This is a genomic window from Caballeronia sp. dw_276 (assembly GCF_018449635.1).
In the GTDB taxonomy this organism is placed as follows: Bacteria; Pseudomonadota; Gammaproteobacteria; order Burkholderiales; family Burkholderiaceae; genus Caballeronia.
In genome coordinates this window covers 285,671-342,445 of record NZ_JAAVUV010000007.1, presented here as the reverse complement: position 1 = coordinate 342,445, position 56,775 = coordinate 285,671, and the positions used below count along the sequence as shown (strand labels likewise).

Annotated in this window: 54 protein-coding genes (2 of these 54 only partly in view); 31 read left to right on the top strand and 23 right to left on the bottom strand. The window is 59.8% G+C overall.

Annotation, left to right across the window (positions count from 1 at the left end):
• Together HB633_RS17580 and HB633_RS17575 are read left to right on the top strand one after the other, a co-directional pair.
• On the top strand, positions 1–976 hold the 3' portion of the coding sequence (locus tag HB633_RS17580) for a sugar ABC transporter ATP-binding protein (protein ID WP_213779444.1). It extends 533 nt beyond the left edge of the window; the window shows 976 of its 1,509 coding nt (coding positions 534–1,509); the start codon falls outside the window, past its left edge; the stop codon is at positions 974–976.
• A 27-nt stretch (positions 977–1,003) separates the two neighbouring features.
• On the top strand, positions 1,004–1,660 hold the full coding sequence (locus HB633_RS17575; protein WP_213779443.1) for an aspartate/glutamate racemase family protein: 657 nt from the start codon (positions 1,004–1,006) through the stop codon (positions 1,658–1,660).
• Here the strand turns inward: HB633_RS17575 and HB633_RS17570 are convergent.
• Both HB633_RS17570 and HB633_RS17565 read right to left on the bottom strand, forming a co-directional pair.
• Positions 1,635–2,420, bottom strand: coding sequence for a Crp/Fnr family transcriptional regulator (locus HB633_RS17570; RefSeq protein WP_213779442.1), 786 nt, complete (start codon positions 2,418–2,420; stop codon positions 1,635–1,637). The genes HB633_RS17575 and HB633_RS17570 overlap by 26 nt on opposite strands.
• Before the next feature lie 93 nt (positions 2,421–2,513).
• Positions 2,514–3,605, bottom strand: a complete 1,092-nt coding sequence (locus HB633_RS17565) for a tartrate dehydrogenase (protein WP_213779441.1) — start codon at positions 3,603–3,605, stop codon at positions 2,514–2,516.
• Between the two features lie 134 nt (positions 3,606–3,739).
• Here HB633_RS17565 and HB633_RS17560 point away from each other — a divergent pair, with 134 nt between their 5' ends.
• Complete coding sequence (locus HB633_RS17560; protein WP_213779440.1) at positions 3,740–4,654, top strand: LysR family transcriptional regulator; 915 nt, start codon at positions 3,740–3,742, stop codon at positions 4,652–4,654.
• On the opposite strand, the gene HB633_RS17555 is transcribed toward HB633_RS17560, so the two are convergent.
• A complete protein-coding gene (locus HB633_RS17555) occupies positions 4,651–5,505 on the bottom strand; it encodes an AraC family transcriptional regulator (RefSeq protein ID WP_213779439.1) in 855 nt (284 codons plus the stop codon). The genes HB633_RS17560 and HB633_RS17555 overlap by 4 nt on opposite strands.
• A 126-nt stretch (positions 5,506–5,631) precedes the next feature.
• Positions 5,632–5,916, bottom strand: a complete 285-nt coding sequence (locus HB633_RS17550) for a hypothetical protein (RefSeq protein WP_213779438.1) — start codon at positions 5,914–5,916, stop codon at positions 5,632–5,634.
• Positions 5,917–6,178: 262 nt separating this feature from the next.
• Here HB633_RS17550 and kynB point away from each other — a divergent pair, with 262 nt between their 5' ends.
• Both kynB and HB633_RS17540 read left to right on the top strand, forming a co-directional pair.
• Entirely contained in the window at positions 6,179–6,820 is a 642-nt protein-coding gene (gene kynB, locus HB633_RS17545; protein WP_213779437.1) for an arylformamidase, read from the top strand.
• Between the two features lie 72 nt (positions 6,821–6,892).
• A complete protein-coding gene (locus tag HB633_RS17540; protein ID WP_213779436.1) occupies positions 6,893–7,201 on the top strand; it encodes a putative quinol monooxygenase in 309 nt (102 codons plus the stop codon).
• 67 nt (positions 7,202–7,268) lie between these two features.
• Here the strand turns inward: HB633_RS17540 and HB633_RS17535 are convergent, their stop codons facing one another.
• Positions 7,269–7,922 (bottom strand): glutathione S-transferase family protein, encoded by a 654-nt coding sequence (locus HB633_RS17535; protein ID WP_213779519.1) that lies wholly within the window; start codon positions 7,920–7,922, stop codon positions 7,269–7,271.
• 158 nt (positions 7,923–8,080) lie between these two features.
• Between HB633_RS17535 and HB633_RS17530 the strand changes: the two genes are divergently transcribed.
• Entirely contained in the window at positions 8,081–8,647 is a 567-nt protein-coding gene (locus HB633_RS17530) for a TetR/AcrR family transcriptional regulator (RefSeq protein WP_213779435.1), read from the top strand.
• Between the two features lie 64 nt (positions 8,648–8,711).
• On the opposite strand, the gene HB633_RS17525 is transcribed toward HB633_RS17530, so the two are convergent.
• The 7 genes from HB633_RS17525 to HB633_RS17495 all read right to left on the bottom strand — a co-directional run bounded on the left by HB633_RS17525 (position 8,712) and on the right by HB633_RS17495 (position 18,073).
• Positions 8,712–10,700: a gamma-glutamyltransferase family protein gene (locus HB633_RS17525; RefSeq protein WP_213779434.1), complete on the bottom strand. Its 1,989-nt coding sequence runs from the start codon at positions 10,698–10,700 to the stop codon at positions 8,712–8,714.
• A 278-nt stretch (positions 10,701–10,978) separates the two neighbouring features.
• Entirely contained in the window at positions 10,979–12,601 is a 1,623-nt protein-coding gene (locus HB633_RS17520) for an ATP-binding protein (RefSeq protein WP_213779433.1), read from the bottom strand.
• A 30-nt stretch (positions 12,602–12,631) separates the two neighbouring features.
• The gene (locus tag HB633_RS17515) at positions 12,632–13,309 is read right to left on the bottom strand and encodes an esterase (RefSeq protein ID WP_213779432.1); all 678 of its coding nucleotides are present in this window, start codon (positions 13,307–13,309) and stop codon (positions 12,632–12,634) included.
• Positions 13,310–13,415: 106 nt separating this feature from the next.
• Positions 13,416–14,144: a DeoR/GlpR family DNA-binding transcription regulator gene (locus tag HB633_RS17510; RefSeq protein ID WP_213779431.1), complete on the bottom strand. Its 729-nt coding sequence runs from the start codon at positions 14,142–14,144 to the stop codon at positions 13,416–13,418.
• Between the two features lie 115 nt (positions 14,145–14,259).
• Positions 14,260–15,396, bottom strand: coding sequence for a substrate-binding domain-containing protein (locus tag HB633_RS17505; protein ID WP_213779430.1), 1,137 nt, complete (start codon positions 15,394–15,396; stop codon positions 14,260–14,262).
• Positions 15,397–15,500: 104 nt separating this feature from the next.
• Positions 15,501–16,499 (bottom strand): ABC transporter permease, encoded by a 999-nt coding sequence (locus HB633_RS17500; RefSeq protein WP_213779429.1) that lies wholly within the window; start codon positions 16,497–16,499, stop codon positions 15,501–15,503.
• Complete coding sequence (locus tag HB633_RS17495; protein ID WP_213779428.1) at positions 16,496–18,073, bottom strand: sugar ABC transporter ATP-binding protein; 1,578 nt, start codon at positions 18,071–18,073, stop codon at positions 16,496–16,498. Before HB633_RS17495 ends, HB633_RS17500 begins: the two co-directional genes overlap by 4 nt.
• Before the next feature lie 317 nt (positions 18,074–18,390).
• Here HB633_RS17495 and HB633_RS17490 point away from each other — a divergent pair, with 317 nt between their 5' ends.
• The gene (locus tag HB633_RS17490) at positions 18,391–18,936 is read left to right on the top strand and encodes a YMGG-like glycine zipper-containing protein (protein ID WP_213779427.1); all 546 of its coding nucleotides are present in this window, start codon (positions 18,391–18,393) and stop codon (positions 18,934–18,936) included.
• 71 nt (positions 18,937–19,007) lie between these two features.
• On the opposite strand, the gene HB633_RS17485 is transcribed toward HB633_RS17490, so the two are convergent.
• From HB633_RS17485 to HB633_RS17475, 3 genes are all read right to left on the bottom strand, one after another.
• Positions 19,008–20,330, bottom strand: coding sequence for an SUMF1/EgtB/PvdO family nonheme iron enzyme (locus HB633_RS17485; protein ID WP_213779426.1), 1,323 nt, complete (start codon positions 20,328–20,330; stop codon positions 19,008–19,010).
• Between the two features lie 100 nt (positions 20,331–20,430).
• Positions 20,431–21,165 (bottom strand): helix-turn-helix domain-containing protein, encoded by a 735-nt coding sequence (locus HB633_RS17480; protein WP_213779425.1) that lies wholly within the window; start codon positions 21,163–21,165, stop codon positions 20,431–20,433.
• 152 nt (positions 21,166–21,317) lie between these two features.
• On the bottom strand, positions 21,318–21,797 hold the full coding sequence (locus HB633_RS17475; protein WP_213779424.1) for a universal stress protein: 480 nt from the start codon (positions 21,795–21,797) through the stop codon (positions 21,318–21,320).
• A 238-nt stretch (positions 21,798–22,035) separates the two neighbouring features.
• On the opposite strand from HB633_RS17475, the gene HB633_RS17470 reads away from it, so the two are divergent.
• Complete coding sequence (locus tag HB633_RS17470; protein WP_213779423.1) at positions 22,036–23,541, top strand: MFS transporter; 1,506 nt, start codon at positions 22,036–22,038, stop codon at positions 23,539–23,541.
• A gap of 38 nt (positions 23,542–23,579) precedes the next feature.
• Here the strand turns inward: HB633_RS17470 and HB633_RS17465 are convergent, their stop codons facing one another.
• The 3 genes from HB633_RS17465 to HB633_RS17455 all read right to left on the bottom strand — a co-directional run bounded on the left by HB633_RS17465 (position 23,580) and on the right by HB633_RS17455 (position 27,299).
• On the bottom strand, positions 23,580–25,151 hold the full coding sequence (locus HB633_RS17465; protein ID WP_213779422.1) for a DHA2 family efflux MFS transporter permease subunit: 1,572 nt from the start codon (positions 25,149–25,151) through the stop codon (positions 23,580–23,582).
• Positions 25,152–25,315: 164 nt separating this feature from the next.
• On the bottom strand, positions 25,316–26,113 hold the full coding sequence (locus HB633_RS17460; protein ID WP_213779421.1) for an ABC transporter substrate-binding protein: 798 nt from the start codon (positions 26,111–26,113) through the stop codon (positions 25,316–25,318).
• 31 nt (positions 26,114–26,144) lie between these two features.
• A complete protein-coding gene (locus HB633_RS17455; RefSeq protein WP_213779420.1) occupies positions 26,145–27,299 on the bottom strand; it encodes a methionine aminotransferase in 1,155 nt (384 codons plus the stop codon).
• Positions 27,300–27,421: 122 nt separating this feature from the next.
• On the opposite strand from HB633_RS17455, the gene HB633_RS17450 reads away from it, so the two are divergent.
• From HB633_RS17450 to HB633_RS17440, 3 genes are read left to right on the top strand one after another with little or no spacing between them, the layout of a single operon-like run.
• Entirely contained in the window at positions 27,422–28,333 is a 912-nt protein-coding gene (locus HB633_RS17450; RefSeq protein ID WP_213779419.1) for a LysR substrate-binding domain-containing protein, read from the top strand.
• 6 nt (positions 28,334–28,339) lie between these two features.
• The gene (locus HB633_RS17445) at positions 28,340–28,663 is read left to right on the top strand and encodes an HNH endonuclease (protein ID WP_213779418.1); all 324 of its coding nucleotides are present in this window, start codon (positions 28,340–28,342) and stop codon (positions 28,661–28,663) included.
• 45 nt (positions 28,664–28,708) lie between these two features.
• Positions 28,709–29,173, top strand: a complete 465-nt coding sequence (locus HB633_RS17440; RefSeq protein ID WP_213779417.1) for an LEA type 2 family protein — start codon at positions 28,709–28,711, stop codon at positions 29,171–29,173.
• Between the two features lie 45 nt (positions 29,174–29,218).
• Here the strand turns inward: HB633_RS17440 and HB633_RS17435 are convergent, their stop codons facing one another.
• Positions 29,219–30,376 carry a branched-chain amino acid ABC transporter substrate-binding protein gene (locus HB633_RS17435; RefSeq protein WP_213779416.1) on the bottom strand — a complete coding sequence of 386 codons (1,158 nt, stop codon included), beginning with the start codon at positions 30,374–30,376 and terminating at the stop codon, positions 29,219–29,221.
• Between the two features lie 599 nt (positions 30,377–30,975).
• Between HB633_RS17435 and HB633_RS17430 the strand changes: the two genes are divergently transcribed.
• From HB633_RS17430 to HB633_RS17390, 9 genes are all read left to right on the top strand, one after another.
• Positions 30,976–32,454, top strand: a complete 1,479-nt coding sequence (locus HB633_RS17430) for a carbohydrate porin (RefSeq protein WP_213779415.1) — start codon at positions 30,976–30,978, stop codon at positions 32,452–32,454.
• 51 nt (positions 32,455–32,505) lie between these two features.
• Positions 32,506–33,618, top strand: coding sequence for a hypothetical protein (locus HB633_RS17425; RefSeq protein ID WP_255580969.1), 1,113 nt, complete (start codon positions 32,506–32,508; stop codon positions 33,616–33,618).
• Positions 33,619–33,649: 31 nt separating this feature from the next.
• Positions 33,650–34,921: an iron uptake transporter deferrochelatase/peroxidase subunit gene (gene efeB / locus HB633_RS17420; RefSeq protein ID WP_213779413.1), complete on the top strand. Its 1,272-nt coding sequence runs from the start codon at positions 33,650–33,652 to the stop codon at positions 34,919–34,921.
• Positions 34,922–34,969: 48 nt separating this feature from the next.
• Positions 34,970–35,995: an iron ABC transporter substrate-binding protein gene (locus HB633_RS17415; protein ID WP_213779412.1), complete on the top strand. Its 1,026-nt coding sequence runs from the start codon at positions 34,970–34,972 to the stop codon at positions 35,993–35,995.
• 4 nt (positions 35,996–35,999) lie between these two features.
• A complete protein-coding gene (locus HB633_RS17410; RefSeq protein ID WP_213779411.1) occupies positions 36,000–37,655 on the top strand; it encodes an iron ABC transporter permease in 1,656 nt (551 codons plus the stop codon).
• 6 nt (positions 37,656–37,661) lie between these two features.
• A complete protein-coding gene (locus HB633_RS17405; protein WP_213779410.1) occupies positions 37,662–38,702 on the top strand; it encodes an ABC transporter ATP-binding protein in 1,041 nt (346 codons plus the stop codon).
• Between the two features lie 68 nt (positions 38,703–38,770).
• Positions 38,771–39,202, top strand: a complete 432-nt coding sequence (locus HB633_RS17400; protein WP_213779409.1) for a MarR family winged helix-turn-helix transcriptional regulator — start codon at positions 38,771–38,773, stop codon at positions 39,200–39,202.
• Positions 39,203–39,273: 71 nt separating this feature from the next.
• Positions 39,274–39,978 (top strand): SDR family oxidoreductase, encoded by a 705-nt coding sequence (locus HB633_RS17395; RefSeq protein ID WP_213779408.1) that lies wholly within the window; start codon positions 39,274–39,276, stop codon positions 39,976–39,978.
• Positions 39,979–39,992: 14 nt separating this feature from the next.
• Positions 39,993–41,189, top strand: coding sequence for a thiolase family protein (locus HB633_RS17390; RefSeq protein ID WP_213779407.1), 1,197 nt, complete (start codon positions 39,993–39,995; stop codon positions 41,187–41,189).
• 1 nt (position 41,190) lies between these two features.
• Here the strand turns inward: HB633_RS17390 and HB633_RS17385 are convergent, their stop codons facing one another.
• Entirely contained in the window at positions 41,191–42,105 is a 915-nt protein-coding gene (locus HB633_RS17385) for a LysR family transcriptional regulator (protein WP_213779518.1), read from the bottom strand.
• A 127-nt stretch (positions 42,106–42,232) separates the two neighbouring features.
• Here HB633_RS17385 and HB633_RS17380 point away from each other — a divergent pair, with 127 nt between their 5' ends.
• The 4 genes from HB633_RS17380 (at position 42,233) to HB633_RS17365 (ending at position 46,481) form a co-directional block, all read left to right on the top strand.
• A complete protein-coding gene (locus tag HB633_RS17380) occupies positions 42,233–43,054 on the top strand; it encodes an SDR family oxidoreductase (RefSeq protein WP_213779406.1) in 822 nt (273 codons plus the stop codon).
• Between the two features lie 224 nt (positions 43,055–43,278).
• Complete coding sequence (locus tag HB633_RS17375; RefSeq protein ID WP_213779405.1) at positions 43,279–43,806, top strand: hypothetical protein; 528 nt, start codon at positions 43,279–43,281, stop codon at positions 43,804–43,806.
• A 344-nt stretch (positions 43,807–44,150) separates the two neighbouring features.
• Positions 44,151–44,666: a peptide-methionine (R)-S-oxide reductase MsrB gene (gene msrB, locus HB633_RS17370; protein WP_213779404.1), complete on the top strand. Its 516-nt coding sequence runs from the start codon at positions 44,151–44,153 to the stop codon at positions 44,664–44,666.
• A gap of 36 nt (positions 44,667–44,702) precedes the next feature.
• Positions 44,703–46,481: a cytochrome c biogenesis protein DipZ gene (locus tag HB633_RS17365; RefSeq protein ID WP_213779403.1), complete on the top strand. Its 1,779-nt coding sequence runs from the start codon at positions 44,703–44,705 to the stop codon at positions 46,479–46,481.
• Here HB633_RS17365 and HB633_RS17360 read toward each other — a convergent pair.
• The 3 genes from HB633_RS17360 to HB633_RS17350 form a co-directional block, all read right to left on the bottom strand.
• Positions 46,478–47,182 (bottom strand): SAM-dependent methyltransferase, encoded by a 705-nt coding sequence (locus HB633_RS17360; RefSeq protein ID WP_213779402.1) that lies wholly within the window; start codon positions 47,180–47,182, stop codon positions 46,478–46,480. The two genes, HB633_RS17365 and HB633_RS17360, sit on opposite strands and share 4 nt — an antisense overlap.
• Positions 47,183–47,251: 69 nt before the next feature.
• A complete protein-coding gene (locus HB633_RS17355) occupies positions 47,252–47,950 on the bottom strand; it encodes a FadR/GntR family transcriptional regulator (protein ID WP_213779401.1) in 699 nt (232 codons plus the stop codon).
• Between the two features lie 25 nt (positions 47,951–47,975).
• Positions 47,976–49,304: an MFS transporter gene (locus tag HB633_RS17350; protein ID WP_213779400.1), complete on the bottom strand. Its 1,329-nt coding sequence runs from the start codon at positions 49,302–49,304 to the stop codon at positions 47,976–47,978.
• A gap of 256 nt (positions 49,305–49,560) precedes the next feature.
• Between HB633_RS17350 and HB633_RS17345 the strand changes: the two genes are divergently transcribed.
• The 7 genes from HB633_RS17345 to HB633_RS17315 form a co-directional block, all read left to right on the top strand.
• Positions 49,561–50,898 carry an MFS transporter gene (locus HB633_RS17345; protein ID WP_213779399.1) on the top strand — a complete coding sequence of 446 codons (1,338 nt, stop codon included), beginning with the start codon at positions 49,561–49,563 and terminating at the stop codon, positions 50,896–50,898.
• 27 nt (positions 50,899–50,925) lie between these two features.
• Positions 50,926–52,275, top strand: coding sequence for a glucarate dehydratase (gene gudD / locus HB633_RS17340; RefSeq protein WP_213779398.1), 1,350 nt, complete (start codon positions 50,926–50,928; stop codon positions 52,273–52,275).
• Positions 52,276–52,715: 440 nt separating this feature from the next.
• Positions 52,716–53,594 carry a hypothetical protein gene (locus tag HB633_RS17335; RefSeq protein WP_213779397.1) on the top strand — a complete coding sequence of 293 codons (879 nt, stop codon included), beginning with the start codon at positions 52,716–52,718 and terminating at the stop codon, positions 53,592–53,594.
• A gap of 11 nt (positions 53,595–53,605) precedes the next feature.
• A complete protein-coding gene (locus HB633_RS17330; RefSeq protein WP_213779396.1) occupies positions 53,606–53,980 on the top strand; it encodes a hypothetical protein in 375 nt (124 codons plus the stop codon).
• 280 nt (positions 53,981–54,260) lie between these two features.
• On the top strand, positions 54,261–55,280 hold the full coding sequence (locus HB633_RS17325) for a LacI family DNA-binding transcriptional regulator (RefSeq protein WP_213779395.1): 1,020 nt from the start codon (positions 54,261–54,263) through the stop codon (positions 55,278–55,280).
• Position 55,281: 1 nt separating this feature from the next.
• Complete coding sequence (locus HB633_RS17320; protein WP_213779394.1) at positions 55,282–56,769, top strand: sugar ABC transporter ATP-binding protein; 1,488 nt, start codon at positions 55,282–55,284, stop codon at positions 56,767–56,769.
• Positions 56,750–56,775 carry the start of an ABC transporter permease gene (locus tag HB633_RS17315; protein WP_213779393.1) on the top strand. Its footprint extends 997 nt past the window's final position, so the window shows 26 of its 1,023 coding nt (coding positions 1–26); it begins with the start codon at positions 56,750–56,752; its stop codon lies off the right edge, out of view. Before HB633_RS17320 ends, HB633_RS17315 begins: the two co-directional genes overlap by 20 nt.

Genomic DNA, 56,775 nt, shown 5'->3' with positions numbered 1-56,775 from the left:
GACGCGTACCTTGCTGCAATTGATCAAGCGGCTGCGCGAGCGGAACATTGCGGTGGTCTACATCTCGCACAGGCTCGAAGAGATTTTCGAACTGGCCGATCACGTGACGGTTCTACGCGATGGCCGTACCGTCGATACATCGCCTATTGCCGATGTCACGCGTGATTCTCTGGTTCGCATGATGGTCGATCGTGAATTGAGCGACCTGTATCCCGGTGCGGCCAGTTCTCATGCGAGTGACGTTCCCGTGCTCGAAGTTCGCGATCTGTCGTTGCGCGCCGCCAAGGGCGGCGACGCGCGCATCAAAGATATCAACTTCACGCTGCATAGAGGGGAAATTCTCGGCGTTGCGGGATTGGTCGGATCGGGGCGCACGGAGATCATGGAGATGATTTTCGGCATTCGTCCCTGCACGGGAACCATCGCGGTCGACGGGAAGAACGTGACCATCCGCAATCCGCACGATGCGATCGAACATGGCATCGGCTTTGTGACAGAGGACCGCAAAGCGCAAGGACTCGTGCTTGGAATGAGCGTGCGCGAAAACTTCAGCCTCACGCATCTGAAACGCTATTCACCCTTTCAGTTTTTGCAGCGCGCGAAGGAAGAGGAGAGCTGCAAGCAATTCGTGCGAAGTCTGGGGATCAAGACACCAGGCACGGAGCAAAAGGTGGTCAATTTGAGCGGCGGCAATCAACAGAAGATTGTTATCGCCAAATGGGTGGCGCGAAATCCAAAGGTACTGATTGTCGATGAACCCACCCGCGGTATCGATATAGGCGCAAAAGCCGAGGTGCATGCGCTCCTCGCGCAGCTTGCTTCGCAAGGTATCGGGATCATTGTGATCTCGTCGGATCTGCTCGAAGTGCTTGCCGTCAGCGACAGGATCTTGATCGTGCGTGAAGGACGATTGAATGGCGAAATGACGCGCGCCGAAGCGACACAAGAACGCGTGATGGCGGCAGCCACCGCATGATTTTTTTAACGAACCCAACCAAAAGCCATGACAACGATAGCTGTGATTCACACCGGACCCGTGACCGTTTTGCCGATCAAGGAACAGCTCAATGAACTGATTGCCGACGCGCGCGTGATCAACATCATGGATGACAGCTTGCTCAACGACGTCCGCGCGGCCGGACATCTGACGCCAGAAGTCGCGAGCCGCATTTACAGCTATATGTCGAATGCGCAGGCGATGGGCGCTGACATCATCCTCAACGCCTGTTCATCGGTCGGCGAGGCATCGGATTCGCTTAAAGGTTTTATCCGGACGCCAATCGTCAAGATCGATGAATCGATGGCCGAAGAAGCAAGCGCGATTGGCCGGCGCATTGGCGTGGTGGCAACAGTATCGACAACCCTTGACCCTACCGTTCGCCTGATCCGGCGCAAGGCCGTGGAACTGGGCAGAAGCGTTGACGTGACCGAGCGGATCGCGGAAGGCGCGTTCGAGGCCTTGCTGGCAGGAGATGGCGCGCGCCACGACGAGATCCTCAAGCAGGCGATCGTCTCGCTCGCCGATGAAGTCGACGTCGTGGTCCTCGCGCAAGTATCCATGGCGCGTCTCGTGCCATCGCTTGGAGCGTTGCGCGTACCGGTTCTGTCCAGTCCGCGCAGCGGTGTTGAAGCGGTTAAACGCGCGCTAGCGGCGCTTTGACGTATTGCGCGCTGAATGGGGACGGCGGCGTTGCGAACGTCGCCGGCATGACCCGCGGCGCGGCTGTTGCCTTGTGCGGCAAATAACGCTCTACAAAAACTGGTGTCAGCACGATCTTGCGTTCATGCATGGCGGTCAACCCTTCGGCTTTGAGATCGTTGAAATGTCGGTTGACCGACTCGCGCGACGTGCCAATGAACTCAGCGAGCTTGTCCTGCGGAATCGACAAGTCGATGAGCACCGAGTCGCCCGTATCCGCATAGTCGAACTCAACGCCAATCTGGTTGGCGAACATCACCAGGATGTTGGTGAGCCGCTTGCGGACATCGTGCAAGGACAGGTTTTCTATGAGCTGCTGCGCTTCCTGCCATCGGCGGTAATGACTCTTCAAAACGAATTGATTGATCACGTCATAGCGTGCGAGCAATTGCTTGAAATCCGCTTTGCGAATATAACAAAGCGTGCTCGGCGCAAGCGTCTGCGCATGATGCGAGTAGTTGGCTTCGTTCAGCACGTCGCCGTCGCCGAACAACATGCCCGCCTTGATGAACGACAGGGTGATTTCCTGTCCATCTTCGGTGAGCCGAAATAGCCGCACGCTGCCGCTCTTCAGCAGATAAACGTGATTGCTCGAATCCTCCGGCCGATAAATCGTGGTGTTTTTTCGTACGGTACGGTGCTCGCTGAACGCAGGCATGACCTCATCGAGACAATGACGTTCGATGAGTGAAAGCAGTTCGCTTTTTCCGACAAACCACATTGGGTGTCTCCTTGTACTTTGCCTCGAAAACCGTGGACGGTCATGAGGTGTTTGAATGCACGCTGTCGCTATCATTTTTTCGACTCATCAAGTCTACACAGGGCTTGCATTCGTTTCATGCGATGCAAGCAGGGCACATACGGCATCGGTAACTTGCCGCGTCGTGGCCTTGCCGCCAAGATCACCGGTATGGAGGGAAGGGTCCGCCATCACGCGCTCGATTGCGTTCATCACCGTGCGGGCCGCTTCCATTTCGCCGAGGTGTTCGAGCATCATCACAACGGACCAGAAGGTACCAATCGGGTTTGCAAGCCCCATTCCCATTATGTCGAACGCGGAACCGTGGATAGGCTCGAACATCGACGGGTAGCGGCGTTCCGGATCGAGATTGGCGGTCGGCGCAATGCCAAGACTGCCGGCGAGCGCCGCAGCGAGATCGCTCAGGATATCGGCATGAAGATTGGTCGCTACGATCGTATCGAGCGTCGCAGGGCGGTTCACCATGCGCGCGGTGGCGGCATCGACGAGTTCCTTGTCCCAGGTTACGTCGGGAAATTCTTTCGAGATTTGCAGCGCGATCTCATCCCACATCACCATGGCGTGACGCTGCGCGTTGCTTTTGGTAATGACCGTCAAGCGTTTGCGGGGACGAGACGCCGCAAGGCGAAACGCAAAGCGCAAAATCCGCTCGACGCCGGCGCGCGTCATGATGGAGACGTCGGTGGCGACTTCTATCGGATGCCCATGATGTGCTCGTCCGCCAATTCCTGCATATTCACCTTCGGAATTTTCCCTGACGATCACCCAGTCGAGATCAGCCGGACCGCATCGTTTGAGTGGTGCATCGATCCCTGCAAGAATGCGCGTGGGACGCACGTTCGCGTACTGGTCGAAGCCTTGGCAGATCTTTAGCCGAAGACCCCAGAGTGTGACGTGGTCGGGTATGTCCGGATCCCCGGCCGAACCGAAGAGAATGGCGTCCTTGTCGCGCAGCGCATCGAGGCCGTCGTCCGGCATCATCGAGCCATTCGCACGATAGTAGTCCCCACCCCAGCCAAAATTTTCGAACTCGAATCTGAATGCGCTTGAATGTACCGCGAGCGCTTCGAGCACTTCCTGCCCGGCAGGAACCACCTCCTTGCCAATTCCATCTCCAGGAATGGTTGCGATGCGGTAATTCTTCATATTTATCTCTTGGCGGATTGAACGGCTAATGCATCCTAAGGCGCAAAAGCGCCGGCTAAACGCTGCTAAACTTAAATCGTTCTTAACTTCAAGTTAAGAATCCGGTTTGCTGATAGCCATATAGCCCGAATAAGATGACCTCTCCAATCCAGGCAGAAGACTTGAGCTTCTTTTCTATACTCGCGGGTAGTGGCAGCCTGACAGCGGCCGCCCGCGAACTGGGATTGAGTACCGCCGCGGTAAGCAAGCATCTCGCGCAAATGGAGGCACGAGCAGGCGTCGCTTTGGTCAGCAGGACCACGCGACGAATGAGCCTTACGCCTGAAGGCGAGATCTATGTGGCGCGCGCGCGGCGCATCCTGACAGAAATGGATGAGCTTGCGCAATTGCTCGGCGGTGCGTCCGCTGCGCCAACAGGTCTATTGCGCGTGAACGCAACGCTGGGTTTTGGGAGGAGCCACATCGCGCCGGCGATCTCGCGCTTCGTGCGGATCTATCCAGAGGTCGATGTTCAATTGCAGTTGTCGGTCGATCCGCCTCCGCTTAGCGAAAACGCTTTCGACGTATGCGTGCGCTTCGGCGAACCGCCTGATGCACGTGTCATCGCGCGACAGGTTGCGCCCAACCGGCGCCTGCTCTGCGCTGCTCCGGCCTATTTTGCGGAGCGTCCGCTTCCGCAAACGCCTGATGATCTGGTGCTGCACAATTGCATCGGCATACGTCAGGGCGACGACGGCTACGGCATCTGGCGGCTGATAAGCGGCCACGGTGCTGCGGAGACAACGGAAAGCGTGCGCGTACGTGGCAACCTGACCACAAACGACGGCGAGATTGCGGTGAAGTGGGCGCTCGAGGGGCACGGCATTTTGCTGCGCGCGGAGTGGGACATAGCCGATTACTTGCGCGATGGCAGGCTTCTTCATGTGCTGCCGGAATATCGCACGCCGGGCGCGGATATCTACGCTGTCATTCCGCAGCACTTGCAAACCACGGCGCGAGTTAAGGCGTTCATCGATTTCCTGATTCTTGCCATGCGCGACGATGCTTAAACCAGCGGCAAGCAAATCTCTGTGATTAGATCGGCAGGGGCCGTCTCTTTCGGATTGTTCAGATACTCTTCGAAGGCTGGGGCATCGGCGGCTTCACGTCCTGATTGCATGAGCCACGCTCCGTAAAGCCATTCATACGCGGCCCGCATGTCGCTATAGGGTCCTTTGTGGCGCAGAATCGCATATTGGCCGCCGCGTACATGCGTCAGCCCTACGGGCGCAGCAACCTCGACGTCGCGCGACAACACCACACCCGCCTTCGATCTTAGTTCGGATTCCGGAACGATTCCCGGATCATCGTAGTAGATACCTATCATGCGAATCTCCGGCGAGAGCAATTCGCGGCTTGCGAGCCAGCCGATCAGCGAATCGAATGCCTTGCCGATCTGCATATAGGGTCCCGAATGATCGACGGAAACCACGGTCATTGCCGGGACGTCGCGTATGGTCACTTCGTGTGCTGTCATTTGATTGTCCCCTGTCATGCTTGCCCGAAAGTGAATGTGCTTGCCTTCGTTTCGATACTGCGCCGGCGGTAGGCCAAACGCCAATCTGAACGTGCGTGAAAACGATTGCAAACTGCTATAGCCCGAGCGTTCCGCAATTTCGGCGATTGGCATGTCGTCATTCGCAAGGTAGCCTGCCGCCCGATGCAACCTCAAACGACGCACGGTGGCCGCTACGGTTTCGCCGTACATCGCTTGATAAATGCGGTGCCAGTGATAAGGCGATAAACACGCAATATCAGCCAGCCTGCCGATGTCGAGCGGTTCGTCGAGGTGATCGTGGATATGGTCGAGAACGCGGTTAAGCCGTGTTTCGTAACGAGCTCGATTGAGTAGGTCGTTCATGACTGTCGATAAGATCCGAACGTCGAATGCCGACCAAAGTACCACAGCCCGCTTTACCAAATCCTGCGGATCTGGCTAAGGGAAGTTGCTGCGCGCCGATTCAGAAACCGTCGATATTCACGAAAATCACTCGTCCATTTCGTTCACGCGGCCGATCAACCGCGCCGGATTGGTCAAGCAATCTTCGATGGTTCCTTCGTCCTCGAACAGCATGCGCAGCACGCATGCTTCATCTTCCGTGAGACCGGAATTTTCGAGTTCGCCATCGCGGCCGATAGTGTCGCAATCGTCGAGCGTCAACTCGGCGATTACCGCCGAGGAAAGGGCCACGGGCCACTTCTCGCTGAACGCGACGGTGATCACTTTGCGTGTTTCATCGTAGGCCCTGATCTCGACGCTGATGTAGGACATGATGTCGAACTCTCCAGTGAGGCGGCCGCGAATGAATCGAGTGTAGCAATACAAAGCGTGCGTAGTAAACCGCGCGGATCCATGCACCAGGGCAAGGCATTGGATCGCACTAAGATGAGGCGCGGTTGCGAAGCATTAATTCGTAGGTTTGTTTGGCTTGAACGGTTTTTTATTCGACGCGAGACTTATATCGACCTGCGCTTTGGAAACAATCACCAACGGCTTTCTCGTAAGATTGGCATGAATACAAACGGATAACACCATGCCGCAAACACTTTTCGACATTAGCGCTCCCATTGGGCCAGACACGCCGGTCTGGCCCGGCGATACACCAGTCACGCTTGAACGAGTCTGGAAGATGGAGGCGGGTTCACCCGTCAATGTGGGGCGCATGACGCTTTCGCCGCATACCGCAACACACGCCGACGCGCCGTTGCATTATGACCCGCGTGGCAATGCCATTGGCGCGGTCGGCCTGGATGTGTATATCGGCGAGTGTGTGGTCATTGCGATCGAGCCCAAGGCTTCGCATATTAGCATTGGGGAGATTGAATCTGCCTTGCTCGATGCCCAATTGCAACTCTCTTCCCGCGTGCTGATCCGGACGTATGCAAAGGCGCCGGTCGCGAAATGGGACAGCGACTTCGCCGCCATTTCACCCGATGCGATCGACAGGCTCGCTGAGCGCGGCGTGAGGCTCATAGGCGTCGATACACCTTCGCTCGATCCGCAAGAGTCGAAAACAATGGACGCGCACTATCGTGTCCGCGCGCACAAGATGGCGATACTCGAAGGCCTGATCCTCGACGGCGTTTCCAATGGAACCTACGAGTTGATCGCCTTGCCATTGAAGTTGACCACGCTCGATGCAAGTCCGGTCAGGGCGATCTTGCGGGCGTATTGATACGCAGGCAATGCGTTCACGCGATCGGGATTATCATTCAACGCGTTTCTTAATCACATTGGAGAAGATTGGATGATTCATGTCATTGCCACTATTACTGCAAATCCTGGCAAGCGCGCCGACGTGCTCGCATTGTTCAGCAAGAACCAGCCGGCAGTGTTGGCAGAGGAAGGATGTATCAGCTATGAGGCCGTGATCGATGTACCCGGCGCCGGTGCGATCCAGACACCGCTTGGCGACGATACGTTCGCAGTCATCGAGCGCTGGGAGAGCATTGATGCGTTGAAAGCGCATGCAGCGTCCGCTCATATGGCGGAATACGGCCGTAATACCGCACCGCTCCTGTCTAAACGTGTGATCAATGTGCTGCAAGTCGCTTAGTCAAAGCAGCGAAGCCTCCGATTGACCCGCAGCGTATCGATCGGAGGAAATCTGGATCAGCCCGGAGTTAAGCTTGTCCGCTGCGATTCTTGACGCTGGGCCGTTCCGAAACCTTTTTCTGCCATGCCGCGAGCGCGCTGCAATCATCCGGAATTGTCACTGTCGTAAAACCGGCGTGCAAAAGCGCGGCATAAGCCGTTATATCGGCCATCGAGAATTCATCGCCTGCTATGTAGGGTTGCGTTTTCAGAACGCTGTCGAAATACCTCATGCCGCGCACGAATTTTTCGCGGTGGCGTTCGCCCCATTCTTTCCTGTGCGCCCATTCAGGGCTTTTATAAGCCAGCAAACGATCGCCTAGGCCGGGCGTCGCATGGTGAAAATAAATGCCGATTGCATCGATAAGCTGATCATCCGCGCGTTTTTGCATCATGTGGATGATTGCTTTTTGCTTGGGCGTCTTGCCGGTAAGGGTAGGGTTCCCGTCTAGATTGTCGAGATACTCGGTAATCGCAACGCTTTCTGAAATGAAGGTGCCGTCGTCGAGTTCGAGCACCGGCACCGTACCAGTGGGGTTGATTGCGAGAAAAGCGTCTTGCTTGTGCTCGGCGGCAAACAGATCGACTTTGACGAATTCGATCTGCGCATCCAGACCTTTCTCCGCCAGAACGATGCGAATGCGTGCAGGATTCGGGAAGCCCGGGATGTCGTAAATTTTCATGATCATTTCCTTATCTATCGATAGGTTAAGTGTGGAGCGAAGATTAGGATGTCGTGAGCGCGCTGTCAACAACAATCTATCGATAGATAAGGGGTCGACTCGAGTTATCTATCGATAGAGATATAATCAGGCATGTTTTCGGACCGAGGAAGTTCCAGATGGCCAACACTGACACGCGGGAAAAAATCATGAGCGTGGGCCGTCTCATGGTGCAAAGCAATGGCTACAACGCGCTCAGCTTTCGGGAAATCGGCAAGGAAGTTGGTGTGTCCAGTGCGAGCATCCATCATCATTTTCCAACCAAAGGCCACCTTGGTGCAGCGCTTGCACAACGTTATACGGAAGATGGGATCGCAGCGTTCGAGCAAATACTTGCGTCGTCCAAGACTGTCCGAGAATGCATCGACGCATATGCGGGAATATTCCGGGCGGCGCTAGTGAACGAAAACCGGATGTGCCTCGTCGGATTGATGTCTGCCGAACACGACGACTTGCCCGACGAAGTGCGCGCGGAAGTCAATCACTTCATCAGCGTCAATATCGAGTGGCTTACAGAAGTGCTGTCCCGCAGAAAGACCAAAGCGAGTAAAGATGCAATCCAGCATCAGGCGCTTGCAATATACGCAGCTATTGAAGGTGCCCAGCTTGTCGCGAGAGGAAGAGGGGACATTGCGCTTTACGATCAGGCAGTGGCGGCTTACCGCGCCGCCGGATTGATTCCTTGATTTTTATTCGCCTGCTCGCGTCAGGCGCGTGCACTCCAGCTAGGGGAATGCACGCGCGTATTCATCAAGGCTTGAACGTATCCCCGAGCACGACGCCTTCACGGCGCGGATCTGTGCCGCCTTGCAGGACGCTCGACTGATTGACCCCTGTGCGCAAGATCGTATTGACGCCGCTGGCTTGAGCCGCCGTCGACACGGTATGACCCAGCGCGGTCAGACCGGCGATCAACGGATCGTTCGCGCCACCGTTCGCCGTGTTGATGTTCGGATGCTCGCCGCCAACGGTCGTGGTCGGACTATTGCTCGCGCCGAAGTCGACCAGATTCGCCGATTGCTGTGCGTCCAGTCCCCAGTCGAGCACACCAACGATTGTCTTGACCACGTATTGCGGAATCGTGCCGCCGCCGGGCGAGCCCGTCGCCATGACGAAGTCGCCCTTTGATCCATCGGCGGCGATCTTGAAGACTAGCGTTGGCGCCATCGAACTGCGCGGCCGCTTGCCAGGCTGCACGCGATTTGCAACGAGGGCACCGGTGGTATCGGTCGGGCTCGCGGAGAAGTCGGTGAGCTGGTTGTTGAGCAGGAAGCCGTTAGTCATGTGAAACGACCCCATGCTCGACTCGACCGTGGTCGTGGCCGTCACCACGTTGCCGCTGCCGTCCACGATGGTGAACTGATTCGTGCCGTGCTCGATCAGCGTTTTATCCACGCCGAGCGGAACCGCGCCAAAATTGCCGGCAGCAGCGGTGCCCATGCTCTTGTTCACGTTGATCAGTGCCGACCGGCTTTGCAAATAAGGTTTGTTGAGCAACGTGTTCCAAGTGCCGCCCGGCGGTGGGATGAAGTCGGTATCAGCCACGTATTTGTCGCGGTCTGCGTACGCCATGCGCTCGGCTTCCGTGATCAGATGGACGCCTTGAACCGTCGGCTTGCCGCCTTCAAGATCGATGGCCGTCGGTTTTTGCTGCTGCAGATTGAAGTTCTCGAGAATTCCCAAAGCGGACGCCACTGCAATGCCACCCGACGACGGCGGCGGCATGCCGCAAATCCAGTAGCTCCGGTATGTCGTGCAAATCGGCTCGCGCACTTTTGCCTGATAGCCGGCGAGATCGGCAAGCGTGGTTTTACCCGCTGTGATCTTCGATCCATCGGCACCGGTAGTCGTCGCAATCTTCGTCACGATGTCCTGCGCGATCTGCCCGGAGTAGAGCGCGTTTGCGCCGTTGTTTGCCATCGCCTGAAGCGTCGCGGCGTATGCGGGATTCTTCAGTACCGTGCCCAATGCCTTGGGCGATCCGTCCGCGTTGAAAAAGTACGCAGCGGCTTCCGGGTCGCGCTTGAGGCTGCTTGCATTCGATGCAATCGCGCCGGCCAGCCGTCCACCGATCGGGAACCCGTTGGACGCGAGCGAGATCGCGTCGCCGAACAAGTCTTTCCACGCAAGCTTGCCATGATCGCGCTGCAGTGCTTCGATAAGCCGCGGCACGCCGATTGTGCCGATCGAGCGGCCGCTTGCACGCGCGCTTGGTTGCGGGGCCGAGTGGTCGCTGTTGTCATCGACATAACGAAGATAGTTTTCCGTGGCCGCGTTGGGCGCTGTTTCGCGGCCGTCATACGCCTGCACCGCTTTCTTCGATGCATCGTAATAAAGCAGCACGCCGCCCGACCCGAGTCCCGTGGCTTCTGGAACCGTCAGGCCGAGCACCGCCTGCACGGCAACGGCGGCATCGGCCGCGGTGCCGCCTTTCGTGAGCACGCCGCAACCCGCGGCGCTTGCATACGCATTCGATGTCGTGACCATATAGGTCTTTGCGTACACGGGCTTCAAACCCGTGCGATAACCCGAAGCGGCTTCCGGAAGCGAGGGGTCGCCCGGCAGATTCGATCCGATGACAACGCTCGATCCATTGCTGTCCACCGCGAGGCAACTCGTGTTCTGAACGGGCGTTGTGGAGACCGGCTGTTTGTCGTCTGAGTCGCCGCCGCAAGAGACCAGCAGAAGCGTGGCGGCGGATAGTGCGGTTGCGAGAGTCAGTGAGGGGTTGCTTTTCATCGTGCTCCTGCGAGTCCTTTTATTGTCGATTCTTATAAAGAGGACAGCAGCAACGGCGCTTCGTCAACGCACGCGCGAGTGGTCTCGCGAAACTTGAACGGTGGCGTGGCGCCGCTGGCTGCAGTCGGCATTCGCTCACCGGGACGGTCTCATTGGCCAGAAGAGCCGGCCCGCAATAAGCCGACAAAATATTATCTGAAACCTTACTTAATTTCTCCGAAAAAATATTCTTTTAATGATCTTGAAAAACTTATCGAAACACGAAACGTTGCGCGAGCTCAGGCATGCCCGCGAAACAGCGCACACATCCTGAATGCATCTTCCGAAAGCGGAATCTCCTTCGCGCGGCAATAGCGCGTTGTCAGTTTAAGGAGCTCCTTGATGTCTCGTCCGCTCGCTTGGTGGTATGTACTTGTCAGCGCTTCGATCAGATCGCTGCTCAGATCCGCACCCAACTGCTCGCCAAGCAATCTCCACAGGAGCATTGCGTCTGTCTTCGACGGCGTCTCGTACTGGATCTTGGCAATGCAACGAGACAGGATGGCGTCGTCGACATCGTCTACGCGATTGGTCGTCATGAAAAGCAGACCACTGAAGTATTCGAGCGTGCGCAGAAATTCCGCGACGATGGCGTTGTGTTCGAGATCGTTATCCCTGCGGCGGATGTAGACATCGGCTTCGTCCAGAAGCAGGATCGAATCCCAGCGCACCGCGCGTTGCAAGATGCCGGACAGCGTAGCCCCAACCGATGCCGCCGTTGTTCCCAACTGGCCGGAATGCACGCGGTATAGCGGCTTGCCCACCACTTCCGAATAGACCTCCGCGGTCAGCGTCTTGCCAAGACCTGGCGCGCCCTGGCATAGGATTGTCGTGCCGCTCGACTTGCCGGGCACGAAGTCCTGCACGAACACGCGATTTTTCGACGTCAAGATGTCGATCAGATCGCGATGGTGCTTGGGCAGCACGAGCTTGTCGCGCAATTCGGGCCGGTACTGATACTCCGCTATGTGCTGCGCATGAACCCAGATGTTGCGATGCCATTCGAGGTGGAACAGATATACATAGCAATGCAGCGGGACTTTTTCGAAGCCTTGTTCGACATTCGCGCTGCGCCAGAACCCGGCATCGGCCGTCATTTGAAAACGGCGCTCCAGCATTTCTTCGTCGTTGACGCACTTTGCGCTGACACCTTCAACAATACGCGTGAGCTGAGCAACGCCTTTTGCATCGACGGTGAAAGCCGCCTTCGAAATGACGAACTGCGCGCCAAAGCGAGGCTGAATCTTGAGGAAGCGCTGCGCATGTTGCTCGTATTCGCGCTTGAACTCCACGCACTCCTTATAAAAGCCGAATTCCGAAAGCAGCTCCGGAATGGTGCGGTTGACAATGTCATGCCGGTTGATCACCAATGATGTCGTCATGCCCGAAAGACGCATCTGAGGATCGGTTCGCTCCGAGTTGGCCGACTGCATGGTGTTCGCCAGCATGTCGACAACCACGTACGGAGCGCCTTGCTCGGGCTCCACATAACGCATGCGATGCACGAGCCACGGCAAAAGCGTACCGTCCTTCGCGCGCCTGTACAGCCAGCCATCGATCACGTCACGCGCGAGATAAGCGACGAGCCCCGGCACCGTTTGATCGAGCGCCGGAATGATCCGGGCCTGTGGCGCTTTATAGATGTTGTCGAGTGCGAGCATCTGGAACATCAGCGCGCTTTCGTTATTCGCACGGCTCAAAGTGAACAACGTGTTCAACGACTTCGAATCGAAAAGCTTGCTCGACACGAGCATGGCGCCATGGCATACGCCATGCTCGTTCAGTTGCTGTGCAAGCGGCGAATCGGCCTCGATCATCGCGAGTAGCGGATGAACGAGCGATTCAGGTATTTCAAAGTCCATTAGCGCACTCCCGAGACACCAACTCTGCCGCTATTTGAGGAAAAACTGGATCGCCATGCTAACCACGTCCGGTTGAATGACATGCAAGCCATCGAACTCGACGTACTGCACGTCATAACCCGCAGCCTTCAACTTGTTGGCGTTCGCGCGGCCGCTGGTTTCGATGGGCAGTTGTTCGTCGCGCAAGCCGTGCGCTATGAAAATCTGCGGCGCACCTTCCTGCATGAAAATGGACATGAAACCGCCGGAAAATGCGATCACATGACTCGCGATATCGCCGTTAGTAATGCCAATCGATAATGCGTAGCTCGCACCATCGGAAAACCCTGCGAAGGCTATATGACGATTATCTATCCGGTAATGCAACGTGACTTCGGCGAGTGCCTGCTGCAGACGCTCAAGGTCCGGACCGCTGCCGCCAATCACGATGTCCCATGTTGCATAGGTTGAATGCGGCGCGAGGATCAGGAATTTTTCGCGCTCGGCGTGTGCTTCGATGAACGGCAGAACCTTCTCGGGAAAGCCGCCTGCACCATGGAACATAACGAACAACGGGACCTCGTCGAGCGTGTCGAGTCCGGTTGGCACGAACAGGATTGCGTCGCGGTCCTCTGCTATACGGAAACGGTTGCGGCCGGCAGGCAGCGACCCTTTAATGGGTTCTGCGGGCATGAAAGACAGACGGCCGAACAACGAGGGATTGAGCATTGCGGAACCTGATGACGTGCTTATGAAGATTCGTAAAACACTGATATGTAATATATCACCAATGCAATTCGATCTACAAGCCTAGCGTCATGCTACTGCGTTCGATTCACTCGATAAGCGGGCGCAGCGACTGGCCGCGTTCGGTAATCAGCGAATCAAAGTCGCCGAGTTGCGAGAAGCGCACGGCCTTGACCTTGCCCATCTTGCTGGTATCGATCACGAGATGCTTTTCCACGGCGCTTGCCATTGCGGCCTGCTTGATTCCTACTTCGTGAAAGTTCCAGCAGGTCACGCCTCGCCCTTCATCAACGCCGCCAGCCGACATGAATGCCTTGTTGATTCCCATGCGCTTGAGCGTATCGATGCTTTCCTCGCTCGCGAACGAATCAGACGACGGTGCATATACGCCGCCCAGCAGGATCATTCGCACATTGGACTTGCGCCGCAGGATCTCGGCAATATTCAGCGAATAGCAGACCACCGTGAGATGCAAGTCCGCTGGAATCATGCGGGCCAGGTTGGTCAGTGTCGTACCGCAGTCGATAAAAATTGTTTCGTTATCTGAAATTATTCGCGCCGCTGTTGCCGATGCTTCAGCCTTCGCCTGGGCGAAGTGGTCCTTTTCCTCGTCGATGGTGTAGCTCGTGTGGTTGGGTACATCGGAGGTCCGCACAATATAACCGCCGAGATACGTGAATGTGCCCGGGCTCGCGGCAATATCACGGCGCACCGTCATCTCCGATACATCCAGCAGCGTCGCGGCTTCACGCAAACGCAATACGCTTTGCTCGCGCAGCGTCTCGGCAAGCGTGCGCAGTCGTTCGTTCTTGGTCATGCGAGGATCATGCTTGAATGAAGACGCGCCATTCGCTGGCAGGTTGGACAATAGAGGCCCGACAGCACGTTGAAAGTGCTGTCGGGACTATTCTCTTTACAACGAAAGAAGCGCGTCAGCCGCAAGCGGGCGCTGCTTTCTTGCACGCGTCCGCCAGCGGCGCCGGCGGATCTTTCTTGAAGACCGTCTTGTAGGCTTCGAGCACGTTCGACTGAACGACGGGCAAAGACTGCACGCCAATCCACGCCGGCGGCGTCTGGCCGAGAATCGCCTTCATCATCGCCATGGCTTCAGCCACGCCCTGATCGTAGGGACGCTGCGACCCGGTTGCCTTCAGCGGTCCGCCCTTTGCAATTTCGATTGCCGATTCGAGACCGAGATCGACGGTCGTCATCGGAATGGTCACGCCTTGTGCGCGCATGGACGTAAGCGTGTCGAGCGCCGGTTGATCCCAAACCGCGAAAAGGCCCTTGACGTCCGGGTTGCCGGTCAGGAAGTCGCCGGCGATCTGTCCGACCTTCGACGGGTCGGTGAACGCGACCTGCTTGATCTTGATGTCCGGACGGTTCTTTTTCATCCAGTCGTTGACCGCTTTCGTGCGCTCTGTCGTGCTGAAATAATCAACTCCGAAATTGACCAGTCCGATCGTGCCGCCCTTCGCTACGCACGAGGCCAGTACCTTCGCCGCGATCTGGCCATTGCCCTCGCTGTCGGCGGAAACCATGGCGGCATATTGTTCGGGGTGCTTGAGACCTGTCGGAACGTTGTCCATGAACACGAGCTTGATGCCCGCCTGCGAGACCTTTTTATACGTCGCGGCGGTCGCGGTGCCATCGACGGGAATGGAAATGATGCCGTCGGGGTGCCGCTGAATCGTGTTTTCGATATCCGCAATCTGCTTGTCGACCTGATATTCCGCCGACGCCACGCCGATCACTTCCACGTTGTATTTCTTCAGCGTGTCCGTGATGCCCGCAACCTGCAACTGCGCCCAGTCGAGGTTCATGGTCTGCATGGAAATGCCGACCTTGTACTTGCCCGCCTTGATCTTGTCGGCTTCGGCGGCGGTGAGTTTGACCGTATCGACCGATGCGGCTTTTTCTCCATTCGGTCCTTGGCCCACGATAGTCGAAGGCCCGATCGATGCCACCGGCAGGCCCGTCACGCATTGCGCGCTCGCGTAGGTTGTGCAGAGTGCGGCCACGACGCCGGTCAGCGCAACGGCAAGAGTTGATAAACGACGATGATTCATGATTTGTCTCCGTTGATCTTGTGTACTGAGTTTTAACTACACCACCACGGAACCATGCGATGCGTTGTCACGGTTCCCACATCACGAGTCATCGACGTGCCTCGTTATTTCTTCGTGAATGCCACCGCTGCCACAATGATCGCGCCCTTGATGACGAGCTGAAGCGACGAACTCACCCCGAGCAGCACCAGGCCGTTGTTGAGCGTGCCAATAATAAGGCTGCCTAACAAAGTTCCAAGCACGAATCCGCGTCCGCCGAAAAGACTGCAACCGCCGAGTGTCACGGAGGCGATTACATCGAGTTCAAGCCCTTGCACCACGTCGGGCCGCGCGGCATGTGAACGCGCGGCGAGCACGAGCGCAGCAAGACCCGCAAGCGCGCCGGTGAGGATGAAAGTGATCGTTGTCACGCGCCGGATGTTGATGCCGGAGTAAAGCGCGGCCGTCGGGTTGCCGCCGGCGGCATACACTCGTCGTCCGAAGACGCTGTAATGCAGCAGCAAGACGCCGCCTATGACCGCAAGCAGCGTCCATAGAATCGGTACGGGCACGCCGAAGATATCGCCTTCGCCGAAGATCGAAACAAATGAGTCGTTCGTGATGATGACCGGCTTCGTGGTGGTGACGAGCAGCGCCAGCCCGCGCGCCGCGCTAAGCGTGCCGAGCGTCACGAGAAACGATGGAATGTTCAGCCGTGTGACGACCACGCCGTTGATCGCGCCCACGATCGCGCCGGTCCCGATCCCCGCAATCGCACCGATGATCCAGTTGTCGCCGAGATGCGCCATCGCGAGCGCGGCGGACATGCCGGAGAGCGCGAGCGTCGATCCGACCGACAGGTCGATCTGCCGCGCGATGATCACGAACGTCATGCCGATCGCGATGATCGATACAAGTGCAGTCTGCCGCCCGATGTTCAGGAAGTTATCGATGGACAGAAACCATGGCGATGCGAAACTGAACACGACCAGCAGGATCGCGAATGCGACGTACAACATGTAGGGCCGTTCGCCCTGCAGCAAAAGTCGCGCGAGCCGCAACGCACGGCTTGGCGGTTGCGCGGTCAGCGGGTCGGCCGCGAGCGGCGTGACGGAGTCGTTCATGTTGCGGGCTCTTCCTGGAAACGAGGGAGTTGGATCAGGTGATGCAGCGCTTCGGCGTTGCTCACGCTTTCGCGATCGACCGTGTTGACGATTGCGCCATCCACCACAATCGAAATGCGGTCGCACAGGCGCAGGAGTTCGTCCAGATCCGACGACACGACGAGCACCCCCGTGCCCGCGCGCGCGGCGTCGTGGACCACGGCGTAGAGTTCCTCGCGCGCGCCGACATCCACGCCGACGGTGGGTTCATCGAGCAGAAGGAGAGCCGGACGCGGGCTATTCCATTTCGCGAAGACGACCTTCTGCTGGTTGCCGCCAGAAAGGAATTTCACCTGGGTGCCGGGGCCGGGCGCCTTTACGGCGAGCTGTTTCATCGCGCTCTTCGCCTGTTGCGCGGCGGCGCGGCTTTGCAGCCAGCCTGCGCGTGAAAAGAGCGCGAGCCATGGCAGCGTCAAGTTGCGTTCGATCGAATGGTCCAGCACGAGCCCTTCAACGTGCCGGTCTTCCGGCACGAGCGCAATGCCAAGCTTGATCGCGGCGGCGGGCGTCAGACGCTCGACCTGCTGGCCGTTGATCGCGAGCGTTCCCTGTGCAACCTCGCGAAGCCCGAACAGCGTCTGCAGTATCTCCGTACGGCCGCTTCCGATCAGTCCCGCGAGTCCGTGGATTTCGCCTTGACGCACTGTGAGGCTGACATCGTGCAGACGATCGTTGCTTATGCCGGACATGGTGAGAACGGGCTTGTTGTCGATCTCATAAGCAAGCGCGCGCGGCGTGCCGGCCGCGACTTCGCGCGCGTGCATCGCGGCATGCCCGGGTCCGACGATCGCCGCGACCAGCTCCTTCATGTTCGTCTGCGCGGTCGTGTAGGAACCGGCGTTGGCGCCGTCGCGAAACACGGTGACGCGCTGCGAAATCCGGAAGACCTCATTGAGCCGATGCGTCACGTAAATCACGCCGACGCCGCGATCCGTCACCGTGCGAATCGCCTTGAAGAGGATTTCTTCCTCGCCGCCTGTGAGCGCGGACGTGGGTTCATCGAGGATCAGAACGCGCACATCGCCCATCAGCGCCTTGCAGATTTCCGTCATTTGCCGATACGCGAACGGCAGCGATCCGACCATCGCGCGCGGATCGAGGGGAATGCCGTGCGCTTTCAAAAATTCGCCGACGCGCGCCATCAGCTCGCGCTTTTTGACGAAGCCAAACCGCGTGCGCGGTTCGCGGCCGAGCATCAGGTTCGCACCGACCGACATCGATTCGACCAGGCTCAGGTCCTGATAAACCACGGCGACGCCGGCATCTCGCGATCTGGCGGGGGAATCGAACGCGACGCGCGCGCCGTCGATCTCGATCACGCCCTGATCGCATGCATGCACGCCGCTCAGGATTTTGATGAGTGTGGATTTCCCCGCGCCGTTTTCGCCCAGCAGCGCGTGGACTTCGCCAGGAAGCACCTCGAGGTTCACGCCGCGAAGCGCCTGCACGCCACCAAATCGCTTGGTGACGCCGGCCACGCGAATCAGCGGCGTGGCCATATCGGGCGATAAAGCGGCCACGAATGGCTCACTCATGTCGCATGTCTCCTTCGTCAGGACGATGCCTGCGTTTTTTGTGCATTGCGAGAAAACGCACGCTTTGTTGTCACGTTTCCATCGTAGGGATGATGGATCGATAACATTTAATGGCTACATACTCGGCCTTTCCGGCTCGTGATGTAATAAGTGCATCTTCTAATGTGAAGATCCTGACTTTCCTGTTAGTTTGAGATTCTTGTGATACAGGACGCGGCCGGTCGTGGCCATCGCGAAATGATTAGTAACCATTGAGTAACCAAATCGCGCCTGAATTGCTCTAAGTTCGTAACTTCAGCACTTTGGATTGTCGCGATATGAACTCAGGCAAGTTACTCAGCATCGCCGCCCTCGGCGGTGTGATTCTGGTCAGCGGCTGCGCGGTCGTGCCGCCGAGCGGTCCGAGCATTGTTGCGCTGCCGCGTACGGGCGAACCGCTCGCCACTTTTCGAGCGGACGACTATGAATGCCGCAACTACGCGTTCCAGGCGGGCAATCCGCAAGGCGCGGCGCAGGCTGCGACCACGAACAGCGTCAACAGCACTGTGCTCGGTACCCTTGGTGGTGCGGCAGCTGGGGCCTTGATTGGTGCGGCGGCGGGGAATCCAGGCGCGGGCGCGGCTATTGGCGCAGGCGGCGGGTTGCTAGTTGGCAGTGCGGCGGGCGCGAACAGCGCTCAATACTCGGCCGCGGGCCTGCAAGGCCAATACGATGCGGCGTACGCGCAATGCATGACGTCGAAGGGCAATACGATTCAGCAGCCGCAAGTCTATGCGCCGCAGCCGGTTTATTACGCACCGCCGCCTCCGGTTTATTACGCGCCGCCGCGACCGGTTTATTACGCGCCGTATCCGTATTATTGAGTGGCTCAGGTGGCGTCAAAAAGAAAAACCGGCCTCGGGGGCCGGTTTTGCTTTGTTCGTGAAGCGCATGGTCAAGCAGCACGCACGCAGCGAAACCCCGCATACACGTACTGATAATGCGCCTGGAACCAATTGCGAAAACTCGGCCGGAGCATGCACGCCGCCGTACGCGGCGAGCCGCCTTTAAGCACGTAATGCTGGTTGTCGTAGAAGTTCGCCGAGTAGCCCAGGTAAAACGAGAACGGTTCGAAGCCAGGTAACGGCCTAAACGGGGTCGAGGTCCATTCCCAACCGTTGCCGAATTGTCCCGCCACGCCAGCCGTGCTGCGATTTTCCGGATGCGCTTGCACGGGTGACGGTTCCCATCGGCGGAAGTCAAAGTTGCCGGTTTGCGCCTGCGGCGCGCCCTCAGCCGCGCGTTGCCATTGCGCTTCCGTCGGCAGCGATTTGCCCGCCCACTTCGCATACGCGTTGGCTTCGGCGTGGCTCACATACACCGGCCAGTCTGCGGGCAGCGCGATTTCGTCGAACATGGTCCGCAATTTCCACTCATCGGCATTCGACGGATCGCGGACCCAGAACGCGGGCTTGTCGATTCCTTCGCTTTCGAGCCACGCCCAGTCGGCATCGCGCCAGAGATCGCGATTCGAATAACCGTCAGCCCGCATGAAGTCGAGCCAGTCCGCATTCGTGACCATGTACCGGTCCATCTCGAATGCCGGCACGTCTACCTTGTGTTCGCCGAATTCATTGTCCCAGCCGAACGTTCCGCTTTCGCGCGTGAGGCCGAGCGTTGCCGTGCCTGCAGGCACGTGAATCATTTCGCGAATTGCGTCGGTATCGAGCGGGTGTTGGGCTTCCTGCTCTGTCACGTCCGGACCGGTTTTCTGATGCAGCGGCAATTGATGCAGCATGTACGCGAGCGTCTCGGCGTGCATCAGCCTGTGCTCGATCGCGACTTCCAGCAGCGTCTCCGGCGTGATGCCAGAAGCAACGAATTTGCCGTCCGTATCTGCACGGTTTGTAATATCGACGGGGTCGAAGTTGGTGTCGATGTCGTCGCGAATACGCTGGACATATGCCCGGATCGTCGCAAGCGTCGGCCAGTCCTGCGGCTGATCGGTAGGCAGGCCGCCGTCGACCGGATCGATGCCGAACGCGAACAACTGATCAAACTCGGCGTTGGGGCTGGGAAGGTCGAAGAGGCGCTGATCGAAGAGATTCCGGTCGAACGCTTCAAGGTGGCCAATGTAAAACACGATCCGATGCCGTTCGGCAATCGGCCGTTCATAAAGGAATTCAGGCTTGACGATGTCAAACAGCGCGTCAGTTGTGTGACGCGCCTCGCGCAGGCGGACAAGCAGCGGGTGCAGCGGGGTAGGTTCGCGATTCATCGCTCTTTTCTCCGGGCAGTGGCCGTGCGAAACGATAAATCGTAGCAGAGGACATGCCAGGCGTGCTTGAACCGCGTTCGAGTTGCATCTGCCGTATTCTTCAGACGGCGCGCAGGCCGTCGAAATCGAGGATATGGATCAGCTTGCCATCCGCATGAAGCAGACCTTTCGCCTGAAAACGCGACAGCGTCCTGCTGACGGTTTCCAGCGTGATGCCGAGGAAACTGCCCATGTCGTCGCGCGTAAAGCGCAGGTTGAATTCGTTGCCCGCATAACCGCGGCGCGTCAGCTGCGAAGAAAGATCCAGGAGCAACGCGGCGACGCGCTCATCGGCGCGCAAGGTGCCGAGAATCACGGTTTGCGTCGATTTCCGGACGACTTCGCGGCTCAGCAACTGCAGCAGGCGCCGCTGGATCGCGCTGGACTCGCGGCAGGCGCGTTCGAAAGCCGTCAAGGGAACCACGCACACGGAACTGTCTTCCAGCGCCACGGCGCGACACGCATGGTGACCGTCGTCGAAACCTTCGAGGCCCAACGCGTCGCCGCCCAAGTGCAGGCCCATGACCTGATCGCGACCGTTTGCGCTTGTAACGACCGTCTTGAGCGAGCCTGAGCGGATGGCATAGATCGCATCGAACGTATCGCCGATACGAAACAGCGTTTCGCCGCGCTTGATCGCGCGGGCGTTGACGATGACCGACTGCAATTTGTCGGTATCGCCGGAGGACAGGCCCTGGGGCATGCAGTACTGCCGCAACGAGCATGTCGTGCAATGCGCGGCGTGGCGCGGGCCGGCGGAAAGGGCTAATGCGGAAGTCTCGTGCAGGGTCTGCATGGCATGCTCGGTTATATGAACAATTTATAAAACCTTGATCTGGAACAAGGAAATTGTCCCATCGATGCCATGCAATTTCGGGTGGCAAAACGTCACGTACAAGTTTTTGCAATAGTGCGCCGTTAGCCGGACGCGCCGAATCAGTGCGACGCTTAGGCCGCGACCTGCGCCTCGACGTCCGGTCCGCCCGCCGCCGATGGAATCAGCAGCACCGGCAAGCTTGCCTGCCTGAGACACCGTTCCGCGACGCTCCCGAGTATCAGCCGTTGAAATCCTTTGCGTCCGTGCGTGCCCATGACGAGCAGGTCTGCGTTGAACGCGGTCGCCGCCTTGAGGACGAGCTCGGCCACGTCTTCAACCGATGACGCCTCGCTCACCAGCACCTGACCCTCCACGCCGCGCTGCTTCATCGCGGCGTTGGTTTCGGCGGCCAGCGTGGCGCCCTGGTCGGCGAGCTGGGTACGCAGGATTGAAGGATCGTAACCAGGGACATCGTAGTAGATAGGCGCCTCTTCGATTACATAGAACGGCTGCAGCACTGCGTGGTGCGTGACGGCGAGTTCGAGCGCGGTGTCGAATGCGCGGCTTGATGTACGGCTGCCGTCGATAGCAACGACTATTCGGTTGAACATACGATTCTCCTTCTTCGGTTAAAACGCGAAACACGACGAACGTGCTTTCATTTGTCCGACTATATTTATTGCTGATCGTTCCTTTATTGGCGCTCCGCGCAACCCGCGAATTAATGGCGTCATACAATTCACCCCTCGCCTTTGTTTATCTGCCCATTCTCTGCCCGTGTCCCAAGCCGCCGCCAGTACCGACCCGCATACCGCTTCACCCCTCCCGTTTCGAAATGCCCTTTTAGCGATGCTCGGCATCGGTCTCGTCAACATGCTCGTCGCGCTCGATCAGACCGTGGTGAGTACCGCGCTGCCGTCTATCGTCGCGGAGTTGCACGGCTTCGAGTACTACGCATGGATTGCGAGCGCGTATTTGCTGGCATCGGTAGTGACAGTGCCGGTATTTGGCCGACTCGGCGATTATTTCGGGCGCAAGCGTTTCGTGATCGCTGCGGTCATCACGTTTACGGTGGCGTCGGTGTTGTGCGGCGTGGCTAATGACATGCTGTTCCTGGTCATCGCGCGGGGCTTGCAAGGCGTCGGCGGCGGCATGATGGTGGGGACCGCATTTGCGTCGATCCCCGATCTTTTCCCCGATCCACGTCTGCGCGTGCGCTGGCAGGTGGTCATGGCGGCGTCGTACGGGATCGGCACAGCGGCGGGCCCATCACTCGGCGGCTGGATGAGCGAACATTGGGGATGGCGTTCCACATTTCTGATCAATTTGCCGGTGGGCGTCGCAGCGTTCTATTTCATCTGGGCGCATTTGCCGAACTACCGGCGCCCGCGCGAGGGCGCGGTGAAAATCGACTGGATGGGCGCGGCGCTCGTCGCGCTGGTTCTTGGCGGTTTGCAGGCGTTCATTGAAGGCGTGCCGAAGAGCGGCTTGACGACCGGCAATATCATTCTCGCGATATGCGTGGTGATCGGCGCCGCTGCGTTGCTTATGTGCGAGCGTCGCGCAACGCATCCGATCATTCCGCTCGATCTGTTCAAGGATCCGCAACTCGTGACCTTGTTCACGCTGTCCGTGCTGTCCGGTTTCGTGATGTTTTCGCTGATCTTTTTCGCGCCGTTATTGTTGCAGGGCGGGTTTGGTTTATCGCCGCAGGAAGCTGGGTTGCTCGCCACGCCTATTGCGATGTTTATTGCCATTGGCAGCTTTATCAATACGCGGATCGTGATTCATTTGCGCAAGCCGACGATGATTCTTTCCATCGGCTTCACGCTGCTGCTATTCGCAAGCATTGCGCTTTCGTTTGCGAGCGCGTCGACGCCGCATATCTGGATCGAGATACCTATGGCCGGGATCGGTATTGGTCTCGGTTTCATTTTGAACAACCTGAATGTTTTCGGACAGGAAATCGCCGGGCGCGAACGCTTTGGCATTACCACGGCCTTATTGCAATCCACGCGCATGGTGGGCGGCATGCTGGGAACCAGCGTGGTCGCGACGATCGTTCAGCATCATTACCGCGATGTGATGACACGCACGCTTCGTGTCTTGGGCGAGCCGGCGAGTACCGCTTGGCTGCCGAGGTTCAACGATCCGCGCATTCTTATCGATAGCGCCTTGCGATCCAAGCTTCTTGCGGATCTGGCGCCCGTTGGACTGGATGGTCCGGCGATGATTGAAAGCGCGCGCGAAGTGCTCGTGCAATCGATACACATCGGGGTGCTGCTGACCGCCGTGGCCGCGTTATCGGCTGTGTTGATGGTGCGGCGGGTCTCGCACATCACGTTCAAAAAGTAGCAGGGCTCGTTGTCGATCAACGAGCCCCGTTTGCACCCTCAATGCGCGCCCGCAGCCGCGCCGCCACCGCCGCCTTTCGCGCGCTTCGTGATCCAGATCAGCGGAATGATCAGGATGAAAATCACGGCCGAAGCGAAGAAAATGTCGTTGAGTCCCATCATCGCGGCTTGCGTATTCACCGTGAAATCGAATAACCCGCGCGCCTGGGCTTCGTTGACGTGCAGCGTGCTCTGCGAAGCTTGAAGCGACGCCATGAAGGCGGGGTTATTGGCATTCGCCTGTTCGGTCAGCCGTTCGTGGTGAAGCGCAATGCGGTCGGTCCACGCGTTGCCGCACAACGACGTCCCGACGGCGCCGCAGAACACGCGCGCGAAATTCGATAAACCCGCCGCCGCCGGAATCTTAGAAGGCGGCAATCCCGACAAGATGATCGATGTCAGCGGCACGAAGAACAGCGCCATTGGAATGCCTTGCAAAAGCGTGGGCAAGACTAGATGCCATGTATCAATCTCGATCACGTATTTCGAGCGCATATAAAACACGATCGCAAATCCGATAAACGCCAGGGTCGCGACCACGCGCGCGTCCGTGCGCGGCAAAACCTTGCCCATGACTGGCGCGAGAATCACCGCAAAAATGCCCAATGGCGCGGTGACGAGCCCGGCATCGACGGACCGGTAATTGAGGTATTGCTGCATCCATTGCGGCAACAAAACAAGATTGCCGAAGAACACGCCATACGCCACGGAAATGGCAACTGTGCCGCCAAAGAAATTGCGTCCGGCGAACAAGCGCAGATCCACCACGGGATTCTTTTCGGTCAATTCCCAGACCACGAAAAATGCAAACGAAATCATCGCGATAATGCCGAGCCAGACGACCAGCGGCGATGAAAACCAGTCGAGGTCGCGGCCTTTATCGAGCATGATCTGCAGGCATGCCACCCACGCAATCAGCAACATCAATCCGATCGTATCGATAGGCGCCTTGCGCGTCGCCGATTCCCGTTTCCGGTAGATGAACCATGTCACGCTCGCGGCGAATAATCCTACCGGAATGTTGATATAGAAGATCCACGACCACGAATAACTGTCGGTGATCCAGCCGCCCAAAGCCGGACCCGCAATCGGCCCGACGACCGCGGTCATCGCCCAGAGGGAAAGCGCCATGGACGCTTTCTCCTTCGGATAAGAACCCAGCAGAATGGCTTGCGAAAGCGGGATCAACGGTCCGGCAACGGCGCCTTGCAATACGCGCGCGGCGAGCAGGATTGGCAAGGTGGGCGCGAGGCCGCAAAGCCATGAAGAAATCACGAACAACAGAATCGCGCCGACAAACAACTTGATCTGCCCGATCCGCTGGGTCAGCCAGCCGGTCAGCGGGATCGACACCGCGTTGGCCGCGGCAAATACGGTGACGACCCACGTTCCTTCATCCACTGACACGCCCAGATTGCCGGAAATGGTCGGAATGGCGACGTTCGCAATCGATGAATCGAGTACGTTCATGAACGTGGCCAACGCGACGGCGACGGTGGCAAGGACGAGCTGGCCACCTTTGAGCGGTGCGGGTGGGGCAGGCGCGGCGGGTGCTGCGGGCGCAGTGCTCATGGGAGATCCGGATGAAAGCGGCCGCACGAAAACCCGTGCGGCCGACGATGCTGAAGCCAATGGATGCTACGACAATGACTGCCATAGCAACGAATTGTCGCTAGTGTGCCAGCGTTCAATAATCCGCGCTGGCTACAATACTTTCATTCAGATCTGAAACGCTTTCATTTAACTGACACGTCGATATCGCCGAGATGTTTCTTCGCCGCTTTCGCAATCGTGCCGTCCGCCTGCAACTTGGCGATGGCCGTATCCAGGCGTTGCTTCAATGCCTTGTCGCCTTTGCGGACACCGAACGCAATGCCGCTGCCGAGGATTTTTTCATCGTGGACCGGGCCGCCCGCGAACGCGTAACCCGCGCCATCCGGTTTCGACAAGAAGCCTGACTGGCCAGCGGCCGACATCACGAGCGTGCCGTCCAGGCGGCCAGCTTTCAGGTCGGTATAAGCCTGATTCTGATCCTGATATGCGACAACGTTCACGCCGGCATTGGCCCAATGCGCCTTCGCGAACGTTTCCTGCACCGAGCCCGCCAGCACGCCGATGTTCTTGCCCTTCAGCGATTCAGGCGTGGGCGCAAGTCCGCTTCCCGTCTTGGCAATCAACTGCGTCGGCACGTGATACACGATGTTCGTGAAATCGATGGCCTGGCGGCGTTGATCGGTGGCGTTCATCGCGGAATTGATCGCGTCGAATTTGCGGCCCTGCAGCGCGGGAATCAGGCCGTCGAACGAGGTCTCGACCCACGCGCATTTCATCTTGGCCGCGGCGCAAACCGCGTTGCCGATATCGATATCCAGGCCCTGCAATTCGCCCGATGCCGACTTCGATTCGAACGGCGGATATTGCGCTTCGATGCCGTAGCGCAGCGTGTCGGAATCGGCGGCGAAAGCGGCCGTTGCCGTGCACAACGACGCCGCAATCAACATGGCGCCGGCCAGCGCGTGAAGGCTCTTCTTCATAACGTATTTCTCCCGGTGTAGTTCGATGAGTTCAAACCGCGCACAAACGGCGCGCGCCTTCGCGCAACGTGTCGTCGTCCTTCGCAAAGCTCAGGCGGATGATGCGGTTGTCGGTGCCGTCGGTGTAGAACGCGGATAACGGGATTGTAGCGACCCGCGTTTCACGAATCAGCCGCAGCACGAAGTCGCTGTCGGTTTCATCCGAAAATGCGCCGAAGCGCGCCAGCATGAAGAAGCTGCCGGCGCTCGGCAGCAATTCGAAACGCGATCCGGCGAGCGCTTCGGCCAGCAGGTCGCGTTTCTTTTGGTAGAACGCGCCGAGACCGAGATAGCTCGATTCGTCGCCGAGGGCTTCGGCGAAGGCAATCTGCATAGGGGTATCGGCGGAAAAGGTCATGAACTGATGGACCTTGCGGATCTCGTTGGTCAGATCGGCCGGGGCGAGCGTGAAGCCGACGCGCCAGCCTGTCACGTGATACGACTTGCCAAACGACGACACAATCACGCTGCGTTCGGCCAGCGCCGGATAGCGCGCCATGCTGTGATGCAGGGCGCCGTCGAAGACGACGTGCTCATAGACCTCGTCGGACAAAACGATGATCTTCGAATCGCGGGTAAGCGCCGTGAGACGCTCGATGTCCTGGCTCGTGAACGCGCTGCCCGAAGGATTGTGCGGCGAGTTGACGATGATCATGCGCGTGCGCGGCGTGACGGCGGCCTGAACCTCGTCCCAGTCGATATGAAAATCCCCCGGCGAAAGCTTGATCGCGATCGGCGTCGCGCCCTGCAACTGGACGATCGGGCCGTAGCTGTCGAAGGAAGGCTCGAAGTAGATGACTTCGTCGCCGGGATGTACGAGCGCGCTGATGGTCGCGTACAACCCTTCGCTCGCACTTGCGACCACGGTGATTTCGCTCGCTGGATCGTAGCTTGCGCCGTAGAGGTTTTTCGTCTTCACAGCCAACGCTTCGCGCAGCGCGTGAACGCCGGACATCGGCGCGTACTGGTTATGCCCGGCGCGCATGGCTCGGGCGGCGCTCTCCACGAGCTTCGCATCGGGCGCAAAGTTCGGCGCGCCTTGCGAAAGATTCAGCGCGTGATGTTCCTCGGCAAGCTGGCCGATGACGGTAAAGATGGTCGTGCCGACAGCGGGCAGCTTCGATTGAGGGGTCCAGGCGCTTTTCACGACAAATCTCCGTAAGACTGATTCAGGTATCGATGGTCATTCGACAGCAGCCATTAACCGCCGACAATCGAAAGTTTGTCATACTAGCCATGCTTGCCGCTCATGGCTGACGAGATTCGCCGATGAAACCACTGCCTTCACTCGATGTGCTCAAGACGTTTGCCGTCGTCGCGCAGCGCCTCAACTTTACGCGCGCCGCCGATCTGCTGAACGTCACGCAGGGCGCCGTCAGCCGGCAAATCTCCGGACTGGAGGCGCATCTGGGCTATGCGCTCTTCGTGCGCCAGCCGCGCGGCCTTGCGCTCACGCCCAATGGCGCGATGCTGCTTGCGCCCGTGCAGCAGGCGCTCGCCCAGATCACCGAGGCGCTTGAGCGCAGCGGCGCGCACTCCGGCACCTTGCGCGTGAAATGCCCGACGTGCGCCATGCGCTGGATCCTGCCGCGCGTGATTCGCCTGCAAAACGAGCGGCCGGAACTGGTGATCGAGGTGACGGCGTCGGTATCGCACGGGGTGGAGTTCAATGCCGAACAATTCGATGCCGCCATCATTTTCGGTCAACCGGCGGGCAAGGGCGTGAGCGCGCATCATCTCTTCGATGAAGTCCTGACACCGGTTTGCGCGCCCGGCTTGCTGAAGCGCACGACGCGCGCCATCACGCCCGACGATCTCGCCGACCAGACCTTGCTGCATCCCACGCGCGACCGGCGCGACTGGCTGAGGTGGCTTGCGGCTTATGGGTATCGGGGATTGCCGTCGGCGAAAGCGCAGCATTTCGATACGCTCGACCTTGCGATTTCATCGGCGATGCAAGGGCTGGGCGTGACGATCGGGGATTTATCGTTGATCGAGGAGGATCTGGCGGCGCAAAGGATCGTCACGCCGTTTTCGCTTTGTGTGCCGAGCGGGGCGTCGTATTACCTGATTTATCCGGAAAGGCCGGCGGCATCGAAGGTCTTGAGCGAATTTGCGGAATGGATCGAAGGCGAAGCCGCGCTGACGCGGGCGGGGCTTTCGAGGTATCTGGCGGCGTGATCATCCATGGCAAAACCTCCGCTCGAACCCTGGTACAAACCGCCCGCAGCCGATGAATTCTGCGCGCTGTGCGGCCGTCTGGTCCCGGCAAGTCAACGCGACGAACATCATCTCGTGCCCAAGTCGAAGGGCGGCAAGGAAATCGCGGTGCTGCACCGGGTCTGTCACAGGCAATTGCACGCGCTTTTCAACGAAGGTCAGCTTGCAAAAGATTATTCAACGGTTCAGGCGCTGCTTGCCAATGACGATGTCCGCCGGTTCGTGGATTGGGTGAGAACAAAACCGCCTGGCTTTTACGAACGAACCCGGCGAAGCGCCGCGAAACGCTAGACACACCGCTATAGTGGGCACCCAACCTTTCTTTTGGATCATGCAATGCGTCTGTTTTTCGCCGGGCTTTTTCTCCTCCTGGGCCTTGCCGGCTGCGCGAGTTTGTTCGATCACGATGCGCCACGAGTCAGCGTCGCGGGTATAGAACCGATTGCAGGGCAGGGGCTCGAGCTGCGGTTTGTCGTCAAGTTGCGGGTACAGAACCCCAACGAGACGCCGATCAATTACGACGGCATTGCACTGGACCTCGACCTCGATGGCAAACCATTTGCAAGCGGCGTGAGCGATGCGCGCGGAACCCTGCCGCGGTTCGGCGAGACCGTATTGAATATCCCGTTGACCGTTTCCGCATTTGCCGCCGCGAGGCAGGCGTTCGGCCTCTCGGACGTGATCCAGCGGGGCAGCGTGCCTTACGTCGTACGCGGCAAGTTGGCGGGTAATGTGTTTGGCAGCGTTCGCTTCACCAGTTCCGGGACGCTCAAGTTGCCCGCTTCATTGCAAGGATATTGAAGAGGGCGGCGGCAATGTCCCCGTTGCCGCCGCGTTCCGTGCTCTTTACGTCCCGCTCTTCGTGACGATCGGTACCCAGGCGCCGCTCTTGACCTGATACATCGTGGATGAAGCGTTTTTCAGCGCGCCTTTGTCGTCGAACGCGATGGTTCCCGTGATTCCCGGGAACGAGATGGCCTTCAGCACCGGCCGATAAACCTTCGGATCAATCGATCCCGCCTTTTCCATGGCGTTGATCGCCGCCCAGGCCGCGTCGTATCCAAACGGCGCATACGAAAGAATCGCGACGCCAAAACGCTTCTGGAACTTGTCGGCGAACGCCTTGCCTTGCGGCATCTTTTCGAGCGGACTGCCGTATTCCCAGGCCATTACGCCCTCGGCGGTATCGCCGGCGAGCTTCAGGAAATCGGCATCCATCACGCCGCCGCCGCCCACCAGTTGCGCAGTGATGCCGAGTTGTTTCATCCGTTTCGCCACCGCTGCGGCTTGCCGGTCAAGGCCGCCGAAAAAGATCAAATCCGCGCCCGCGCCCTTGAGCGCCGTGAGTTGCGCCGAGAAATCGACGGTCTGGTTGTCGCTGTATTGACGCGCGACGATCGAACCGCCCGCCGCTTTCACGGCTTTCTCGAACTCGTCGGCTTCGCCCTGGCCGAAGGCCGTGCGGTCATCGATGATCGCAATCTTCTTCGCCTTCGTGACCTTCACCGCGTAGGTTCCGGCGTTGCCGGCGTTCTGGGCATCGCTGGAAATGACGGTGAAGACGTTGTCGAAACCGCGTTCCGTGATGGTCGGATTGGTCGCGGCCGGATCGATCACTGGAATGCCCGCGTTCTGATAGACCTGCGACGCGGGAATCGTCGTGCCCGAGTTGAAGTGGCCGACGACGACCGCGACCCCGCCATCGACGAGTTTTTGCGCCGCCTGCACGCCCACGCGCGGGTCGGCCTGATCGTCCTCGGCCTGGATGGTGAAGTTAGCCGTCTTGCCGCCGATCTGGATCTTCTTGGCGTTGGCTTCATCGAGTGCAAGCTGAACGCCGTTCTGCAAGTCCTTCCCATAACCCGCGTTCGCGCCCGTCAGCGGTGCGGCAAAACCGACCTTCACATCGATGTTTTCCGCCGCGGCGGACAGCGGCAACGCGCCAAGGGCGGCAGCACACGCGATGATCCAGGCAAGCGGTTTGATGCTTGTTCGAAGATGCATTTGTTCTTCTCCTTCGGGTTGGACAGGTCGAGCGGGCAGGGCGGTTTATCAATTCGATGACGCGGTTCAGCACCATGACTGAACCATGGCCGATATACCCGGGCAAGGCGGATTTCCCCGCGTCGTCAATGCGGTGTCGAGGAGACGACCGCTCAAGCAATTTAGGAAACCAAATTGGCGGCGTCTTGGCAGTTCGTCGCATTGAGGATGCGCATTTCGGCACAGCGGGTTGGGTCGGCCGGAAAGGAGTGTGCTGGATGAAACGCTTGTCGGGGCTGATCCGATTGTTGACCTCGCTGAGCCATCCCGTGGCCTCGTCAGGCGGCGCCTGAAGATTGCGGCACAAATATATCGATACCGTCGCGAAGGTTGGTCGCTCGGTTTAATTGCTCATATATATCTACAGCATTACAGATTATTTTCATCCAAGTCGTTGAAACAAGGGAGAAAAAGGCCTTCCGTAATGTCAGTTTCAACTCCATGTAATTATAATGAGAATCGTTCTCATTTGTGTTGACGATTGGATGTCGCCTCGGTACGATTCGCTCGCCAGTGCCTTATAGCGATTGGCTTCGGACATACCAAGACAGAGGATTTCGATGCAACCCGTCCACCCGGTCCAACGCGACACACGCGTTTCCAGAGCGCCCGTGCGCCGAGCCTTGTTGAGCGCGTGGCTTCTGCTGGCTTCATCGGCGGCATTGGCTGCCGGCAATCCTGCCAATCCGGACGCGACACCCACGGACGCGCCCGAGGCCGACCTGAACATCCAGGCGCAGCAAGCCGGCCAGTGGACGGGTGTCTGGACCCGTTCAACCCTGCTCGGCGACATGGGCGGCATCCGTTCGTTTCTTGGGAAGTACGGCGTGTCGCTGCAGGCGACGGAGACATCGGAATATCTCGCCAATGTGCGTGGCGGCCTGAAAACCGGCGGCACCTACGACGGCCTGACCACGGTCACGCTCGGCCTCGATACGCAAAAGGCTTTCGGCTGGGAAGGCGGCACGTTCAACGCGAGTGCGCTGCAGATCCATGGCCGCAACCTGAGCCAGTACAACCTTGGAACGCTGAACACGGCGAGCGGTATCGAAGCGCAGGACACAACGCGTCTGTGGGAACTCTGGTATCAGCAATCGTTCTTGAACAAGCGCGTGGACGTAAAGGTCGGGCAGCAGAGTATCGACCAGGAGTTCATGGTCAGCTCGTATGCGGCTACCTTCGTGAACACCATGTTCGGCTGGCCGGGCCTGCCGTCCTACGACATGCCCTCGGGCGGTCCGGCGTATCCGCTGTCCGCGCTCGGCGTGCGGGTACGCGGTCAGATCACGCCGTCCATCACGGCATTGGCCGGCGTATTCGACGGCGATCCGCTCGGCAACAACCCGAACAATCTCAGCGGCACGAACTTCAACCTGCATAACGGCGCGCTGTATATAGGCGAGCTGCAGTACGCAATCAACCAGCCGTCCGATGGCGAAATGGTCGGCATGCCGCAAAGCGGGTTGCCGGGCACCTACAAGATCGGCTTCTGGTACAACAACGAGCGCTTCGACGACCAGGGCATCGACAACACCGGCGTGTCGCTCGCCAGTTCGGCCACGAGCGGCACGCCGCAATCGCATCGTGGAAATTACAGCTTCTATGCCGTAGCCGACCAGATGATCTGGCGTCCCGATCCGGATGAACCGCGCAGTATCGGCGTGTTCGCGCGCGTGATGGGCGCGCCCGGCGACCGCAACCTCGTGAGCCTTTCGGCGAACGCGGGCATTGTGATGAAGGCGCCGTTCAAGGGACGCGATAACGATAGCGTCGGCATCGGCCTCGCGTACATCAAGGTCGGCAATCACGTGCACGATCTCGACGTGCAGAGCGCAGCGTTCAGCGGCGGCCCGTACGGCATACGCACCAGCGAAACCGCGGTCGAAGCCACTTATCAATATCAGGTCACGCCGTGGTGGATCATGCAGGGCGACCTGCAATACACCTTCAACGCAGGCGCGGGACAGAATCCGAACGACCCCACCGCGGCCTTGCGCAATACCTTCGTGGTCGGCGTGCGCACCACCATTACTTTCTGATCGACGGGACTCGTGACCATGAACATCGATGCACGCACCCGGAACACTCGCATGAAAAAACTTATCGGCAGCATTGCAGTTGCAGGCGCGCTTGCAGCGACGATCGCGCACGCGGCGCCCATCGGCTTTCTCGAAACGCTGCACAGAAACACCACGCTCATCAACACCGTGCCGTCCAACGGCGACCAGAATCCGTACGCGGTCGTGGTCGCGCCGGTCTCGAGCGGAACCGTCAAGCAAGGCGACGTACTGGTCGGCAACTTCAACAACGCCGCCAACCTGCAGGGCACGGGCAGCACCATCGTCAACTATCACCCCGACACCAAAGAGCTCACCCTCTTTGCAACCGTGCCGCGCGACCTGAAGGAATGCCCGGGCGGCATCGGCCTCTCGACCGCGATGACCATGCTCAAGTCGGGCTGGGTGATCGTCGGCAGCACGCCGAGCAATGACGGCACGACCAATACCAAAGGCGCCGGTTGCCTGATCGTGCTGGACAACCAGGGCAAGGTTGCATCGACGATCGTGAGCCCGAACATCAACGACCCGTGGGGCAACATGGCAGTCGTCGATAACGGCGATCACGCCACGCTCTTCGTGAGCAATGCGGGCTTCGGCGTGGGCGGCGCGGACGGCACGCCGCCCGTGTTCAAGCAGGCGACCATCCTGCGTCTCGATCTTGATATCCCCGAAGGAAAGCCGCCCGTCGTCAAGCAGGAAACGGTGATCGCAAGCGGCTTTGGCGCGCAGGCCGACAAGGGCGTGTTCCTCGTTGGGCCGACGGGGCTGGCTTTGTCCCAGGACCAGAAGTTGTTGTACGCGTCGGATGCCATCGGCAACCGCGTGACGGAAATCGACGACCCCATGACACGCGATACCAGCGCGGGCGTTGGCCGCCAGCTGACCGCCGATGGCTTCCTGCATCGGCCGCTTGCAATGGTGACCGCGCCCAACGGGCATTTGCTGGTGACGAACGCGTTGAACGGCCAGGTGGTGGAGATCGATCCCGCGACGGGCAAGCAACTGTATGCACGCTGGATCGATACCGACAAAGCGCAATCGCCTCCGGGCAACGGCGACTTGTTCGGCATTGCGCTGACGCCGGAAGGCGACGGCTTCTATTACGTCCAGGACGATGTGAACACGCTGGTCCTGGCGAAGTAACACGCAACACGTAACAAGGCAGGACAACATCATGGCAAACGATCAGGATCCACCGCGCCGGCGCTTTCTAAAGGCAGGCGTCGCCGCAGGCGCGGCGTTGGGCGCGGGTTCCGTCGCGCACGCGGCGACCAAGGCGCAATTCAAGCAGCCCGTCGACCCGATGACCGTGGTCGAACCGTTCTTCGGCGAGCATCAGGCGGGTATCGTCACAGCGCAGCAGAGCCACACGTACGTGGCCGCGCTCGATCTCACGACCGACAAACGCGATGACGTCATCAACCTTCTCAAGCAATGGACCGACGCGGCAGCGCGCATGTCGCGCGGCGAGACGGCGAAGCCATTGCCCACCGACGATAAATCCGCGCCCGATTCCGGCGATATCCTCGGTATCGGCGCGGCGGGTTTGACCGTCACGTTCGGCTTCGGCCCGGGCATGTTCGAGCACGAAGGCAAGGATCGATACGGGATAGCGAAGCATCGTCCGGCTGCGCTCGTGGATTTGCCGCGCTTTAACGGCGACCAGTTGCTGCCGCAGAAAACCGGCGGCGATATCCTGATTCAGGCTTGCGCCAACGACGCACAAGTCGCGTTCCACGCGGTGCGTCAACTCGCGCGCATGGGTTACGGTGCGGTCGCGATGCGCTGGGGTCAGGCGGGATTCTTGTCGGGTCCACGCGGACAAACGCCGCGCAACCTGATGGGCTTCAAGGACGGCACGAACAATCCATCGACGGCGCAACCCGCGTTGATGAACCAGTTCGTCTGGGCCAACGCACCCGACGCGCCGTGGATGAACGGCGGCACCTACACGGTCGTGCGGCGCATTCGCATCACGATCGAACACTGGGACCAGATGGAACGCGGTTTCCAGGAACAGGTGATGGGCCGCGAGAAATACAGCGGTGCGCCGATCGGCAAGAAGAACGAATTCGATGCGCTCGATCTCGACGCCGCCGACAAAGACGGCAATCCCGTGATCCCCGACAACTCGCACGTGCGCTTGTCGAATCAAGCGACGAACAAGGGCGCGCAAATCCTGCGCCGCTCGTATTCGTACAACGACGGCACGGATTTTTATATTGAACGGTGGCCGCCGTGGCGCCAGGAAACCGAGTACGACGCGGGGCTGATTTTCATCGCGCATCAAAGCGATCCGCGCACCGGTTTCATTCCCATCAACGACCGGCTCGCGAAGTTCGACATGATGAATCAGTTCACCACGCACGTGGGCAGCGGCGTGTTTGCGTGCCCGCCGGGTGCGCGGCCGGGGTCGTACATCGGTGCGGGATTGTTTGAAGCTTGATCGTCAGCCGTTTTGCTCAACGTCAAAAACACAACAGGAATGAATGCAATGAAGACCACACGCTCCATGCCCTTGCTGCGCGCGCTGTGCGGCATCGCGGTGCTGTCCGCCTCGGCTGCCCTGCCGCTGAGCGCGGTCGCGGCCACGCTGACCTTGTACAACGCACAGCACGAACAGGTCGTGGCATCGCTCGCGAAAGACTTCGAGGCGCAGAGCGGGGTATCGGTGAAGATCCGCAACGGCGAAGGCCCGGCAATGGCCGCGCAACTCGTGGCCGAAGGCTCGGCTTCTCCCGCCGACGTCTACTTCACCGAAAACTCGCCCGAGCTCGTTCTGCTCGGCGAGAAAGGGCTGCTCGAGAAGACGGATGCATCCACGCTTTCGGTGATTCCGACGCGCTTCAACTCGCCACAAGGCGACTGGGTCGGCGTGCTCGCGCGTGAGAACGTGCTGGCCTACAACACGAAAAAGGTCGATGCGGCGCAACTGCCGGCATCGTTGATGGATCTTGCGAAGCCGGAGTGGAAAGGCAAGGTCGGCATTGCACCGAGCGACGGCGATTTCCTGCCGGTCGTGAGCGCCGTGATCGCAATGAAGGGCGATGCAGAAGCGCTGCAATGGCTCAAGGGCTTGAAGAAAAACGCGCAACTCTTCGATGACGACGAAGGCGTGGTCGCGGCCGTGAATCGCGGCGGCGTGGCCACAGGCGTGGTGAACAACTACTACTGGGCGCGCTTGCATACGCAACTGGGCGACAGCGCCACGCGCAGCGCGATCTATCACTTCGGCAACGGCGATGTTGGCGCGCTCGTGAACGTGTCGGGTGCGGCGGTGTTGAAGTCGAGCAAGAATCAGCAGGTCGCGCAGCAATTCCTGGCGTATCTGGTCAGCGAGCGCGCGCAGCAACTGATTGCGAAGGGCAAGATTGCGTATGAATATCCGCTGCATGCAGGGGTCGCACCAGACCCGATGTTGAAGCCGTTCGACCAGTTGAGCCCGCCGTCCTTGAGCATCGAACAACTCGGCGATGACAGCAAGGCCGCGAAGCTGATGCGTCAAGCCGGCTTGTTGTAAAGGCATGAGCGATGTCGTGAACGCCACCAGCATTCAGGCGTTGCCCAAACCCCGTGGCCGCAAACGCGCGCCACGGGGTTTGCTCGTGGCGGCGGGTTTGTGCGCGCTGCTCGTGTTGATGCCGCTTGCGTTCACGGTGTATCGCGCGGTGACCTACGGTTGGGACGATGCCCTCGAATTGATCTTCAGGCCGCTCGTCGGCGAATTGCTGATCAATACGTTATCCATAACAATCAGCGCGACGCTGGTCTCGGCGATTGTCGGCACGGCGACGGCGTGGTTTATCGAACGCACGCGTGTTCCCGGACGGCGCTTCTGGGCCGTACTGACCGTTGCGCCGCTTGCCATGCCCGCGTTCATTACAAGTTATGCGTGGGTATCGCTGAGTCTGGATTTGCAGGACTTTGCAGGCGCGTTGCTGGTGATATCGACGGCGTATTTTCCCCTGGTTTATTTGCCCGTTGCGGCGGCGCTGCGCGGCATGGACCCGGCGCTTGAAGAAAGCGCGCGGTCGCTCGGGTGCGGACGTATCGGCGTATTCGTGCGCGTGGTGTTGCCGCAATTGCGGCCCGCTTTGCTGGGCGGAATGCTGCTCGTCGCGCTCGGCGTGCTGTCGGAATTCGGCGCATTTACGCTGCTGCGGTTTCGCACGTTCACTACCCAGATCTACGCTGAATATCGCACGAGCTTCGATGGCAGCGGCGCTTCGGTATTCGCTTGCTTCCTCATCGCGATGTGCCTGCTGTGTCTCGCGCTCGAAATGCGCGTGCGCGGCGGCGCGCGATATGAACGTCTGGATCGCGGGGTGCGTCGAGCGGCTTTGCGTTACGACCTCGGGCACTGGCGATGGGTCGTCGCAGCAGGTTTCGCCGTGCTGGCAATTGTCACGCTGGGCGTGCCTATCGGCATGATCGGTTTCTGGCTCACGCAAAGCGGCGCCGCCGCGATCACGCCGGCCGAAGTGTCGCCAGAATTGCTGATTGAATCGACGTTTTCGTCGCTGGGCTACGGGTTCGCTGCGGCCATTGTCACCACGCTCGCGTGCGTGCCGCTGGCGTTTTTGCTCGTGCGTTTCCCGAGCCGCATGGCAACCATGTTCGAGCGCACCGTGTTCCTCGCGCAAGGTTTGCCGAGTCTTGTCGTTGCGTTGGCGATCGTATCGTTGGCGGTTCATGCGTTGCGGCCGCTGTATCAAAGCGCGACGCTGCTGGTCGTGGCTTACGCCATTCTGTTTCTGCCGCTCGCGTTGGTGAGCGTGCGCGCCGCGTTCACGCAGGCACAGCCGCGTCTGGAAGAAACCGCACGCTCGCTCGGCCTGAGCTGGCGCGAAACCGTGCGACGCGTGTTGTTGCCGCTCGCCGGTCCCGGCCTTGGCGCCGGCGCGACCATGGTCTTCATCTCGGTCGTCACCGAACTTAATTCCACGCTGCTGCTATCGCCCATAGGGACCCGCACGCTCGCGACACAAGTCTGGATCGATACCTCCACGCTCGCGTTCGCCGCCGCCGCGCCGTATGCGGCATTGCTCGTGGGCATCTCGCTGCTGGCGTCGGGAACATTGTTCGCGCTGCTCGGACGATCCGCGGTCGCCGGTCGCGCCGCCGACATCGATACAGCGCTAAAAATCAATCGCCAAGCCGGTTCGCCGTCTGACAAGTAAATCGATATGAGCGAACTTCGCGTTACCAGCCTGACCAAATCCTTCGATGGACAACCCGTGCTGCATGGCGTGGATTTATCGGTGGAAAAGGGGACTCTGCTGGCCCTGCTCGGACCTTCGGGCAGTGGCAAAACGACATTGCTGCGCGTGCTGTGCGGTTTCGAACGCGCCGACGCCGGCACGGTGGAAATCGATGGCGTGCGTGTCGCCGGGCCGGGCGTGCATGTGCCGTCGGAAGCGCGCCGCATCGGCTACGTGCCGCAGGAGGGGGCGCTGTTCCCGCACCTTTCCGTCGCCGACAACATCGTCTTCGGCTTGCCGCGTGCGCAGCGCCGGGCGCGGTATCGGGTCGATGAACTCCTGGCTCTGGTCGGTTTGCCGGCCGCGTATGGCGACCGCGCGCCGCAGGCTTTGTCGGGCGGCCAGCAGCAACGCGTTGCGCTGGCGCGGGCATTGGCGCCGTCGCCATCGCTTGTGATGCTCGACGAGCCGTTTTCGTCGCTCGATGCCGCGTTGCGCATCGAGACGCGCGAAGCCGTGGCGAACGCGCTGGCCGCGACCGGCGCGACCGCCGTGCTCGTTACGCATGATCAGGCCGAGGCGTTGTCGCTCGGCCGCGAGGTCGCCGTCCTGTGGCGCGGGCGGCTGGTGCAGACGGACACGCCGGAAGCGGTGTACCGGCGGCCGGTATCGAGAGAACTCGCAAGTTTTGTCGGCGATGCGGTGATCGTGGCGGGATCGACTCTTCCCGGCGATCCAATGCACGTGCGCTGCGAATTCGGCATCTTGCCGATCGCGCGTCCGGTTGCGGCAAACGATGTCGACGTGATGATCCGCCCGGAACAGATCCGCATCACGGATCAAGGCGAGGTCCACGCGACCGTCGAAAAAGTCGTCTTCTACGGACACGATGCCAGCGTCATGCTGCGCTCCACCGCAGGATCGCACAGCGTGCAGATCCGCGTGGCGGGGTATTCCTATCCGCGCGTGGGCGAACGGGTGGGGTTATCGGTGGAAGGGGACGTGGTGGCTTATCCGCGAGCCTGATGATCCGCGTCAAACCATGAAATGGTGCCAGCTTGACAAAGTGCATATGCACGAATTACCCTCTGCAGATGACTTCCCCCGAATTGACCTATCTCGACTGCAACTGTTTTGCCATTCGCCAGGCGGCGCGCTTCGTTTCGCAGCTTTATGAGCGTCACGTCAGCCAGGCGGGTGTGACGGCGGCGCAATTCACGCTGCTGGCGGCAATCCACAAGCGTCCCGGCACGACCATGGCCGAACTGGCCGACGCCATGGTGATGGAGCGCACCACGCTCGTGCGCGCCTTGAAGCCCTTGCAGCGCGATGGTCTGGTCACAGCCGAACAGCAGGACTCCGGCACGCGGGCGGTCGCGCTCAACCTGTCGGAAGCCGGCGGGAAAACGCTTGGTGAAGCCGCGTTGCGGTGGAAGGACGCGCAAAAGGAATTCGAGCAGAAGTTTGGTCAGGGTCGCGCCGGCGAACTGAGGAAGACGTTGTTGGAACTGACATCGATGGAATGAAAAAGCTCGCCCGGCACATAGCCGGGCATTTTTTTGACGTAGTAAGTGCATATACACAATCGGAGTTCGACATGGAAATCAAAGGCAAGGTAGTTCTGGTAACGGGCGCAAATCGTGGTCTCGGCGAGCATTTTGCCAAGGCGTTGCTGGCGGCGGGGGCATCGAAGGTCTATGCAACGGCGCGTGACAAATCCGCCATCAAGATCCCCGGCGTGGAAGCCGTCCAACTCGACGTGACCAATGCGGCGAGCATCGCCGCCGCGGCCGACCGGCTGACCGATGTGCAGATCGTCATCAACAACGCTGGCGCGATTATCGCCGGGCCGCTGCTGGACGCGGGTTCCATCGATGCCGCGCGCTCGCTGTTCGAAACCAATGTGATCGGCCCGCTCGCCGTCACGCAAGCGTTCGCGCCGGCCTTGAAGCGCAACGGCGGCGGCGCGGTGGTGAATATCCTGTCTGTGCTGAGCTGGCTGACCATTGACGGAACCGGTGCTTATAGCGCGTCCAAATCGGCGGTGTGGGCAATCACGAACGGCCTGCGCACCGAACTGCGCGGCCAGGGCACGCTGGTGGTTGGCGTGCACCCGGCTTTTATCGATACCGACATGACCGCGGGCATCAATGCACCGAAAACCACGCCGCAAGAAGTCGTGCGTCAGGTGCTGGAAGGGATCGAGCAAGGCAAGGAAGAAATTCTCGTCGATGACGTCGGCCGAAACGTGAAGGGATCGTTGTCGTCGGCAACGCCCGCTTATCTGACGCCCGCGCACTGAACGGGAGAGCCGCCATGACCACGCAAAATCAGTCACGCGAAATCGTGTTGTGCGCGCCGGTGCGCACCGCGATCGGCGCGTTCAACGGGACGCTGAAAGGCACGCCCGCGACGGATCTCGGCGCGGCGGTGATCCGCGAGACCTTGCGGCGCTCGGGCGTTGCGCCGGAGAAAGTCGATTCGGTCACGTTCGGCAACGTGATCCAGGCCGGCAACCGGATGAATCCCGCGCGTCAGGCTGCGGTGAACGGCGGTGTGCCAGTCTCCGTTCCCGCGTTGACCGTGAACCGCGTGTGCGGCTCGGGCGCGCAGGCGGTGGTATCGGCGGCGAACGAAATCAGCGCGGGATTCGTGCAGCTCGCGGTGGCAGGCGGCATGGAGAACATGGACCGCGCGCCGTATTTGCTCGACAACGGCCGCTTCGGGTATCGGATGGGCAACGCGGAAGTCCACGACAGCATGTTGCGCGACGGTCTTGACGACGCCTTTTCCGGCAAGCATTCCGGCTGGCACACGGAAGATCTCGTCACGCAGATGGACATCACGCGGGAGGCGCAGGACCGTTTTGCCGAGCGTTCGCAGCAGCGGTTTACATCGGCGGAAGCGGAGGGGTTGTTCAAGGCGGAGATCGTTGGACTTGAAGTGAAGGCGGGCAAGCAAACCGTTTTCTTCGATACCGACGAGCAACCGCGCCCCGACACCACGTTCGCGACGCTTTCGAAACTTCGTCCCGCGTTTCGTCCCGACGGCACGATCACGGCCGGCAACGCGCCCGGTTTGAACAGCGGCGCGGCGGCCATGCTCGTCGCGGATCGCGCGTTTGCGGAACGCAATGGGATCGAGGCATCGGTGCGGCTCGTGGCGTATGGCATCGCGGCGGTCGAGCCCGGCATGTTCGGGCTTGGACCGGTGCCGGCCGTCCAGCAGGCGCTGGATCGCGCGGGGTGGAAGCTGGGCGATCTTGAACGCATCGAGATCAACGAGGCGTTCGCCGCCGTGCCGATTGCGGTCGCGCGCACGCTTGGTCTGCCTGGTGACATCGTGAATCCGGAGGGCGGCGCGATCGCTCATGGTCACGCGATTGGCGCGACGGGCGCGGTGCTGGTCACGCGCCTCGTCCACGCGATGAAACGCGATGGCCTTAAGCGCGCGATGGTGACGCTGTGTATTGGCGGCGGCCAGGGCATCGCGCTGGCGCTGGAAAGCGTTTGATCTAGGCGCGTGCCGGCGCTGGATTGAACTCGCGGATTACATCGATAAAAGCGCGCAATCCCGCCGGCACATGCCGATGCCCCGGGTAGTACAGATACAACCTGGGACCCGGCGGCGACCAGTCTTCCAGCACGCGAACCAGGCGGCCCGCAGCGATGTATTCCGCCACCGACCATTCGCTCATCCACGCGAGGCCCACGCCGTTCAACGCGGCGTCGAGCATCAGGTGATGGTTGTCGAGCGTGAGCGCGCCTTTTACGTCGATTTCAATCCGCTCGCCGCGCTTTTCAAAATCCCATTTGTACACGCCGCCGCTTGAATAGCGCGCGCGGATGCATTCGTGCACCCGCAGATCGTCGGGCACTTTTGGGCGGCGCTGTTTCGCCTTCCTGAAATACTCAGGCGACGCCACCACCGCGAAGCGCACCGGCCGGCTGCACGGCACCGCGATCATGTCCTGCGGCACCATGTCGAGCACACGCACGCCGGCATCGAAACCTTCCGCGACGATATCGACCAGCCTGCCTTCCGTCACGATATCGAGTTTCATATCCGGATAACGCGTGAGAAATGCGTAGGCGACCGGCTTCATCAACTCCAGCGCCGCGCCTTCCGATGCGTTGATGCGCAGCGTCCCCGCCGGCGTTTCGCGATGCAAGTTGGCGTCTTCCATTGCCGCCGAGATTTCGCGCAACGCAGGACTGACGCGCGCGAGAAACTGCTCGCCGGCTTCGGTGAGCGAGACGCTGCGCGTGGTCCGATGAAACAGCCGCACACCCATGCGCTGCTCGAGCGCCGCGACCGCGTGGCTCAACGCCGAGGGCGACATCCCAAGTTCCGCTGCCGCGCCGCGAAAACTGCGATGCGCGGCGACGGCCGTTACTGCGCTTAATTCGGTCAGGCCCGTTCGGCTCATCATGTCTCACTGTTCGTTTATTGTGCTATTTTCTGCATCAACCCGTGCAGCGGTGTGCGTATTGTCTCACTGATCCACGGGCCTTATCTTGATCGCATGTTTTCATTCACTGAAGGAAATCGCGATCATGAGCAAGACCGTTTTGATTACCGGGGCATCGTCGGGCATTGGCCGGGCGAGTGTGGGATTGTTTGCCGCGAAGGGCTGGAACGTCATCGCGACAATGCGTCGGCCGGACCCGATCTTGGCCTCTGACAACGTGCTTGTTGCACGGCTCGATGTGCAGGATGGCGGCAGCATTCTCGCTGCCGTCGATGCGGGCATCGCACGGTTCGGGGGTATCGATGCGCTGGTGAACAACGCCGGTTACGGGCAATACGGCCTGTTCGAAGCGCTCTCGCGTGAAGACATCCAGACGCAATTCGATGTCAACGTGTTCGGCGTCATGGACGTCACGCGCGCCGTGCTGCCGCATTTCCGGGCGCGTAAAAGCGGCGTGGTCGTGAACGTCAGTTCGGGTGCTGGCATTTTCACCCTGCCGATGATCTCGCTCTACTGCGCGAGCAAATTCGCGCTCGAAGGGTTTTCCGAGGCGTTGTCGTACGAACTGGCATCGCAGGGAATTGGCGTGAAGCTCGTGATCCCGCATGGCGGCGTGACCAGCACGAACTTCAACGCGCGTTCGCTGGAAAGCCATGTCCGGGACGAGAAGCTTGGCAGTTACGATGGTTTTGTCGAACGCACGGCGGCGGCGTTCGGCGCGCTCGCGGCGGCGAGCACCATTCACGCAGACGATGTCGCGGCACTCATCCACGAGGCCGCAACCGATGGTACGGACCAATTGCGTTATCTTATTGGCGACGATTCGCGTGGTTTTGTGCAAGCCCGCCGCACGCTGTCTGACCAGGAATACATCGAGTTCATGCGAGCGAAGTTTCCCTCGGTTTAAGGGTTTTCACGCAACAGACTGCAGGCCAATGCGCGATGAAAAGTGGTCCAGCACGCCAAACAGGCCAGAAACGCGAAGAGTTGGCGGATTACTGCGATAGTCTTTCGCACGGGCCCGGTGCACCGACAGTATGGTGAAAGCTCGTTTGACCACGCATGGACCGCTACCTGGTTCAGCGCGGTCCGGCCCTGTCAGGCCAATCCAGTTTCCGGAGTGCATGAGCTATGAGAATTCCCCTGTCTGCCGGCATTGCCATGCTGTGCGTGAGCGCAAGCGCGTTCGCCCAGCAGCCGCCCGCGTTCCCGATGCGCAGTCAAAATTCGGCACAAGTCAGTATCGATAACGCCATGTGCTACAGCTACGCCAATCAGCACACCGGCGTGAACATGGCGAAGGTCTCGCAAGCCCCGATCAAACCGCAGACGACCAAGCCGGGCACCGTGAAGCAGGTTGCGGTGGCGGCGCCGTTGCCATCGGCGATGGCTTCGGGCGCCTCGGCGGTTTATCCCGCTTCCGCCACGGGCAAGGCGACGGCTTCTGCGGCTGCCTCTGCTTCGGCGCCGGTGATGGCGTCCGGATCGGCATCGGCCGCAAAACCGGGTGTTGCCTCCGACGCACGCGCCGTCGCAAACGCGAGTTCTTCATCCACCGACGCGCCCATGCCCGCCCTGCCGCCGCCCGAGCCGCCGATGGTGCAATACTGGCGCGCATATAGCGAATGCATGACGGATCGCGGTTATATGGTGAAGTGAAGCCTCGACCTCCTTGATTTGAAATTACCTTGCGCCCGGTTCCGGGCGCAATTCGTTTGCGGCTCCCCGCTGCTTTCTCACATCGTCGCCGAATCAGGCATTTCGCTATATTTCGTAAAATATAGCGAATTGATCGATAAATTCGATCGATGTAATGTAACCGCTCGCGCCTTCACGACGAACTAGCTATTAGAAGCAGCTGAACGCGGGCCGTTTTTCAGGCACAAAAAGAACATTTTTACGCCGCCAGGGATTAAAGCTGCGTCAAGCGTGTTTGCCTGTTTATCAGCATGTCCAAACGTTCTTCTGTCGCTCAAGCAGTGAGTTTTGTTAAGGAGCACATCATGACCAGCAGACGCCAGTTCTTATTCGCCGGCAGCGTTTTGGCTACCGCTGCAATAGCCGCGTTCAAGCGACGCGAGGTGCCGGGCGTGAGGTCGGCGTTGGCGGCGAACGCGGGCGAATCGTTCGAAGTGGTCCATACCGACGATCAATGGCGCAGCCAGCTGACATCGGCGCAATACAACGTGTTGCGGCACGAAGGCACGGAACGGCCCTACAGCAGTCCGCTCAACGCCGAACATCGCAGTGGCGTGTTTTCGTGCGCGGGATGCCAGCTCGACGCCTTTTCGTCGCGCACGAAATTCGAAAGCCATACCGGCTGGCCGAGCTTCTGGGCGCCGCTCGATCACGCAGTCGCCACGCGCGAGGATCTGTCGTTCGGCGTGTCGCGCACCGAGGTTCATTGCCGGCGTTGCGGCGGCCATCTCGGTCATGTCTTCGATGACGGCCCCAAACCCACCGGCCTGCGCTATTGCATGAACGGCCTCGCGATGACCTTCAAACCCAGCGCCGCCTGAGCGCCACAAGCCCTGAATATCGAGATCCATTAGCTCATGCTGCTCATCATCCTTGCTTACCTCGGCGGCGCGCTCACCATTTTGAGCCCGTGCATTTTGCCTGTGCTGCCCTTTGTGTTCTCGCGCGCGGACCAGCCGTTCGTGCGCAGCGGTTTACCGTTGCTTGCCGGCATGGCGTTGACCTTCGCGGTCGTGGCCACGCTCGCGGCAGTCGGCGGCGGCTGGGTCACGCAAGCGAACCAGTACGGCCGCTGGCTCGCGGTTGCGTTGATTGCCGTCTTCGGGCTGACATTGCTGCTGCCGAGTTTCGCCGAACGCGTGATGCGCCCGTTCGTAAGCGCAGGCAACCGTCTCACGGAATTCGCTCAAGCCGATGGACAACGGGTCAGCGCGGGCTCATCGTTTCTGCTTGGCATAGCAACGGGATTGCTGTGGGCGCCTTGCGCCGGTCCGATCCTCGGTCTCGTCCTGACCGGCGCCGCGCTGCGTGGCGCGAGCGTCGGCACCACCTTGCTGCTCGCGGCTTATGCGGCCGGCGCGGCGACGTCGCTGGCTGTGGCGTTGCTGATCGGCGGCCGGGTGTTCGCCGCCATGAAACGATCGCTGGGCGCGGGTGAGTGGATCAGGCGCGGCATTGGCGCGGCCATGTTGCTTGGGGTTGTCGCGATCTCGCTGGGACTCGATACCGGCGTCCTCGCACGTGTATCGACCGTTGCAACGGGTGGTCTTGAGCAAAAACTGGTCGACCGTTTTTCGCCGGGATCGACGCCAGCCGCGACGAACGCAGCGAGCACGGTCGCAACTACCGATTCGCCCGCGATGATGCGCGCCACGTTCAGTACCCCGCTGCCCGTTGAAGGCCAATTGCCGCCGCTGTCCGGCGCGGTCCAATGGCTCAACTCGGCGCCGCTCAGCGCGGAGGATTTGCGCGGCAAGGTTGTGCTCGTCGACTTCTGGACGTACTCGTGCATCAACTGCCTGCGTTCGCTGCCGTATGTGAAAGCGTGGGCGCAGAAGTATCGTGACAAGGGACTCGTCGTGATCGGCGTGCACGCGCCCGAGTTTGCGTTCGAGCGCAACGTCGATAACGTCAAGCGTTCCGTGCACGATCTGGGTATCGATTACCCGGTGGCTATCGATAACAACTACGCCATCTGGCGCGCGTTTGGCAACCAGTACTGGCCGGCCCATTATTTTATCGATGCAAAAGGGCAAGTGCGTTTTCATCATTTCGGCGAAGGCGATTATGCGCACTCCGAAGAAGTGATCCAGCAATTGCTGAAAGAAGCTGGTCATACCGATGTCGGCACGGCCATGACCAACACCGACGCTCGGGGCGTGCAGCAATCCGCCGACAGCGCCGACATGCGCTCACCGGAAACCTACCTTGGCTACGAGCGTGCGGAAAATTTCGCCGGGCGCGGCGGCGAGTCGCACGACAAGGTCCACACGTATGCGGCCCCCGGCGAGCTTTCGTTGAACAACTGGGGTCTTGCCGGTGCGTGGAAGGTGGGCGCGGAAGAAGCGTCGCTGGCGGGATCGAACGGGACCATTGTGTATCGATTCCATGCGCGGGATTTGCATCTCGTGCTGGGACCAGGCAAGGACGGCAAGCCCGTCAGGTTCCGTGTGTCGATAGACGGCGCCGCCCCCGGCGATGCCCACGGCACCGACATCGCCGCCGACGGCACCGGGACGGTGACGGAACAGCGTCTTTATCAGCTCGTACGGCAACCGGGCGATGTCAGGGATCGCACGTTCAGCATCGAATTTCTGGAACCGGGCGTGGAGGCTTATGCGTTTACGTTCGGCTAGATGTTGTTCAGCCGATAAATCAGCAAGCGGCCTTTGTACGCGGCCGTATCGTCGAAAGCAATGCGGTCGAGGCGTTCCTCGCGCATCTGGAAACCGCGGTCGCCCATCTGCCGGTTGAACGCGGCGCGGTTGCCGCGGTCCGGGTCCACGATCCACACTTCGGCCGCAGGCGTCGCATGCAAGCCGATAAACGCCGCAAGTGTCGCGTTGGCATCGCGTTCGTACAGCAGGTCACTGCCCATGATCAGGTCGAATCGGCCATTGACGATACTCCGTCCCGCTGTGTCCTCGAGCGCGTCTTCCAGCTCCGGGATCGACCAGTTGCCGTGCAGGTATTTCATCGGCGGGAGGTCGTTCAGACGCAGGTTTTCGCTGAGGAAAGTCGCCGTCAGCGGATGGCAATCGCTTGCCGTGACATCCGCCCCCCGCCGATGCCCAACGAGACTTGCCAGCGCAAGGCCGCAGCCGATTTCGAGGATCCGTTCGCGGGCGAGCACGGGACGCAACGCGAGCCGCGCGGCGAGATGCGCGCCCGATGGCCACAGCATGCCGAATAACGGCCACATGGCGGACGAGATGCCGATGCGCTCGGCGTCGCCGGAAGGGTCGGAGAATTGCTGCAGGTCGAGCAGCGAACGGATGATCAGGTCGTCTACGCCGGTGACGGTGATGTTCTGCTGCTTGGTCAGGTAACCGGGCATTGAACGGCCAGGGAGAGGACGGGGACGTAGTATGCGCCCGTTTCCTGTTTGCACTCTAGATTTGGCTTTTCAGGTTTTCCCGTGCGCCCGCCTTAGCCGTTCGCGGCTGTTGCTCAAGTGCATCCGCATTGCTGCGCGTGCATCGTCGGCATCCTGACGCACGATCGCCCGATAAATCTGCTGATGCTCCGCCAGGACATTTCGAAGATGCACCACGCGGTCGAGCTCCGCAATCTCGGTTGATCCCAGTCGCGTGCGCGGACTCACCGCACGGCCCAGCTGGCTCAGGACATCGACGAAATAACGGTTGCCGCTGGCGCGGGCGATCTGGATGTGAAATTCGACGTCGTGCGCCACCACGTCCGTGCTGCCCCGTTCGAGTTCGGCTTCGAAACGTCTGAGCGCGGCATCGATCAGTTTCAAATGCTGGTCCGTGCGTCTGCCGGCCGCGAGCCCCGCGGCTGCGGCTTCCATGTCTATCCGGAACTCGATGATCGCCATGACGTCCAGCATGTCCGAAAGGTCGGATGCCGGCAGACGCAAGCTCTCTGACTGATTCGCGCCCAGAATGAACGTGCCGATCCCGTGACGCGTCTCGACAATTCTCGCGGCCTGCAAGCGCGACATGGCTTCCCGCACGACTGAACGGCTGACTGATAGCTGCTTCATCAGCGCTACTTCGGTCGGGACCTTGTCGCCAGGCCGAAGCGTGCCGCGCTGGATGTCGTCCGAGACGGTCGCAATGACTTTGTCGGTAAGGATGCTCATTGTGGAATCGCGCTATAAAAAGATATTACTTGTTGACCAGACGTCCTGGCGTGACGAGCGAGAGCAGGCCACCCAGCAGCATGAATCCCGCCAGCAGGAACATGCCTGCCGACGTGCTGTGCGTTCGCACGGTGAGATAGCCAAACAATGACGGCGAAAACAAACCCGCGAGGTTGCCGAGCGAACTGATCATTGCGATTCCGGCGGCCGCGGCGCCACCGCTCAGCAAGGCGGTGGGTTGCGCCCAGAGCAGCGGTGCGACTGCGAACACGCACATCGAGGCTGCGGTCATCGTGACGATCGTCATAGTGAGGTCGTTGCTCCAGACCGTGCTGAGCGCAAGCAGCGCGGCCCCGGCGAACGCGGGCAGCGCCAGATGCCAGCGGCGCTCGCGCCGTTTGTCGGAACTCATCGACAACGCAATCATTGCGACCGCGGCAAAAGCGTAAGGAATGGCGGTCAGCAAGCCCACGCTCAGCGAACTTCCATGACCCGCACGCTGCACGATGGTCGGTAGCCAGAAGCTGATGCCCATGTTGCCCGTAGCGAACGCGAACAGCATCAGGCTCATCAGCCACATGCGCGGATTGGTGAACACGCTGCTTGTGTTCGCGCTCGGTTTTTCGGCATTTTCAGTCGCGATGTTCCGCGAGATCACGCGCTTTTGGTCATCGGTCAGCCACCTGGCGTCATTGACGCGGTCAGGAAGCACGAACCATATGACCACGCCGATCGCAATGGCCGGCAACGCCTCGAGGAAGAAGAGCCATTGCCAGCCATGCAGCCCCGACATACCAGCAAAGCGCTGCATGATCCAGCCTGAAAGCGGGCCGCCAACCAGTCCGGAAATGGGCAGGGCAGCCATGAACAACGCCACGATGCGCCCGCGCCGATGAGCCGGATACCAGTAAGTGAGGTACAGGATGATGCCCGGGAAAAGACCACATTCGGCCATGCCCAGCAGCAATCGCAGCGCGTAGAACGAAGCAGGCGCGCGCACGAACAACATGCACATGGAAACGAGGCCCCACGATACCGCGATCCGTGCGATCCACCGGCGCGCGCCCACGCGATGCATGATCAGGTTGCTCGGCACTTCGAAGATCGCATACGCCAGATAGAAAATGCCGGCGCCGAATCCATACACCGCGTCGCTGAAGCCCAGATCCGCAGCCATCTGGAGCTTGGCCAAGCCAACGTTGATCCGGTCCAGATAGGCAATGCAAAAAGCGGTCAGCAGCACGGGCAGCAATCTGCGGGTAACCAGCGAATAAAGCTCGTTTTCGCCGGCCAGGGTTAAATCCGCCACTGGTGTGCTGAGTGGCGAGGCGTTTGCCGCAGGTTGCGTTTCCATGTCGTCTCCAAAACTATTTCTGACAATCAAGTCATCTGACGTCCTAGCTCATCTGGGCAAGCTTGGTTTTTCGGGTGTCAGTATATCCGCGATACACCGCCTGTAGATAGGAGATGGGATAGGGTAAACACGTCGTTGGAATAATTATCGATGCCAAGTAGACTGTCGTCAGACAACATAAATCGATCACCGGCCTTGGGCGGTGACGTTATGGAGTTTGACCCGGGCCAACCACACGGCCCATCTGGAGACAATCTTGACGTCTGCCCTTGCCACACCCGCAACCGATGTGCTCGATTCAGCTGTATCGAAGGTAAAGCGCCATGTGCTGCCGCTTGTCCTCATCATGTTCATTGCGAATTACATTGACCGGGTGAACATCGGCTTCGTCAATTCGCACATGCAGGCGGACCTTGGAATCGGAGCCGCTGCCTATGGTTTGGGGAGCGGGCTGTTTTTCATCGGATACGCGCTGTTCGAAGTGCCCTCCAACGTTCTGATGCAGAGGTACGGCGCGCGCGTCTGGCTTACGCGGATCATGGGGACGTGGGGCATTGTTGCTGCGGCGATGGCGTTCGTCTGGAACGACACGTCGTTCTACGTGCTGCGTTTTCTGCTGGGTATAGCTGAAGCGGGGTTCTTTCCGGGCGTGGTGTTCTATTTCACGCAATGGCTCCCGCAAAAAGAGCGCGGCAAGGCTGTTGCGGTATTTCTGGGCGGTTCAGCGCTTGCATCAGTCTTGTCGGGACCCATCACCGGCGCGCTTCTGTCCATTCGTGGCTTCGGGCTTCATGGCTGGCAATGGATGTTTCTGATTGAAGGCGGCTTTTCGGTCGTGCTGTGCGGCGTCAGCTGGATGTTGCTCAAATCGCATATCAGGGACGCAAAATGGCTGAGCCCGGCAGAGCAAACCGCGCTTTCGACGTCCATCGCAAACGAACAGGCTGAGCGGGAAGCCCTCGGAGGCGGGCACCATTTGCCCACGCTCAAGCTTCTCAAGGACCCGCAGATCCTGCTTTTTTGCCTGCTGTACTTCGCGATCCAACTGACCATCTATGCAGCGACATTCTGGCTGCCAACGATCATCCGGAAGATGGGCGGGCTGAGTGACTTCCAGGTCGGCATGTTCAACGCGGTGCCCTGGCTCATTGCGATGGTCGCGATGTATTGCTTCGCGCTCCTTTCGGCACGTTGGCGTTTCCAGCAGGCATGGCTTGCCGCCGCGCTCGTCATAGCGGCGTGCGGGCTGTTTGCATCGACTTCGGGGAATCCGGTTCTGTCATTTGTCGCGATCTGTTTTTCCGCAATTGGCTTCAAGGCCGCCGCTTCGTTGTTCTGGCCGATTCCGCAGGGCTACCTCGATGCCCGTGTGGCAGCCGGTGTCATTGCGCTGATCAACTCGGTTGGCAACCTCGGCGGATTTTTCGCGCCGGCGACCTTCGGCTATCTGCAGCAACATACCGGCTCGATCACGGGCGGACTTTACGGCCTCGGCTTCGCTTCGTTGATTGCCGCCGCCGCTTGTTTCCTGACACGCAACCGTCGGATCGATCGCGATGCAATGGGCGAGCACGTGCCCAGCCGAGCGCTTTGATCCCTCCAACTTTTCGGGTCCCAAATCATGTCGATGACTCCAGTCAAATCCACCACCACCCCGACCGTCACGGAATTACGCGTCGTTCCCGTCGCCGGCCGCGACAGCATGCTGATGAACCTGAGCGGCGCGCACGGCCCGTTCTTCACCCGCAATATCGTGATCCTCACCGATAGCGCCGGCAACACGGGCGTTGGCGAAGTGCCGGGCGGCGAGTCGATCCGCAAGACCATCGATGACGCTCGTCCTTTGGTCGTCGGTCAGTCCATCGGCAATTTGCAGGCGATCCTGAACCGGGCGCGCACGCAGTTCGCCGACCGCGATGCAGGCGGCCGCGGTTTGCAGACCTTCGACCTGCGTACGACCATCCACGCGGTCACGGCGCTGGAGGCAGCGCTGCTCGACCTGCTTGGCCAGCTCCTGGGCGTGCCGGTCGCGGCGCTTCTGGGCGAAGGTCAGCAACGCGATGAAGTCGAAATGCTCGGCTATCTGTTTTACATTGGCGACCGCAAGAAAACGGATTTGCCGTATGCGAGCGGCGCCGATGTTAACGACGACTGGGACCGCTTGCGTACCGAAGAAGCGATGACTCCTGAAGCCGTGGTCCGGCTTGCCGAAGCGGCTCAGGCGCGTTATGGCTTCAACGACTTCAAGCTAAAGGGTGGCGTTCTTTCGGGCGATGCCGAAATCGAAGCCGTTACCGCGCTGGCCGAACGCTTCCCGAAGGCGCGTGTCACCCTCGATCCGAATGGCGCGTGGTCATTGGCCGAAGCGATCCGTTTGTGTCGCGACCAGCATCACGTATTGGCGTACGCGGAAGATCCGTGCGGCGCGGAAAACGGTTATTCCGGACGCGAAGTCATGGCGGAATTCCGGCGTGCGACCGGCTTGCCGACCGCGACCAACATGATCGCGACCGACTGGCGCCAGATGGGCCACGCGATCCAGTTGCAATCGGTCGACATTCCGCTAGCAGACCCGCATTTTTGGACGATGCAGGGTTCGGTTCGCGTGGCGCAGATGTGCAACGAGTGGGGTTTGACATGGGGATCGCATTCGAACAATCACTTCGACATTTCGCTCGCGATGTTCACGCAAGTGGCGGCGGCCGCGCCGGGAAAAATCACCGCCATCGATACCCATTGGATCTGGCAGGATGGTCAGCGCCTGACGCGCAATCCGTTGCAGATTGTTGGCGGCAAGGTGAAGGTTCCGGAGCAACCGGGTCTGGGTGTTGAGCTCGATCTGGATGAACTCGCGAAGGCGAATGCGCTGTACGAGCAGCATGGACTCGGGGCGAGAGATGACGGCGTAGCGATGCAGTTTTTGATTCCGAACTGGAAGTTCGATAACAAGAAGCCGAGTCTTGTCAGGTAGAAACTGGGTCTCCATATCTGCGGCTTCAACGAGAGGTCCGGCTGTAGAATTTCTCCGGCAAGCACAGAACCCGACCGAGCCGGTAAGCGCAAACCCGTCGCTTGCGCATGAACGTGCACAAGCCTGTTTTTCATAGAGACGGCTACTCACACTGGCGAAGCGTGTGGGTTGCCGTTGACGGAGGGCAGGGGTCCAGGGTTCGCCGCTATGCGCCGAGCGTGCGTTTGGGGCCCAAACAGTCCTAAACTGCACGCTCGGGATACTTATGTGCCCGTGGTGCAGAGGCGTTCTCTTTGCTTCGTTTCCCTTTCGCCACTTGAGGCAAGTTGTCGTCCTTAAATCCAGTATCAGCATGAACCTTTAACCACGCGCCATTTTTGAGATGGGCGCGCGGAAAAGTGCGTTAGCGTAACGAGCGTTACAACAACGAAATAATCAGGATGACAACCGAATTAACGCGTTACAACGGCTTCCGTTACGTAATGCGCAAGGGCCAACGCTTCAGCTTCAGCGATGACGCCGATAAATCCAAGGCGGGGCGCGCCATGCTAATGGCCGCCGACATGCACATATGGGAGTTAAACGCGGAGCTTGTGGCGCGCGTCGAATCGTTTTTGAGGGGCGGCTTTTCGTGGTATTCCCAATCAGACAGTAGCGCCCGGGACACGTTGCAAACGTTGCTCTCTTACGTGCGTGATGGCGCAGTCGATGTCTTGCAGGAAGGCGGCGCGACAACGAATGCTTTTGAGAACGGCGGCTTCACGCTTGATCCGCCAGCGCGACAAGATAGGCCGGATACGCCGCCGTTCGATTACAACGCGCTCCTGGATGCGGATCGTGAATCGCTGCGCAAATACAATGCAACGATTGATGCAAGGATCGAGCGGGAAGCGCGGGTAAGTCCGTCGCCGTTCGAAACCGTGGAAGAGTCGGAAATGCCGTTTCTTCTCTCGGTAGTGAGCATGGTCGCGCGTAGCGCGAATGCCGGACGCCACGCAATGCAAACAGTCCCGTCCGGGCTTGGCGAACTTGCAGACAAGGCAAGTACGCCGCTAGGGGGCGGGGCGCCGTTTAAGCTTGGCGACATGCCGAGCTTTGACGACAGTTTCGAAATTGCGAAGACCCCAAACAATGGCGAGCCGGGTTCTTGGTACACGAACCCCGGAAGCGGACAAATGCGCTTATATGGCAGTGACGGTAAAGGCTATATAGATTTGGATTTTGACCATCCACATGGGGGTGTCAAGCCCCACGCTCACAACTGGGTCGGCGGTAATCGAGACTGGGCCGTCGCGCCGTTTTCGCCGATGCCATACTAGAGATGATAAATATGACGAATCCGAAAATTTTTGAAGAACTCCACGACGCTTACATCGTCGCCGTAGAGGCTGACCACTTAAGCAATACTGTTAGTCTGCGGTTAAGGTTGGAGGGGAGAATCTTTACACTGATCTTCGACGGCACTACACGTTTCCTTTTGACAGAAATGGTGATGCAAAACATCGTCTACAGCATTTCAATTCTTGAACCGGGCAGCCGAGACTACACCGAAGCCGCAAGTAAGCTGGAAACTACCTACTGGAAGAATGAACATAAGGGCAAGCAGATCGCATTTGTATCAGCATCGCTAGGCGCTGAAATGTATATCGAATTTGACTTCGTGAGAAAGCTTTCGAAAAGTGAAAGCGAACCGCAAATCGATTAAAACGATGGGCCGCGCGCGCTTTTTTTGAGAAGCAGGCGCGGACAAGTGTGACGCTGGCCGAAGGCTGACGCCGTCTCGCAGGCATGGAGAATATTTTGACCACGCGAAAGCCGAGAGGCGTGTCGATCACGTTTGACGAAGATAATCAGAGCTTCAATAAGTGCACCACGCCTCCCCCTTCGCGTTAATCCCTATCGCAAAATCCCTTCACTCCCACCAATAATGTAATCCATTACATTCTGCTGCGCGAACGAGAAGATCTGAGGGGAAATCAAAACCCATGCCCGAATCGTTTCGCGTTGCCGATGAAATCTCGATCTCCGACGTCGCGCTAAAAGCCGGCGTCTCCGTCGCGACGGTATCGCGCGTGCTCAACGGCCATACCAACGTGCGCGAGCCGACTCGGGACAAGGTCCTCGCGGCGATCGCGGCGAGTGGTTATCGCGTGAACGAACTTGCGCGCAACCTGCGCACTGCGGAAAGCCGCCTGCTGCTCACCATGGTCCCTGACTTCGGCAATCCCTTCTATTCGGCGATCGTGCAGGGCATCGACAGCGTCGCGCGCCAAAACGGCTACTTTATGCTGCTGTGCGACACGGGCGCCGACCCCGGCCGCGAGCGCAGCTATTTCGATTTGCTTCGCGGGCGCCGTGCCGATGGCGCCATCTGTCTCGACCCGGCCGCTGTACAAAAAGCTCTCGTGGAAGAGGCCTCGGCGCTACCGTGGGTGGCATGTTGCGAGTTCGATCCTGTGGCGGGCGTGCCTTATGTCGGCATCGATAACCACAAGGCAGCCGGCGATGCCGTGCGCCATCTCCTCAGTCGCGGCCACAAAAAGATTGCGCTGATCAATTCGGGCCAAGGTTACCTATACGGCCGGCAGCGCGCGGAAGGCTATAGAGATGCGCTGAGCGCGGCGGGTATCGAACCGGATCCGGCATGGCACATCGACCTGAATACGCTCGACTATGCCGCTGGCGAAGCTGCAGCGCACACACTCTCGCGCCTTCGACGCAACCGTCCAACGGCCGTTTTCGCGGTGTCGGACACGCTCGCCATCGGCGTGATCAACGGCTTGCGCGGCGCGGGACTGCACGTTCCCGACGACATGGCGGTGATGGGGTTCGACGACATCGCCGTCGCCGCGCAGATCGATCCGCCGCTGACCACCGTCGCGCAACCCATGCGCGAGCTCGGCGAAACGGCTGCGCATCTGCTGCTCAAGCGCCTGCGTGATCCGCGTGCAGAAGTGCCTGGCGTGTTGCTGCCGCACAAGCTGATGATACGAAGGAGCGCGTGACATGAGCCTCGCTGTCGGCTTCGACAACATCGCCAAGCAGTTCGGCCCCGTGCGCGTGCTGCATGGCGTCACGTTCGATCTTGCTCCGGGCCGCGTCTATGGTTTGCTCGGCGAGAACGGCGCGGGTAAATCGACGCTCATGAAAATTCTCGCCGGCTATGAACGGCCGACGACCGGCACGTTATCGATCAACGGTGTGGTCCAGTCATTCGAAAGTTCCCGCGACGCCGAAGCCGCGGGCATCGTGCTGATTCATCAGGAACTGAATCTCGCGGATCATTTGAGCATTGTGCAGAACATGTTTCTTGGGCACGAAAAGCGGCGCGGCTTTTTCCTCGATGAACCCACCATGCGCGAAGCTGCCCGCGCGCGTCTCGCCGATGTCGGCCTGCATCAGCATCCGGACACACGCGTGCGTGATTTGATCGTCGCGGAAAAGCAGCTCGTCGAGATCGCCAAAGCAATGTTGCGCGATGCCCGCCTGCTGATCATGGACGAGCCGACCGCAACGCTTACGCCCTCCGAAACGCAACGCCTCTTTGCCTTGATGGCGCGGCTGAAAGAGGACGGCGTGACGATCGTCTATATCTCGCACAAGCTCGATGAAGTGGAGCGCGTGACGGACGAAGTGATCGTGATGCGCGATGGCCGCTTCGTCACGCGCAGTCCGACCGCTGAAACGTCGCGCCAGCAGATGGCGAACCAGATGGTAGGGCGAGAAGTATCGGACATGTTTCCCGACAAGCCGCCGCTTGCAACGGATGCGCCTATTGCTTTCAAGGTCGATAACGCGTTCGTTCCTGGCTGGGCGGACAACGTCAGCTTCTCGGTGCGCGCGGGCGAAGTATTTGGTTTCGCGGGACTCGTCGGCGCGGGGCGTACGGAATTGTTCGAAGGGCTGATTGGTCTGCGTGCACTGACTGCAGGTCGAATCGAACTCGAGGGTCTTCAGATCAACCCACGTAACCCGCGCACGGCGATGAAAAACGGCATCACGTACTTGAGTGAAGACCGTAAAGGCCGCGGCCTGCACGTCGATATGGCGCTGAAAGACAACCTCACGATGATGACGCTCGAGCGCTACGCACATCCCTTGCTCGACGGCAACGCGGAACGCGACGCGCTGCAAAAAGCCGTTCAGGATTTCGGCATCCGCACGGGCAATCTCGCGAGCCGGGCGCGCATGTTGTCCGGCGGCAATCAACAAAAACTCGCGCTCGCAAAATTCCTGCATCCCGATCCGCGCGTGGTCGTGCTCGACGAACCCACCCGCGGCGTCGATGTCGGCGCAAAACGCGATATCTATTTCCTGATCCACGCGCTTGCCGCGGAAGGGCGTGCGGTCATCGTCATCTCGTCCGAACTGATCGAGCTGATTGGCTTGTGCCATCGCGTGGCGGTGATGCGCGGCGGACATCTCGTCGCGACGCTGGGCTCGGAACAACTCACTGAAGAGAGGTTGATCGCGCATGCGACCGGCACACACTGAAGGCGT

Excerpts from the sequence above, each read along its gene's own strand:
- HB633_RS17575 (WP_213779443.1), top strand. The coding sequence starts at position 1,004 with ATGACAACGATAGCTGTGATTCACACCGGACCCGTGACCGTTTTGCCG.
- HB633_RS17570 (WP_213779442.1), bottom strand. The coding sequence starts at position 2,420 with ATGTGGTTTGTCGGAAAAAGCGAACTGCTTTCACTCATCGAACGTCAT.
- HB633_RS17565 (WP_213779441.1), bottom strand. The coding sequence starts at position 3,605 with ATGAAGAATTACCGCATCGCAACCATTCCTGGAGATGGAATTGGCAAG.
- HB633_RS17560 (WP_213779440.1), top strand. The coding sequence starts at position 3,740 with ATGACCTCTCCAATCCAGGCAGAAGACTTGAGCTTCTTTTCTATACTC.
- HB633_RS17555 (WP_213779439.1), bottom strand. The coding sequence starts at position 5,505 with ATGAACGACCTACTCAATCGAGCTCGTTACGAAACACGGCTTAACCGC.
- HB633_RS17550 (WP_213779438.1), bottom strand. The coding sequence starts at position 5,916 with ATGTCCTACATCAGCGTCGAGATCAGGGCCTACGATGAAACACGCAAA.
- kynB (WP_213779437.1), top strand. The coding sequence starts at position 6,179 with ATGCCGCAAACACTTTTCGACATTAGCGCTCCCATTGGGCCAGACACG.
- HB633_RS17540 (WP_213779436.1), top strand. The coding sequence starts at position 6,893 with ATGATTCATGTCATTGCCACTATTACTGCAAATCCTGGCAAGCGCGCC.
- HB633_RS17535 (WP_213779519.1), bottom strand. The coding sequence starts at position 7,922 with ATGAAAATTTACGACATCCCGGGCTTCCCGAATCCTGCACGCATTCGC.
- HB633_RS17530 (WP_213779435.1), top strand. The coding sequence starts at position 8,081 with ATGGCCAACACTGACACGCGGGAAAAAATCATGAGCGTGGGCCGTCTC.
- HB633_RS17525 (WP_213779434.1), bottom strand. The coding sequence starts at position 10,700 with ATGAAAAGCAACCCCTCACTGACTCTCGCAACCGCACTATCCGCCGCC.
- HB633_RS17520 (WP_213779433.1), bottom strand. The coding sequence starts at position 12,601 with ATGGACTTTGAAATACCTGAATCGCTCGTTCATCCGCTACTCGCGATG.
- HB633_RS17515 (WP_213779432.1), bottom strand. The coding sequence starts at position 13,309 with ATGCTCAATCCCTCGTTGTTCGGCCGTCTGTCTTTCATGCCCGCAGAA.
- HB633_RS17510 (WP_213779431.1), bottom strand. The coding sequence starts at position 14,144 with ATGACCAAGAACGAACGACTGCGCACGCTTGCCGAGACGCTGCGCGAG.
- HB633_RS17505 (WP_213779430.1), bottom strand. The coding sequence starts at position 15,396 with ATGAATCATCGTCGTTTATCAACTCTTGCCGTTGCGCTGACCGGCGTC.
- HB633_RS17500 (WP_213779429.1), bottom strand. The coding sequence starts at position 16,499 with ATGAACGACTCCGTCACGCCGCTCGCGGCCGACCCGCTGACCGCGCAA.
- HB633_RS17495 (WP_213779428.1), bottom strand. The coding sequence starts at position 18,073 with ATGAGTGAGCCATTCGTGGCCGCTTTATCGCCCGATATGGCCACGCCG.
- HB633_RS17490 (WP_213779427.1), top strand. The coding sequence starts at position 18,391 with ATGAACTCAGGCAAGTTACTCAGCATCGCCGCCCTCGGCGGTGTGATT.
- HB633_RS17485 (WP_213779426.1), bottom strand. The coding sequence starts at position 20,330 with ATGAATCGCGAACCTACCCCGCTGCACCCGCTGCTTGTCCGCCTGCGC.
- HB633_RS17480 (WP_213779425.1), bottom strand. The coding sequence starts at position 21,165 with ATGCAGACCCTGCACGAGACTTCCGCATTAGCCCTTTCCGCCGGCCCG.
- HB633_RS17475 (WP_213779424.1), bottom strand. The coding sequence starts at position 21,797 with ATGTTCAACCGAATAGTCGTTGCTATCGACGGCAGCCGTACATCAAGC.
- HB633_RS17470 (WP_213779423.1), top strand. The coding sequence starts at position 22,036 with ATGCTCGGCATCGGTCTCGTCAACATGCTCGTCGCGCTCGATCAGACC.
- HB633_RS17465 (WP_213779422.1), bottom strand. The coding sequence starts at position 25,151 with ATGAGCACTGCGCCCGCAGCACCCGCCGCGCCTGCCCCACCCGCACCG.
- HB633_RS17460 (WP_213779421.1), bottom strand. The coding sequence starts at position 26,113 with ATGAAGAAGAGCCTTCACGCGCTGGCCGGCGCCATGTTGATTGCGGCG.
- HB633_RS17450 (WP_213779419.1), top strand. The coding sequence starts at position 27,422 with ATGAAACCACTGCCTTCACTCGATGTGCTCAAGACGTTTGCCGTCGTC.
- HB633_RS17445 (WP_213779418.1), top strand. The coding sequence starts at position 28,340 with ATGGCAAAACCTCCGCTCGAACCCTGGTACAAACCGCCCGCAGCCGAT.
- HB633_RS17440 (WP_213779417.1), top strand. The coding sequence starts at position 28,709 with ATGCGTCTGTTTTTCGCCGGGCTTTTTCTCCTCCTGGGCCTTGCCGGC.
- HB633_RS17435 (WP_213779416.1), bottom strand. The coding sequence starts at position 30,376 with ATGCATCTTCGAACAAGCATCAAACCGCTTGCCTGGATCATCGCGTGT.
- HB633_RS17430 (WP_213779415.1), top strand. The coding sequence starts at position 30,976 with ATGCAACCCGTCCACCCGGTCCAACGCGACACACGCGTTTCCAGAGCG.
- HB633_RS17425 (WP_255580969.1), top strand. The coding sequence starts at position 32,506 with ATGAAAAAACTTATCGGCAGCATTGCAGTTGCAGGCGCGCTTGCAGCG.
- efeB (WP_213779413.1), top strand. The coding sequence starts at position 33,650 with ATGGCAAACGATCAGGATCCACCGCGCCGGCGCTTTCTAAAGGCAGGC.
- HB633_RS17415 (WP_213779412.1), top strand. The coding sequence starts at position 34,970 with ATGAAGACCACACGCTCCATGCCCTTGCTGCGCGCGCTGTGCGGCATC.
- HB633_RS17410 (WP_213779411.1), top strand. The coding sequence starts at position 36,000 with ATGAGCGATGTCGTGAACGCCACCAGCATTCAGGCGTTGCCCAAACCC.
- HB633_RS17405 (WP_213779410.1), top strand. The coding sequence starts at position 37,662 with ATGAGCGAACTTCGCGTTACCAGCCTGACCAAATCCTTCGATGGACAA.
- HB633_RS17400 (WP_213779409.1), top strand. The coding sequence starts at position 38,771 with ATGACTTCCCCCGAATTGACCTATCTCGACTGCAACTGTTTTGCCATT.
- HB633_RS17395 (WP_213779408.1), top strand. The coding sequence starts at position 39,274 with ATGGAAATCAAAGGCAAGGTAGTTCTGGTAACGGGCGCAAATCGTGGT.
- HB633_RS17390 (WP_213779407.1), top strand. The coding sequence starts at position 39,993 with ATGACCACGCAAAATCAGTCACGCGAAATCGTGTTGTGCGCGCCGGTG.
- HB633_RS17385 (WP_213779518.1), bottom strand. The coding sequence starts at position 42,105 with ATGAGCCGAACGGGCCTGACCGAATTAAGCGCAGTAACGGCCGTCGCC.
- HB633_RS17380 (WP_213779406.1), top strand. The coding sequence starts at position 42,233 with ATGAGCAAGACCGTTTTGATTACCGGGGCATCGTCGGGCATTGGCCGG.
- HB633_RS17375 (WP_213779405.1), top strand. The coding sequence starts at position 43,279 with ATGAGAATTCCCCTGTCTGCCGGCATTGCCATGCTGTGCGTGAGCGCA.
- msrB (WP_213779404.1), top strand. The coding sequence starts at position 44,151 with ATGACCAGCAGACGCCAGTTCTTATTCGCCGGCAGCGTTTTGGCTACC.
- HB633_RS17365 (WP_213779403.1), top strand. The coding sequence starts at position 44,703 with ATGCTGCTCATCATCCTTGCTTACCTCGGCGGCGCGCTCACCATTTTG.
- HB633_RS17360 (WP_213779402.1), bottom strand. The coding sequence starts at position 47,182 with ATGCCCGGTTACCTGACCAAGCAGCAGAACATCACCGTCACCGGCGTA.
- HB633_RS17355 (WP_213779401.1), bottom strand. The coding sequence starts at position 47,950 with ATGAGCATCCTTACCGACAAAGTCATTGCGACCGTCTCGGACGACATC.
- HB633_RS17350 (WP_213779400.1), bottom strand. The coding sequence starts at position 49,304 with ATGGAAACGCAACCTGCGGCAAACGCCTCGCCACTCAGCACACCAGTG.
- gudD (WP_213779398.1), top strand. The coding sequence starts at position 50,926 with ATGTCGATGACTCCAGTCAAATCCACCACCACCCCGACCGTCACGGAA.
- HB633_RS17335 (WP_213779397.1), top strand. The coding sequence starts at position 52,716 with ATGACAACCGAATTAACGCGTTACAACGGCTTCCGTTACGTAATGCGC.
- HB633_RS17330 (WP_213779396.1), top strand. The coding sequence starts at position 53,606 with ATGACGAATCCGAAAATTTTTGAAGAACTCCACGACGCTTACATCGTC.
- HB633_RS17325 (WP_213779395.1), top strand. The coding sequence starts at position 54,261 with ATGCCCGAATCGTTTCGCGTTGCCGATGAAATCTCGATCTCCGACGTC.
- HB633_RS17320 (WP_213779394.1), top strand. The coding sequence starts at position 55,282 with ATGAGCCTCGCTGTCGGCTTCGACAACATCGCCAAGCAGTTCGGCCCC.